The 53,981-nt window shown below is 72.2% G+C and carries 60 protein-coding genes (1 of these 60 only partly in view); 27 read left to right on the forward strand and 33 right to left on the reverse strand.

What is annotated here, in order from left to right; genetic code table 11:
- Positions 1–140 precede the first annotated feature (140 nt).
- The 3 genes from AC1DT4_RS00745 to AC1DT4_RS00755 all read left to right on the forward strand — a co-directional run bounded on the left by AC1DT4_RS00745 (position 141) and on the right by AC1DT4_RS00755 (position 1,437).
- Positions 141–674: a hypothetical protein gene (locus AC1DT4_RS00745; protein ID WP_477087845.1), complete on the forward strand. Its 534-nt coding sequence runs from the start codon at positions 141–143 to the stop codon at positions 672–674.
- Between the two features lie 39 nt (positions 675–713).
- Entirely contained in the window at positions 714–839 is a 126-nt protein-coding gene (locus tag AC1DT4_RS00750) for a hypothetical protein (RefSeq protein ID WP_477087846.1), read from the forward strand.
- A gap of 79 nt (positions 840–918) precedes the next feature.
- Entirely contained in the window at positions 919–1,437 is a 519-nt protein-coding gene (locus AC1DT4_RS00755; protein ID WP_477087847.1) for a hypothetical protein, read from the forward strand.
- A 191-nt stretch (positions 1,438–1,628) separates the two neighbouring features.
- Here the strand turns inward: AC1DT4_RS00755 and AC1DT4_RS00760 are convergent, their stop codons facing one another.
- The 6 genes from AC1DT4_RS00760 to AC1DT4_RS00785 form a co-directional block, all read right to left on the reverse strand.
- A complete protein-coding gene (locus AC1DT4_RS00760; protein ID WP_477087848.1) occupies positions 1,629–2,666 on the reverse strand; it encodes a hypothetical protein in 1,038 nt (345 codons plus the stop codon).
- A 260-nt stretch (positions 2,667–2,926) separates the two neighbouring features.
- Entirely contained in the window at positions 2,927–3,649 is a 723-nt protein-coding gene (locus tag AC1DT4_RS00765) for an HK97 family phage prohead protease (protein WP_477087849.1), read from the reverse strand.
- Positions 3,646–3,903, reverse strand: coding sequence for a hypothetical protein (locus AC1DT4_RS00770; protein ID WP_477087850.1), 258 nt, complete (start codon positions 3,901–3,903; stop codon positions 3,646–3,648). Before AC1DT4_RS00770 ends, AC1DT4_RS00765 begins: the two co-directional genes overlap by 4 nt.
- A 415-nt stretch (positions 3,904–4,318) precedes the next feature.
- A complete protein-coding gene (locus AC1DT4_RS00775) occupies positions 4,319–5,386 on the reverse strand; it encodes an AAA family ATPase (protein WP_477087851.1) in 1,068 nt (355 codons plus the stop codon).
- Entirely contained in the window at positions 5,383–5,619 is a 237-nt protein-coding gene (locus AC1DT4_RS00780; RefSeq protein WP_477087852.1) for a hypothetical protein, read from the reverse strand. Before AC1DT4_RS00780 ends, AC1DT4_RS00775 begins: the two co-directional genes overlap by 4 nt.
- Positions 5,620–5,687: 68 nt before the next feature.
- Complete coding sequence (locus AC1DT4_RS00785; protein ID WP_477087853.1) at positions 5,688–5,912, reverse strand: helix-turn-helix transcriptional regulator; 225 nt, start codon at positions 5,910–5,912, stop codon at positions 5,688–5,690.
- A 289-nt stretch (positions 5,913–6,201) separates the two neighbouring features.
- Between AC1DT4_RS00785 and AC1DT4_RS00790 the strand changes: the two genes are divergently transcribed.
- Both AC1DT4_RS00790 and AC1DT4_RS00795 read left to right on the forward strand, forming a co-directional pair.
- Positions 6,202–6,579, forward strand: coding sequence for a hypothetical protein (locus AC1DT4_RS00790; RefSeq protein WP_477087854.1), 378 nt, complete (start codon positions 6,202–6,204; stop codon positions 6,577–6,579).
- The gene (locus AC1DT4_RS00795) at positions 6,579–7,709 is read left to right on the forward strand and encodes a tyrosine-type recombinase/integrase (RefSeq protein ID WP_477087855.1); all 1,131 of its coding nucleotides are present in this window, start codon (positions 6,579–6,581) and stop codon (positions 7,707–7,709) included. Before AC1DT4_RS00790 ends, AC1DT4_RS00795 begins: the two co-directional genes overlap by 1 nt.
- Here the strand turns inward: AC1DT4_RS00795 and AC1DT4_RS00800 are convergent.
- From AC1DT4_RS00800 to AC1DT4_RS00810, 3 genes are read right to left on the reverse strand one after another with little or no spacing between them, the layout of a single operon-like run.
- On the reverse strand, positions 7,645–8,169 hold the full coding sequence (locus tag AC1DT4_RS00800) for a hypothetical protein (protein ID WP_477087856.1): 525 nt from the start codon (positions 8,167–8,169) through the stop codon (positions 7,645–7,647). The genes AC1DT4_RS00795 and AC1DT4_RS00800 overlap by 65 nt on opposite strands.
- Positions 8,150–8,605, reverse strand: a complete 456-nt coding sequence (locus tag AC1DT4_RS00805) for a hypothetical protein (protein WP_477087857.1) — start codon at positions 8,603–8,605, stop codon at positions 8,150–8,152. The genes AC1DT4_RS00800 and AC1DT4_RS00805 overlap by 20 nt, the downstream gene beginning before the upstream one ends.
- Positions 8,606–8,615: 10 nt before the next feature.
- Complete coding sequence (locus AC1DT4_RS00810; protein WP_477087858.1) at positions 8,616–9,044, reverse strand: hypothetical protein; 429 nt, start codon at positions 9,042–9,044, stop codon at positions 8,616–8,618.
- Positions 9,045–9,355: 311 nt separating this feature from the next.
- Between AC1DT4_RS00810 and AC1DT4_RS00815 the strand changes: the two genes are divergently transcribed.
- Both AC1DT4_RS00815 and AC1DT4_RS00820 read left to right on the forward strand, forming a co-directional pair.
- A complete protein-coding gene (locus AC1DT4_RS00815; RefSeq protein WP_477087859.1) occupies positions 9,356–10,303 on the forward strand; it encodes a hypothetical protein in 948 nt (315 codons plus the stop codon).
- Between the two features lie 62 nt (positions 10,304–10,365).
- Positions 10,366–11,286: an aldose 1-epimerase family protein gene (locus AC1DT4_RS00820; RefSeq protein WP_477087860.1), complete on the forward strand. Its 921-nt coding sequence runs from the start codon at positions 10,366–10,368 to the stop codon at positions 11,284–11,286.
- A 49-nt stretch (positions 11,287–11,335) separates the two neighbouring features.
- Here the strand turns inward: AC1DT4_RS00820 and AC1DT4_RS00825 are convergent, their stop codons facing one another.
- The 3 genes from AC1DT4_RS00825 to AC1DT4_RS00835 form a co-directional block, all read right to left on the reverse strand.
- Entirely contained in the window at positions 11,336–12,811 is a 1,476-nt protein-coding gene (locus tag AC1DT4_RS00825; protein WP_477087861.1) for a M15 family metallopeptidase, read from the reverse strand.
- Positions 12,812–13,029: 218 nt separating this feature from the next.
- Positions 13,030–14,073 carry a hemolysin family protein gene (locus AC1DT4_RS00830; RefSeq protein WP_477087862.1) on the reverse strand — a complete coding sequence of 348 codons (1,044 nt, stop codon included), beginning with the start codon at positions 14,071–14,073 and terminating at the stop codon, positions 13,030–13,032.
- Positions 14,070–15,389 (reverse strand): hemolysin family protein, encoded by a 1,320-nt coding sequence (locus AC1DT4_RS00835; RefSeq protein WP_477087863.1) that lies wholly within the window; start codon positions 15,387–15,389, stop codon positions 14,070–14,072. The genes AC1DT4_RS00830 and AC1DT4_RS00835 overlap by 4 nt, the downstream gene beginning before the upstream one ends.
- A 246-nt stretch (positions 15,390–15,635) precedes the next feature.
- On the opposite strand from AC1DT4_RS00835, the gene AC1DT4_RS00840 reads away from it, so the two are divergent.
- The 5 genes from AC1DT4_RS00840 to AC1DT4_RS00860 all read left to right on the forward strand — a co-directional run bounded on the left by AC1DT4_RS00840 (position 15,636) and on the right by AC1DT4_RS00860 (position 23,326).
- On the forward strand, positions 15,636–16,415 hold the full coding sequence (locus tag AC1DT4_RS00840) for a response regulator transcription factor (RefSeq protein ID WP_477087864.1): 780 nt from the start codon (positions 15,636–15,638) through the stop codon (positions 16,413–16,415).
- Positions 16,412–17,488, forward strand: coding sequence for a sensor histidine kinase (locus AC1DT4_RS00845; RefSeq protein ID WP_477087865.1), 1,077 nt, complete (start codon positions 16,412–16,414; stop codon positions 17,486–17,488). The genes AC1DT4_RS00840 and AC1DT4_RS00845 overlap by 4 nt, the downstream gene beginning before the upstream one ends.
- A gap of 41 nt (positions 17,489–17,529) precedes the next feature.
- Complete coding sequence (locus AC1DT4_RS00850; protein ID WP_477087866.1) at positions 17,530–18,444, forward strand: ABC transporter ATP-binding protein; 915 nt, start codon at positions 17,530–17,532, stop codon at positions 18,442–18,444.
- The gene (locus tag AC1DT4_RS00855) at positions 18,444–19,259 is read left to right on the forward strand and encodes an ABC transporter permease (RefSeq protein WP_477087867.1); all 816 of its coding nucleotides are present in this window, start codon (positions 18,444–18,446) and stop codon (positions 19,257–19,259) included. Before AC1DT4_RS00850 ends, AC1DT4_RS00855 begins: the two co-directional genes overlap by 1 nt.
- A 266-nt stretch (positions 19,260–19,525) precedes the next feature.
- Positions 19,526–23,326, forward strand: a complete 3,801-nt coding sequence (locus tag AC1DT4_RS00860; RefSeq protein WP_477087868.1) for a multifunctional oxoglutarate decarboxylase/oxoglutarate dehydrogenase thiamine pyrophosphate-binding subunit/dihydrolipoyllysine-residue succinyltransferase subunit — start codon at positions 19,526–19,528, stop codon at positions 23,324–23,326.
- Positions 23,327–23,404: 78 nt separating this feature from the next.
- Here the strand turns inward: AC1DT4_RS00860 and AC1DT4_RS00865 are convergent, their stop codons facing one another.
- The gene (locus tag AC1DT4_RS00865) at positions 23,405–24,367 is read right to left on the reverse strand and encodes a GlxA family transcriptional regulator (RefSeq protein ID WP_477087869.1); all 963 of its coding nucleotides are present in this window, start codon (positions 24,365–24,367) and stop codon (positions 23,405–23,407) included.
- Positions 24,368–24,460: 93 nt separating this feature from the next.
- Here AC1DT4_RS00865 and AC1DT4_RS00870 point away from each other — a divergent pair, with 93 nt between their 5' ends.
- Complete coding sequence (locus AC1DT4_RS00870) at positions 24,461–24,634, forward strand: hypothetical protein (RefSeq protein WP_477087870.1); 174 nt, start codon at positions 24,461–24,463, stop codon at positions 24,632–24,634.
- A gap of 287 nt (positions 24,635–24,921) precedes the next feature.
- Positions 24,922–25,518 (forward strand): GDSL-type esterase/lipase family protein, encoded by a 597-nt coding sequence (locus AC1DT4_RS00875; RefSeq protein WP_477087871.1) that lies wholly within the window; start codon positions 24,922–24,924, stop codon positions 25,516–25,518.
- A 20-nt stretch (positions 25,519–25,538) separates the two neighbouring features.
- On the opposite strand, the gene AC1DT4_RS00880 is transcribed toward AC1DT4_RS00875, so the two are convergent.
- From AC1DT4_RS00880 to AC1DT4_RS00890, 3 genes are all read right to left on the reverse strand, one after another.
- Positions 25,539–26,150, reverse strand: coding sequence for a PadR family transcriptional regulator (locus AC1DT4_RS00880; RefSeq protein ID WP_477087872.1), 612 nt, complete (start codon positions 26,148–26,150; stop codon positions 25,539–25,541).
- The gene (locus tag AC1DT4_RS00885; protein WP_477087873.1) at positions 26,150–26,965 is read right to left on the reverse strand and encodes a DUF4097 family beta strand repeat-containing protein; all 816 of its coding nucleotides are present in this window, start codon (positions 26,963–26,965) and stop codon (positions 26,150–26,152) included. Before AC1DT4_RS00885 ends, AC1DT4_RS00880 begins: the two co-directional genes overlap by 1 nt.
- 156 nt (positions 26,966–27,121) lie before the next feature.
- Positions 27,122–28,210, reverse strand: a complete 1,089-nt coding sequence (locus AC1DT4_RS00890) for a type IV pilus twitching motility protein PilT (protein WP_477087874.1) — start codon at positions 28,208–28,210, stop codon at positions 27,122–27,124.
- Between the two features lie 118 nt (positions 28,211–28,328).
- On the opposite strand from AC1DT4_RS00890, the gene AC1DT4_RS00895 reads away from it, so the two are divergent.
- A complete protein-coding gene (locus AC1DT4_RS00895) occupies positions 28,329–28,403 on the forward strand; it encodes a 50S ribosomal protein bL37 (RefSeq protein ID WP_155859599.1) in 75 nt (24 codons plus the stop codon).
- A 73-nt stretch (positions 28,404–28,476) separates the two neighbouring features.
- On the opposite strand, the gene rsrA is transcribed toward AC1DT4_RS00895, so the two are convergent.
- Together rsrA and AC1DT4_RS00905 are read right to left on the reverse strand one after the other, a co-directional pair.
- Entirely contained in the window at positions 28,477–28,773 is a 297-nt protein-coding gene (rsrA, locus tag AC1DT4_RS00900; RefSeq protein ID WP_477087875.1) for a mycothiol system anti-sigma-R factor, read from the reverse strand.
- Positions 28,770–29,474: a sigma-70 family RNA polymerase sigma factor gene (locus tag AC1DT4_RS00905; RefSeq protein ID WP_477087990.1), complete on the reverse strand. Its 705-nt coding sequence runs from the start codon at positions 29,472–29,474 to the stop codon at positions 28,770–28,772. The genes rsrA and AC1DT4_RS00905 overlap by 4 nt, the downstream gene beginning before the upstream one ends.
- 174 nt (positions 29,475–29,648) lie before the next feature.
- Between AC1DT4_RS00905 and AC1DT4_RS00910 the strand changes: the two genes are divergently transcribed.
- The 6 genes from AC1DT4_RS00910 to AC1DT4_RS00935 are packed head-to-tail and all read left to right on the forward strand — an operon-like array spanning position 29,649 to position 34,740.
- Positions 29,649–30,194 carry a ferritin gene (locus AC1DT4_RS00910; RefSeq protein ID WP_477087876.1) on the forward strand — a complete coding sequence of 182 codons (546 nt, stop codon included), beginning with the start codon at positions 29,649–29,651 and terminating at the stop codon, positions 30,192–30,194.
- 11 nt (positions 30,195–30,205) lie between these two features.
- Positions 30,206–30,718 carry a DoxX family protein gene (locus tag AC1DT4_RS00915; protein WP_477087877.1) on the forward strand — a complete coding sequence of 171 codons (513 nt, stop codon included), beginning with the start codon at positions 30,206–30,208 and terminating at the stop codon, positions 30,716–30,718.
- 43 nt (positions 30,719–30,761) lie between these two features.
- On the forward strand, positions 30,762–32,045 hold the full coding sequence (gene aroA / locus AC1DT4_RS00920) for a 3-phosphoshikimate 1-carboxyvinyltransferase (protein WP_477087878.1): 1,284 nt from the start codon (positions 30,762–30,764) through the stop codon (positions 32,043–32,045).
- Positions 32,045–33,121, forward strand: a complete 1,077-nt coding sequence (gene rsgA, locus AC1DT4_RS00925; protein WP_477087879.1) for a ribosome small subunit-dependent GTPase A — start codon at positions 32,045–32,047, stop codon at positions 33,119–33,121. Before aroA ends, rsgA begins: the two co-directional genes overlap by 1 nt.
- Positions 33,122–33,152: 31 nt before the next feature.
- The gene (hisN, locus tag AC1DT4_RS00930; protein WP_477087880.1) at positions 33,153–33,956 is read left to right on the forward strand and encodes a histidinol-phosphatase; all 804 of its coding nucleotides are present in this window, start codon (positions 33,153–33,155) and stop codon (positions 33,954–33,956) included.
- Positions 33,957–33,993: 37 nt separating this feature from the next.
- Positions 33,994–34,740, forward strand: coding sequence for a class I SAM-dependent methyltransferase (locus tag AC1DT4_RS00935; RefSeq protein ID WP_477087881.1), 747 nt, complete (start codon positions 33,994–33,996; stop codon positions 34,738–34,740).
- On the opposite strand, the gene AC1DT4_RS00940 is transcribed toward AC1DT4_RS00935, so the two are convergent.
- From AC1DT4_RS00940 to AC1DT4_RS00965, 6 genes are read right to left on the reverse strand one after another with little or no spacing between them, the layout of a single operon-like run.
- Positions 34,719–35,135, reverse strand: coding sequence for an HNH endonuclease (locus AC1DT4_RS00940; protein WP_477087882.1), 417 nt, complete (start codon positions 35,133–35,135; stop codon positions 34,719–34,721). The two genes, AC1DT4_RS00935 and AC1DT4_RS00940, sit on opposite strands and share 22 nt — an antisense overlap.
- A gap of 36 nt (positions 35,136–35,171) precedes the next feature.
- Positions 35,172–35,900, reverse strand: a complete 729-nt coding sequence (locus AC1DT4_RS00945) for an HAD family hydrolase (RefSeq protein ID WP_477087883.1) — start codon at positions 35,898–35,900, stop codon at positions 35,172–35,174.
- Positions 35,900–37,396 (reverse strand): glutamate--tRNA ligase, encoded by a 1,497-nt coding sequence (gene gltX / locus AC1DT4_RS00950; protein WP_477087884.1) that lies wholly within the window; start codon positions 37,394–37,396, stop codon positions 35,900–35,902. The genes AC1DT4_RS00945 and gltX overlap by 1 nt, the downstream gene beginning before the upstream one ends.
- 10 nt (positions 37,397–37,406) lie before the next feature.
- Entirely contained in the window at positions 37,407–37,955 is a 549-nt protein-coding gene (locus AC1DT4_RS00955) for a dTDP-4-dehydrorhamnose 3,5-epimerase family protein (protein ID WP_477087885.1), read from the reverse strand.
- A gap of 2 nt (positions 37,956–37,957) precedes the next feature.
- Positions 37,958–38,743, reverse strand: a complete 786-nt coding sequence (locus AC1DT4_RS00960; RefSeq protein ID WP_477087886.1) for a fumarylacetoacetate hydrolase family protein — start codon at positions 38,741–38,743, stop codon at positions 37,958–37,960.
- A gap of 14 nt (positions 38,744–38,757) precedes the next feature.
- On the reverse strand, positions 38,758–39,579 hold the full coding sequence (locus AC1DT4_RS00965) for a methyltransferase domain-containing protein (RefSeq protein WP_477087887.1): 822 nt from the start codon (positions 39,577–39,579) through the stop codon (positions 38,758–38,760).
- A gap of 92 nt (positions 39,580–39,671) precedes the next feature.
- Here AC1DT4_RS00965 and AC1DT4_RS00970 point away from each other — a divergent pair, with 92 nt between their 5' ends.
- Positions 39,672–40,724, forward strand: a complete 1,053-nt coding sequence (locus AC1DT4_RS00970) for a DUF418 domain-containing protein (protein ID WP_477087888.1) — start codon at positions 39,672–39,674, stop codon at positions 40,722–40,724.
- On the opposite strand, the gene AC1DT4_RS00975 is transcribed toward AC1DT4_RS00970, so the two are convergent.
- The 3 genes from AC1DT4_RS00975 to AC1DT4_RS00985 all read right to left on the reverse strand — a co-directional run bounded on the left by AC1DT4_RS00975 (position 40,692) and on the right by AC1DT4_RS00985 (position 43,033).
- The gene (locus AC1DT4_RS00975) at positions 40,692–42,029 is read right to left on the reverse strand and encodes a hypothetical protein (RefSeq protein WP_477087889.1); all 1,338 of its coding nucleotides are present in this window, start codon (positions 42,027–42,029) and stop codon (positions 40,692–40,694) included. The genes AC1DT4_RS00970 and AC1DT4_RS00975 overlap by 33 nt on opposite strands.
- Positions 42,019–42,573: an RNA polymerase sigma factor gene (locus AC1DT4_RS00980; RefSeq protein ID WP_477087890.1), complete on the reverse strand. Its 555-nt coding sequence runs from the start codon at positions 42,571–42,573 to the stop codon at positions 42,019–42,021. Before AC1DT4_RS00980 ends, AC1DT4_RS00975 begins: the two co-directional genes overlap by 11 nt.
- A 73-nt stretch (positions 42,574–42,646) precedes the next feature.
- Positions 42,647–43,033 (reverse strand): DUF1304 domain-containing protein, encoded by a 387-nt coding sequence (locus AC1DT4_RS00985; protein WP_477087891.1) that lies wholly within the window; start codon positions 43,031–43,033, stop codon positions 42,647–42,649.
- 34 nt (positions 43,034–43,067) lie between these two features.
- On the opposite strand from AC1DT4_RS00985, the gene AC1DT4_RS00990 reads away from it, so the two are divergent.
- Genes AC1DT4_RS00990 through AC1DT4_RS01000 form a run of 3 tightly spaced genes read left to right on the forward strand, consistent with a single transcriptional unit; the run spans position 43,068 to position 45,898 of the window.
- On the forward strand, positions 43,068–43,937 hold the full coding sequence (locus AC1DT4_RS00990; RefSeq protein WP_477087892.1) for a 3-methyladenine DNA glycosylase: 870 nt from the start codon (positions 43,068–43,070) through the stop codon (positions 43,935–43,937).
- Between the two features lie 57 nt (positions 43,938–43,994).
- Entirely contained in the window at positions 43,995–44,660 is a 666-nt protein-coding gene (locus AC1DT4_RS00995) for a response regulator transcription factor (protein WP_477087893.1), read from the forward strand.
- On the forward strand, positions 44,657–45,898 hold the full coding sequence (locus tag AC1DT4_RS01000) for a sensor histidine kinase (RefSeq protein ID WP_477087894.1): 1,242 nt from the start codon (positions 44,657–44,659) through the stop codon (positions 45,896–45,898). Before AC1DT4_RS00995 ends, AC1DT4_RS01000 begins: the two co-directional genes overlap by 4 nt.
- On the opposite strand, the gene AC1DT4_RS01005 is transcribed toward AC1DT4_RS01000, so the two are convergent.
- From AC1DT4_RS01005 to AC1DT4_RS01025, 5 genes are all read right to left on the reverse strand, one after another.
- Positions 45,870–46,604: an FAD:protein FMN transferase gene (locus AC1DT4_RS01005; RefSeq protein ID WP_477087895.1), complete on the reverse strand. Its 735-nt coding sequence runs from the start codon at positions 46,602–46,604 to the stop codon at positions 45,870–45,872. The two genes, AC1DT4_RS01000 and AC1DT4_RS01005, sit on opposite strands and share 29 nt — an antisense overlap.
- Before the next feature lie 2 nt (positions 46,605–46,606).
- The gene (locus AC1DT4_RS01010; RefSeq protein ID WP_477087896.1) at positions 46,607–47,119 is read right to left on the reverse strand and encodes an FMN-binding protein; all 513 of its coding nucleotides are present in this window, start codon (positions 47,117–47,119) and stop codon (positions 46,607–46,609) included.
- On the reverse strand, positions 47,116–48,480 hold the full coding sequence (locus tag AC1DT4_RS01015) for a ferredoxin reductase family protein (protein ID WP_477087897.1): 1,365 nt from the start codon (positions 48,478–48,480) through the stop codon (positions 47,116–47,118). Before AC1DT4_RS01015 ends, AC1DT4_RS01010 begins: the two co-directional genes overlap by 4 nt.
- 77 nt (positions 48,481–48,557) lie before the next feature.
- On the reverse strand, positions 48,558–49,292 hold the full coding sequence (locus AC1DT4_RS01020; RefSeq protein ID WP_477087898.1) for a glutamine amidotransferase: 735 nt from the start codon (positions 49,290–49,292) through the stop codon (positions 48,558–48,560).
- On the reverse strand, positions 49,289–50,167 hold the full coding sequence (locus AC1DT4_RS01025) for an oxygenase MpaB family protein (RefSeq protein WP_477087899.1): 879 nt from the start codon (positions 50,165–50,167) through the stop codon (positions 49,289–49,291). Before AC1DT4_RS01025 ends, AC1DT4_RS01020 begins: the two co-directional genes overlap by 4 nt.
- Positions 50,168–50,251: 84 nt before the next feature.
- Between AC1DT4_RS01025 and AC1DT4_RS01030 the strand changes: the two genes are divergently transcribed.
- Positions 50,252–51,022 (forward strand): MBL fold metallo-hydrolase, encoded by a 771-nt coding sequence (locus tag AC1DT4_RS01030; RefSeq protein ID WP_477087900.1) that lies wholly within the window; start codon positions 50,252–50,254, stop codon positions 51,020–51,022.
- Between the two features lie 38 nt (positions 51,023–51,060).
- On the opposite strand, the gene rnhA is transcribed toward AC1DT4_RS01030, so the two are convergent.
- The gene (gene rnhA / locus AC1DT4_RS01035) at positions 51,061–51,537 is read right to left on the reverse strand and encodes a ribonuclease HI (RefSeq protein WP_477087991.1); all 477 of its coding nucleotides are present in this window, start codon (positions 51,535–51,537) and stop codon (positions 51,061–51,063) included.
- Between the two features lie 31 nt (positions 51,538–51,568).
- Here rnhA and AC1DT4_RS01040 point away from each other — a divergent pair, with 31 nt between their 5' ends.
- Positions 51,569–53,981: the 5' portion of a DEAD/DEAH box helicase gene (locus tag AC1DT4_RS01040; protein ID WP_477087901.1), read on the forward strand. Its footprint extends 158 nt past the window's final position; the window shows 2,413 of its 2,571 coding nt (coding positions 1–2,413); its start codon is at positions 51,569–51,571; its stop codon lies beyond the right edge, outside the window.

Here is a 53,981-nt window from a genome sequence, read left to right on the forward strand (position 1 = left end):
GGTGACCGCGCGAAAGTGCGGTGGCCGGCCTCCGGCATGCCCGCGCCCCCCGTCACCGCCGCACCGCGTCGAGGCGACGCGCTCGGCGCGGTACTCGGGGGCTCTCCGGTTCGACAGCCCGTGACGGTACGGTGCCGCCCATGGACTGGAGCGAAGACGAGCTGACCGGCGCTCGGCTGCACCTCCAGGGAGCGCTCGCAATCCTCCGCGTGTTGCCGCCGTACGCGTCCGACGACAAATCAACGATGCCAGAAGTCGTGCAGCACGCCTGCCTGCAAGCGTTCTATATGAATGCGCGACTGGTGGCCGACTTCTTCGTCAAGCGCCCAGCCCGGGACGTCTCTGCTGACGACTTCTATCCGGCGTGGCAACCGCCGCAGGACCTGGCCGAGAGACTCACTGCGGTCTGGGAGCTGGCGTCTAAGTGGATCGCGCACATGAGCGAGGTCCGAGTCGCCATGCCCCAAGAAGCACCGTCCGACTCCTCGCTTGTCGGGCTCGAGCAAGTCACGGCGGACTGTCACAAGATGGTCTTCGCGTTCACGAACGCGTGGGGCCCGGCTCTGACGCTCGCTGAGGCTCCGATCGACGATCGAAGCCAGTTCTTCGGTTTAAGCGGATTCATTCTGAGTCCCGAGGCCCGGCGCTTCCTCGACTGGCGCGCGCCGGCTTAGGGGTACGTCGGCACGAGCAACTACCCACTCGTTGTCCGGGTGGACGCAATCGAGTCCGAGCGGCAGATCGGGGTCGCATCTGATGGTGCGATCCTCGACGACAATGGGCGGGACATCCTCGACACGATCGGCCGACAGGCCGCCGCGCTCTGGGGCTCCGAATGAGGCGACCCGAACAACCGCGTAGTGCACTCGATCGGGTCGCCCAGAACGCCACGAGCGAGCCCACGGCAGCGTTAGCGTCATGACCATGGCAATCCCACGAGAGGTGGATATCCGACTCCAGGCGCTACACGACGTGGTCTCGCAGCGCGGAGACCTCGCCGCGTTCCTGGGCCGCACGGAGGTCGAGACCGGCCGTCCACCCCAGTGGTACGGCCGTGTGCTCGCGAATACTGGGCTGCTCATGGCCGATCGCGAACCCCGCTACACCGACGCCACCTTCGACGGTGACAGTGGTGTCTTCGAAGCACCGTTTGACGGCGCAATCGTCGTCATCACGGATGACCTCGTCATCCGCACGAGGTTCAACCGCCCCGACCTTCGGGGCAAAGTGCGGATCTGGTCTGAGGTCTGGCCTCTCGCCAGCCTGACTGCACTCGAAGTCGCGACGACCGCCGACTACAGCACGCCCAGCACGTGGCCGGGCCAGTTGCAGGTGGTATGCACGTTCGCGGACCGAGACCCGCTGCGGCTGCCTCTCTCAACCCAGATGAGCGACGAGCTCAGCCAACTTCTGCCTCTCCTTATTGAGCGCCTCTAGCGCCAGACGTGCAGGATCCTCGACCGCGAACCTCTGCAAAGCAGAGGACGCCCTCGCCGTCGAGCGCTGGGAAGTTTCGGCCGGACCTTGCCGCGATCGCTCGCCGTCGGCCAGTATCGGCCCGCGATCGTCCAGAGTGAGAACCGATCTCGGGAGCGCGGGGTGTCCCGGCCAACCTGTAAAAAAAGCGCCTACGCCCAGAACTGCGCCACGAGATCGCGGCGTCCCGACTGAGCGGGAACGCGTTCGTACTCCTGTGCCGCGACGCGATACACGCAGTCGATGCCGTATCGGTTGAGCAGGCCGACGTCCGCATCGCTGGGTCTGGTCGGGAAGAGCGCCGTTAGCACGTCCGGACCGGGCGAGATCGCCGACGCATAGTGCAGGAGTTGCGCGAGCGCTTGTCGTACGTAGCCCGTGCTGGCAACGCTCTTGGCTTCAACGAGCTCCGAGTTGTCTGGGCGCTGGATCCACATGTCGGTGACGCCGGCAGGGGTTCGCTGGCGGCCGATGGCGACCGCGTCTGCGATGGTCGCTGCGTATGCCTGAACGAGTTTGCCTTCGCCCCGGAGCATCACTCTCTCGCCGGGCTGCACAGTGATTGTGGCGGCTTCCTTGTGGACAGCTTCGAGTGGGATTAGTGCTGCCCCGGCCAGTGCCTCGTCGCCAAGGAGAACGGCCAGGTCCTCGTCCTGCTGGAGATAGTTCGCCGCGAGTGTTTCCGGGACATCGAGTCGCAGCTCGTCGATCAGCGCGTCCGCACGCGAACCGTCGTACACGACCATGCCTTGGAAGTGGTAGCTCTCTTCGTAGCCCAGAACGTTGTTGACCACGGAGTACGGAACGTCAACCGGTTCGAAGCGAACGAGGCTGTAGATGTGTCGGTAGGTTCCCTTCTCCGGATGCGCTAGCCACACCGCCTCCGCGAAGGCGGTGTTGGTGAAGCGGAGGCCGACCACGCCAACTGCCCACACCCTGTTCTGCCCTGTGAACAGGACCACGTCGCCCTCGTGGACCCTGGCGATGAGAGCAGCGTTGCCCTCGTACGTGCCCCAGAACCGCGCCTTGCCGTCGGGGTGCCGTGCGAGCAGTTCGGCCACCTCATCGTCGCTGAGTGCTGCGTGAACGGTCGGTGTGGTCAAGAAGTCGACCTGGATCTCGAGTGATCTCTTCAGATTCTCGCGACCGTCGCGCGCTCCCCGCGAGGGGTGGACCAGGACAGTAGCCATAGATTCGCCTTCTGTTGTTTGAAGTGCTCCGCCGCCCCGGAAGCCTTGTCGTGTACAAGATGTCATGGGCAGGGAGGCATGGCGGTGCTCAACGCAGTCACGCCGGACTTCGTCAAACATCAATCGGCCGGGTAGTGCTCGTGCATGAGCCAGTCGTGGACGCGTTGCCACTGATCCCAGCCGTGGGTGTCTCGGGATCGGAATTGAGTAGCGCGCTCGTGCGTTCGTCCCAGCTGCTGATGTCCTGATGTAGTTGGTGCTTACCGCCGAGGATTGCGGTGATTTGCGACGGGCTGCGTCGTCGCGTCGGCGACGAGGTGGGCCCATCGTTCACCGGCTGCCACAGCTGCGTCTGCCTCAGCCAGGATCTCGCGACGGTTGAGGTCGTCGTCCATGCGCCGCGTGGCGGTCATGCGCGCGCCGATGCCGGTGGTCACAGCGGTGTCTGCCTCGCGCAGCGCGGCTGCGTCGACCGACGACGTGGTCGTGGGTTGCCGAATGGTGAGAACCCGGGAGCCGGGCAGCGCGGCTGCGTCGACTAGGGAGACCTCGCGGATGATCGCGTGCCGGCGCGTGACGGACGCGAGCCCGTTGCGTCGCTGGGGCGGGTGCCATTCGTCGTCGTCGATCGAGGGTGAGAACCCTATGGAGACGTCGGCGAGCAGCCCGGCGGCGGCGACCTCTCGCAGTTGGTCGAGGTTGGTGGTCGATCCGATGAGACGGCCGGTTGCGTGCAGCCCGTCGTCCTCGAGGTGGAAGCGGTCGAGCCACCCGATGGGGCGGCGGCGGTCGTGGTAGCTGAGCAACCGGATCTTGCTGCCGGCGGGGGGCAGGGTGATGCTGTCGCGGTCCCAGGTTTCGGTGAACGCGATGACCTCGTTGTCGGGTCCGCGGAAGGCGACGGGGGTGGTGCTCCACGCGACGGCGACGATGTCGACGACGGTCCCGATGCGGTCGACGGCGGGCAGGGTCGTGGTGCTCATGCGGGGTCCTCGGGCTTGGCGACGGCGATCCCGCGGTGGTCGACGACGACGCGCTCTGTGGCGGCGGTGGTGAGGACGGTTGCGCTGGTGTGGCCGCGGACGTGCATGGGTTCCTCGTCGTTGACGCGGCGGCGGACGGCTTCCCCGGCGGCTGCGCGGCGGGCTCTCTCGCGTGCGGGCTCCAGGTCGGCGTCGCCGGCGCGGAGGTACCCGGCCAGCCAGGGCTCGGCTTTGGGGACGGGGATCTGCGGCATGGGGGTCGCCTCCTGGCGGGGTGCATGCGGTGCGCTGCGTCGCGCTTGCGTTACATCCTGCCGGGGTCCTCGGTGGCCTGGTAGACCGCGACCCCGGCGAGCGCGTACGGGCAGGTCGGTCCGTGTTCGATGAGCCACCGCTGATGGGGGTCGGTGCTGCCGTCTGGGACGGTCCAGAGTCCAAGTGCGAGCTCGGTGCAGTCGCAGCCGGCCCGGAACGCCCGAGCGAGTGCGTGGGGCACGTTCTGCCGCGCCTCGACGATCTGGTGCAGGTAGGGCTGGTGCTGCCCGCGTTCCCGACGGCGACGCGTCATCGGGTCCTCTCAGGGCGGGTGATGAAAGTGAAGAGAGCGAGGTGTTCTGGCTCTCGCCGTATTCCTCACTTTCCTCACTGTCTTCAGGGGGTATAGACGGATCACAGCGACAGGGGACGATCCGGCGGCGCGTACAACCCGCGCGCCGGCTTGGCGATCCGACCTGACTTCTCCGCACGGTCGAGGTGCTGGTAGACGGACTTCACGGGCAGGTCGAGCTTGTCCGCGATCAGAGCCGCGCGGATCCCGTCCGGGCTGGCCGTGACGAGCTCCACGACCGCCATGCCGGCCTCACCGAGCCCCACCGTCGCGCGCACCCGGGCGGCCGCTGCCTCGGCGTCCGCGATCGAGTCGTTGAGCAAGGACCAGTCCCCGTCGATCGTTTCGACGACGTACTCGTTCTCCACGACGTCACGGCCGGTGACCTTGAGCAGACCCTCTGTTTCCTTGCGTGGCCGGGTGAGCAGGATGACGAAGTCGGCCGCCCCGGCGAGCCCGTGCGTCCCGGAGATGCTCGCCACGAAGTCGTCAGAGGACGCCTTGCGGTCGTGGTGCACGACGACCAAGCAGCTGCCCGGGTGGGCGTCAGTGAGCGCCTTGAGCTGCCCAGCGATCCGGTAGTCACGTGAGTACGTCGTCTCACCGGCCATGGCCGGTGGCATGACCTTGCCCAATGTGTCCAGGACGACGAGCCCGGTCGGGTGCTCGGTCAACCACAAGGCGATCAGGACGAGCAGCGTGTTCGGGTCGATGTTGCCGGCGACGTAGTCGAACGGGCGCGGGATCGGCTGCCCGTACATGAGCCGGCGGCACCGCTCCTGCAGGCGACGCTCGCCGTCCTCCAGGGCGAGGTACAGCACCGGCCGGGGATCACCGACCGCGATCGCTCCGAGGGCGACCCCGCCGGCGGCGCAGGCGAGCGCGATGCCGAGCATGAGGAAGCTTTTGCCCGTCTTGGGTGCGCCGGCGACGATGCCCATGCCCTCGGGGATGATGCCCGGCACCGCGAACCTGAGCGGGGCGAACGAGCGTCGGTCGAGGTCGGACCCGTGCTTGACGACGTCGAGCAGGCTCGGCGGTGCGGCGTTGCGGCCGAGTGCCTCCGCGGTCGGTCGAGGTACCCCGTGGGCGATGAGGTCGTCGACCGTGAACGGCCCACCGGCGCTCACGCAGCCACCCCCTCGAGGGCTGCCAGGGGCCCCGGCAGCAGCCGCTCCCGGACCTCCCAGTCCTGCCAACCGGCAGACCGCTGCCGGCTCCACTCACGGCGCAGCTCGCGGCGGGACAACCCGAACGATGTTGCCCGGACGTAGTTGCCGGTCGGGTCCGGGTACAGCCCGCGGACGTCAGGCGGTGCAGCCCGCACACGACGGGCCTGCCTGGGGATCTCGTGGGATGCCATCGTTGGAGTCCTTGCCTCGGTCCGGGTGAGACGCACGGGGTCGGGGTGCAGCAGCACCCCGACCCTCGTCACGTCCGAAGGGCCGCGGAGCGCTTAGCGGCGGGCTGGTGGTCGGACCTCTCAGCAGCCCACTCCTCGATCACGCTGCGCCGCCACAACAGACGCCTGCCGACCTTCGTGGGCTCCGGCAGGTGGCCGGCGTAGGACCAGTTGAGAACCGTCCCCCGAGCGACGTGGAAGAGGGCAGCGACGTCGTCACTGGTGATGTACGGGTCGTCTGTTGCGGTACTCATCGTGTGTCCTCCAGACAGAATGCTGAGATCACGCCACTACTCATGATGCTCAGGATTGCCCGCTGGGTCTACAAGTCAGTACACTGTATTCATGACACAAGTAAGGACCCCGGACCGCCCGCCTCCTCGACCGCTGGCAGGGCAGCTCACACAGCGGTTCAAGGCTCTGCGGGAAGCCCGCGGTTGGAGCGCGCAGGATTTAGCCGACGCATGCGCTGACGCGGGCTACAGCCACTTGACCCGAGACGTCATCGCGAGCATGGACGCCGGCCGACGCAGGGACGTCACCGTGGATGAGCTCGCTGTGTTGACTCATGTGCTCGACGGCCGAGGCGACTACGACCAGCCTCGGACGGCGACGGCTGCGCTACTCCTTGCGGACGCCGGGCTGCAGGCCGCGCGTCGCGGCGGCCCGGCGTGGCTGGCTGATCCTGGCGAGTGGCTGATGTTCTCCAACGAGGCCTATGAGCGCGAGACGCGGCTGATGGAACTCATCACCAGGTTCTCTGAAGAGGCCGGGATCATCCTCGGCTTCACCTCGGATCCCGAAGTGACGTGGCGACCCCCGCCGCGCGGACCATTTCAGAACCTGAAATGGGTGGCCGTCGACGTCCAGCCCGATGAACCGGCCACAGAGCCCGAGCACGAAGACAGGGAGGACTCCTAATGGCGAGCATCTCCAAGCGCCCCGACGGCACGTACCGGGCGCGGTTCAGAGACCCCGAAGGCAAAGAGCGTGCGAAGCACTTCGCCCGGAAGATCGAGGCGCAGCGGTGGCTCGACGAGGTGACCGCCTCGATGGTGACCGGCCAGTACGTCGACCCAAAGGCCGGTCGGGTGACATTCGTGGACTTCGCGCGCGGATGGTCGTCGCGGCAGGTGTGGGAGGCGGGGACCGCTCGCGCGCACGACCTAGTCCTGCGCTCGGTGACCTTCGGCAACGTGCCGCTTGCTAACCTCCGTGCCTCGCACATCGAGACCTGGGTTAAGGCCATGTCATCAGCCGGCCTCGCGGCGACGACGATCGCGTCCCGAATGAACTCGGTGCGCTCGGTACTGAAAGCTGCCGTCCGCGATCGGGCTATCGCCATGGACCCCTCACAGGGTGTCGTGCTGCCGCGGCGGCGGCGGGCGTCCCAGGCAATGTCTGTCCCGACCCCTGAGGAGGTTGGTGCGGTGCTAGCCGCATCGGAGGACTACCACTATCCAGTTTGGGCGTTGGGCGCGTTCGCCGGACTGCGGCTCGGCGAGGCGACCGCCGTGCAGGTTCGAGACATCGACTTCCTGCGCCGCAAGCTCCACGTCACACGCCAGATCCAGCGCGGCAACGTCGGCGCGGGGCTAGAGGTCCGTCCACCGAAGTATGGCTCGGAGCGCGACGTCTACCTACCCGACGGCCTGGTCGAACTGCTTGCTCGGCATCTCGAGCGGTTTCCTCCTGGCCCCGACGGCTGGCTGGTCGAGCGCGATTCAGGTGGGCCGCTCGCGCCGTCGACGGTGAACCACTGGTGGACCACGACGCTCGACCGCGTCGGTTTGAGGGCGCGCATGCATGACCTGCGACACTTCTACGCAAGCGGACTTATTGCGGCCGGCTGCGACGTAGTGACGGTTCAGCGGGCCCTCGGCCACTCGTCGGCTACCACGACCCTGAACACGTACAGCCATCTGTGGCCGACGGCCGAGGACCGCACCCGAGCAGCGGCAGCGGACCTGTTCCTCTCAGCGACGTTCAGCCAAAAGCCGCAGCCGCTACCTCACGCATCTCTTCATGCGCCTTCTCGACCTCGACCTTGACCTCGAGATACTCGCCAACGAGCGGGATCGGACCCGATTCTGCGCGACCAACGTACGGCATCGGCTTCTTGGACTCACCGAACAGGTCCAGAAGCAGGTCGACCGAGTCGAACATGCCAACAGTCCTGTCGACGTCACCGTGGACCTGGATGACGTCATCCCAACTCAGAGCCGAGCGGGTCGCATCGCGGTATACGCGAGCGTCAACCCAGGTGCGCAGTTCTTCCGGCGTCCCAAACGGCCGAGACTCGATGAAGTCCAGATCGGCTGCTGTCATCGGCACGTAGCCCCAGACCGCTAGGCGGCTCAAGTCGCCGAGCATGCAGGAGAACAAGTAGGTCGTCGTGCCAGCGCGGAACGTGCCCACCAGCGGCACTTCGACTTCGAGCAAAGTCGTGGGATCTTCGGCGTCCCACGAAGGAAGCCAGGGTCGCTCACCCTTACACGGCATCAGGGACATGAGTCGATCCTCCCTCCTCTTCGAAGCAACTGTCGAATCCAATCTGGATGGCTGTGGGCCAATCGGGGTCCTGAACGTTGAGCGGATCCGTGTCGGGGAAGACCACAGACGTGTGTAGGGACTTCGGCAAGTAGCCCGGCGTGTGCACCACCGCGAGGCCTGCGGAGCGCACCTGTCCAGCAACGCCGTGCCTCGCCTCGAGCGTCTCGGCCTGATCGGCTCGCGGCTCCTTGCCGACAACCGCCTTGTACGCCTCGGTGGCCGAGAGACGACCACGCACCACCGATATCGCGTTGTCAGCGTCCCGAACCGGCCGCGGCCGCCGGTTGTACGGCCGCTCGATGGACCACTGCGTGAGAACCTCGGCGTCAGCGACACAGGTCTCGGGCCGAGTGTCCTCGCACGTGCACGCCGAGCTCGGAACTGTCTTCGTCATCGAGGCAGCCTCACGTTCTGCACTGTAGGGGCAGCGAGAAGCCGCAGTAAGGATGAACTCGCGTGTACTTGCGGACTCTGAGCGGACTGCGTCGCGCCTCAACGGCCCTGATCTGCAGAGATGTTCGCCTGGGCGAGTTGATCCAGACCTCTTCGACCTCGGGGTCGTCGAGGTACTTCTGCAGCGGACCCAGCCCGGCGACGGCGTCGACGACCGCCTTGTGCGCGGCCACGGCGTCCGCGAGCGGTGGGACGGCGCCGACGACCGACCGCTCGTCGTAGTCGGCGATGACGTCCGAGACCAGCGAGACGACACCAGGCCGGTCCCGGACGGGGTCGATGCCGCGGCGCCGGATGAGCTCGCGCACCTCGGTCTCGAGGATCGCCACGCCGTCCACGTGCGCCTCCTCGGTGTCATGGGTGCCCGGTTCATCCGTCATGTCCGATTGCACGCTGGCCGGAACCCTAGGGGACGCCGGAGGTCGGGCACACCCCGCTGTCCACAGGTGGGACGCCGGTTCACCCGTCGGGGTAACCCCCATGGGACCTCGGTCCTACGGGGTCACGCCCGTTGCCCCGGACAATTGAGGGACATCGAGCAGGAGGGAGGCGGACGACGTGACGACGGACCAGCGGTCGCGATACCGCAGCGCCTTCCGGGTCGGGCTGATCCCCGGGGCCTGACGGCTCCTCCGACGCCCATCCCGCCGCACCGATCCGGTGCACCACTGCCTCCCGAAGGAACCTCCCTATGCGCATGCGCACTCTCGGCGCGACCTTGCTGACCGCCGCCCTCGTCCTCCTGCCCACCGCGGCGCACGCCGCCGGTTCGAACGACCCGACGCCATACACCGTCACCGCGGCCGGCCTGACGCTCCCGGCAGGCACGACGTTCGAGGCGAACGGGCACATCAACTACCGCGTCACCGCTCCTGACGGCACAGGCGCGAGGTCGTTCAACGTCCACCAGTCCGTGCCGCACAACGGCGTCTGGCCCCAGGCCAGGTACGTCGGGCTGAGCTACTACCCGTGGACGGACCACCCCGACTTCGCCGCCGCGTTCCCGACCGGGTACTGCATCACCTGGGTGCAGGTGAGCCTCTACAACGAGCACTTCGGCGAGGGCGGCCAGGCGCCGGTCTGCACCGACCCCGTCACGCCGGTCGACCCGACGGACCCGGTCACGCCGGTCGACCCAGTGGACCCTACGGACCCGGTCACGCCTGTCGACCCGACCGATCCCGTGAACCCCGTCGACCCCACTGACCCGACCACCCCCGTCGACCCGACCGACCCCGTCGACCCCACCGACCCGGTCACGCCCGTCGACCCGACGGACCCGGTGGACCCCGTCGACCCCACAGACCCGGTCACGCCCGTCGACCCGACGGACCCGGTGGACCCCGTCGACCCGACCGAGCCCGCGACCCCGCTCAGCCCGGTCGACCCTGCCGACCCTCTCCCGCCGACCAACCCACTCGCGCCGACCGACCCCGTCCTGCCCGAGGCCACGGACCCGGCATTCGTGAGCGAGGTCCTCGCCGCCGAGCCGAGCGGGTCGACGGGCTCGTCGGCGGTGCTCGCCTCGACGGGCTTCCCGACGGCGGCCGCCGCGGGACTCGGCGTTGTCGTCATCGCGATCGGCACGAGCCTCGTCGTCCTCGGCCGGCGCAAGGCCGCGACAGAGCACGCGCGCTGACCCACGGCCGGACCCATGATCCGCTCGCGCGGGTCGTGGGTCCGGCCCGCTAGCGTGTGAGCGTGTCCACGACGACGACCGCCCCCCTCCCCACCGGCCGCCAGCACGTCCTCGAGCTCGGCGGCCAACGTGCCGTCGTCACCGCGGTCGGCGCCAGCCTGCGCGAGTACACCGTCGACGGTCGGGACGTCGTGCTCCCGTTCGAGGAGTCGGAGATCCCGCCGGCCTTCTCGGGGGCCGTGCTCGCGCCGTGGCCCAACCGCCTGCGCGACGGCGCTTACGGGTACCGCGGCGAGTCCTACGAGGTCCCCCTCACGGAGCACCACCGCCAGACTGCGCTCCACGGGCTGGTCGCGCACACGACGTTCGCGACGGTCGACGCCGACGAGACGTCGGTGACCCTCGAGCACGTCATCGTCCCCACGCACGGCTACCCCTGGCCAGTCCAGGTGCGGATCGGCTACACGCTCACCGCGGACGGGCTCCACGTCCGCGCCGAGGCCACGAACCTGGGCACGACGACGGCACCGTACGGGATCGGCTTCCACCCGTGGCTGTCCCCCGGGGACGCTCGGGTCGACGACTGCACCCTGCAGGTGGACGGCGCCCGACGCGTGACGATCGACGAGCGCCTCCTGCCCACGGGGTCGGAGCGCGTCTCCGGCGGGTACGACCTCCGGGAGCCGCGCCGGCTCGAGGGCCTCGACCTCGACGACGCCTGGATCGACGTGATCCGCGACGCCGACGGCCTCTCATGGATCCGGCTGGGCTGCCCGGACGGGCGGACGGTGGCGCTCTGGGCCGACGGCGCGACGCAGGCCTGGCAGGTCTGCACCGGCGACACGGTCGCTCACATCTCGCGACGCGGCGTGGCCGCCGAACCGATGACGTGCATCGCCGACGCCTTCCGCACCGGGAACGACCTCGTGCACCTCGAGCCCGGGCAGAGCCACACGATCACGTGGGGGCTCAGGCTCCTCTGAGCCCGCCGGCGAAGGCTCCTCTGAGCCCGCCGACGAAGGTCAGGCGGCGTCAGCCGTCGTAGTACTCGCCGTCCGCCTGGACGCCCTTCTCGTACTCCCAGTGCCACTTCTCGTGCGGGCCGCTGCCGCCCGGCTGCGCCCACGCGGGGTTCTCCCAGCCGTAGGTCGGGCCGTTCTCCTGGATCCAGTTCCACTTCACGCCGGAGGTCTGGTCCTGGCAGAGGTCGACGGCGAGGCCCCAGCCGTGGTTGCTCTTGCCCGGGACGGCGGCGAGGCCGCCCTTCTGCGCCTTGACCGCGCGCTGCTGCGCGAGCGTCCGGTAGCCGGAGCTGAGGCAGAGGTCACCGCCGAACCGGGCGGCGAACGCCTGGTTGAACTCGGCGAGCGAGACGGCGGCGTCGGCGCGCAGCTGCGTGTGGTTGTCCCACAGGGTGCACAGGTCCGCGACCTTGAGCAGACCGTTCTGGCCGGCCGGTCGCACCGAGCCGTCGCACCCGGGGAGCAGCGACCGCTCCTCGGTGCGGCTGGACGCCGACAGGCTCCGCGCCTGGATCGCGCCGTCCGCCGACACCAGCGACGAGGGCGGCAGGGCCGACAGCGGCGAACCGGCGAGCGCCGAGACCGTCGTCGGCAGGGTGGAGTCGGCCAGCGCGTCGGAGCCGAACGCCACGGGGCCGGGGACGACGCCCTGGCTCACCGGGATCACGACCGTGATGCCCGCGAGGACGCCCAGCACGCCGAGACGCGCGGCGGTCCGGGTCGGCCGGCGGGTGCGGCGGGTGAGGGTGCCGTGCTCGACGCCCGCGAGCTCCGGGACGTCCTCGACGCCGGCCGGGACGTCGGGCGTCGGCTCGGCGAGCAGCTGGGCGGCCGGGCCGACGGGCGCGGTCCGCTGCGCGACGGGCGCGTCGGCAGCGACGGGCGCGGTCGGCAGTGCGACGGGACGAGCGACCGCGACGGGGGAAGGTGCGGTCGGCTCGACGATCGGACGAGCGACAGCGGCCGGCTCGGCGACAGGGCGAGCGGCCGGGCCGACGTGCTCGGCGAAGAGCCGGGCGGCGGCGGCGTGGTCGACCGGGGTGCTGGCCCACGAGACGCGCGGCTGCGCAGAGTCGGACTGCAGCGCGGGTCGCGGTGCGGCCGACCACGGCGTGCGAGTGTCGGGTGAGGCGGGCGACGGACTGGCCGCCAGCGGCGCGGCAGGCGCGGGCCGCGGAGCAGCAGCCCGGTTCGCCTCGCCGAACGACTCGGTCGAGGGCGCGGCAGCCCGGGTGGACGCGGCGAACGCCTCGGTCGTCGGGGCGGCAGCCCGGGCGGGCGCCGCGAACGACTCGGTCGACGGCGCGTGGTGCGCCCACGACGGCACGTGGTGCACAGCCGTCGGGGAGTCGGGGTCGACACGGGGCGCGGCAGGCGCGACGGGGGTCGGCGCCGACGTGGGTTCTGCAGCGGCACGCCGCTCCGCCTCGCGGAGGCTGCGACGCGTGGGGAGGCCCGTCACGGGCTCCTCGCTGTGCGATCCCACGACACCTCCGGTCCATTTGCGCGTCTGATCTGCCGCGACGTCGTCCTCGGGCACAGGTGGAGCGGGGGCCCGGCGACTGCGGTCACGAAACCATAACGGCTGGCGGTCACGCTTCCAACCCCCTGGACGGACGTCCAACCCGAAGAACGGACATACCGGGCGACACGCGCGACGACACGCCGCCCCAGCGCACGTGATCCGCACAACTGGTCCGCTGATCAGGACATCTGCCCGCGCTGCATCGCGTCGCGCACCTCGCCGACGAGCTCCTCGAGGATGTCCTCGAGGAACACCACGCCGATCGTCCCCTCGCCGTCGTCCACCCGCGCGAGGTGGGCGCCGGAGCGCTGCATGGCCGCGAGCGCGTCCTCGACCTCGTCCTGAGGGCCGACGACGGCCAGGGCGCGCACCCGCCAGGCGGGCACCGCCATCGACCGGTTGGCCCCGTCGGCGTAGAGCACGTCCTTGAGGTGCAGGTACCCGGTGAGCACGCCGTTCTCGTCGACCACGGGGAACCGGCTGAACCCGGTGCGCGCGACCAGCCGCTCGACGTCCTCGGGCGTGCTGCCCGGGCTGACGCTCACCAGCTGGTCGGTGCCGATCATCACGTCGGCCGCGGTGCGGTCGGAGAACTCGATGGCGCCGGCGAGCAGGCCCTGCTCGTCCTCGAGGAGCCCCTCGGCCTGGGACCTCTCGACGATCGACTGAACCTCCTGCGCGGTGAACGCCGACGAGACCTCGTCCTTGGGCTCGACGCCGAACAGGCGCAGGGTGTGGTTGGCCAGCCAGTTCAGGGCGGTGATGACGGGCCGCACGACCCGGGCGATCCAGACGAGCGGCGGCCCGAACATCAGGACGGCGCGGTCGGGGCCGGCCACGGCGAGGTTCTTCGGGACCATCTCGCCGAGCACCACGTGCAGGTAGACGACGATCGCGAGCGCGAGGACGAACGAGATCGGGTGGGTCAGGTCCTCGCTGACGCCGAGCGCGGCGAGCGGGTCCGCGATCAGGTGCGCGATGGCGGGCTCGGCCACCACACCGAGGCTGGTCGAGCACACGGTGATGCCCAGCTGCGCGCACGCGAGCATGAGTGAGACGTGCTCCATGGCCCACAGCACGGTCGTGGCGCGCCGGTCACCGGCCGCGGCGAGCGGCTCGATGGCGCTGCGCCGGGCCGAGATGATCGCGAACTCCGCACCGACGAAGAACGCGTTGGCGGCGAGCAGGACGACCGCGAGGACGAGCGCGAGGGACGAGCTCATGACTCGGCCTCCTCGTCGTCGGCTGCCGCGCAGACGCGGACCCGCTCGACCCGGCGCCCGGCCATGGCGTCGACCCGGAGGCTGACCCCGTCCACGACGATCTCGTCACCGTCGGTCGGGATGCGGCCGAGCACGAACATCAGCAGGCCGCCCAGGGTCTCGTAGGGGCCCTCGGCGGGGACGTGGAGCCCCGTGACCTCGGCCAGCTCGTCGGGTCGCAGCACGCCCGGCAGCAGCCACGAGCCGTCCGCGGACCGGGCCGTGGACGTGCGCCGGCGGTCGTGCTCGTCGGCCACGTCGCCGACCAGCTCCTCGACGACGTCCTCGAGCGTGACGACCCCGGAGGTGCCCCCGTACTCGTCGACGACGACCGCCATCTGCAGCCCCTGCTCGCGCAGCTCGACCAGCAGCGGACCCAGGTGCACGGTCTCGGGGACGCGCGGCGCGTCGACCATCAGCGCGGCCGCCGGCACCTCCGACCGCCGCTCGTACGGCACCGCGATCGCACGCCGCAGGTGCACGAGCCCGACGATGTCGTCACTCGAGTCCCCGATGACGGGGAAGCGTGAGTGGCCGGTGCGCCGCGAGAGGTCGATGACGTCGGCCGCCGACTCCTCGCGCCGGACCACGACGAGCCGCAGCCGGTCGGTCATGACGTCGACCGCGGTGAGCTCGGTGAACTCGATCGAGTTGGTGAGCAGGGTGGCCGTCGACTCGTCGAGCGTGCCCACCTCGGCCGAGCGGCGGACCAGCGCGGCGAGCTCCTGCGGCGAGCGACCGCCGGACAGCTCCTCGCGCGGCTCGACGCCCACGGCGCGCAGCAGGGCGTTCGCGCTGCCGTTGAAGGCCGCGATGAGGGGGCGCAGCGCGCTGGTGAACCCGCGCTGCAGCGGGGCCACCATGCGCGCGGTGGCCAGCGGCCGGCTGATGGCCAGGTTCTTCGGGATGAGCTCGCCGACGACCATCGAGAAGCCGTTGACCAGCACGATCGCGAGCACCGCCGCGACGATGCCGCCGATCGCCTGGCCGAGCACGGAGTCCTGGAGCGGGAGTCGCAGCAGCCGCGCGACCGCCGGCTGGGTGGTGTACCCGAGCAGCACGGTGGTCAGGGTGATGCCGAGCTGCGCGCCGGAGAGCTCGGTGGACAGGCGTCGCAACGCCTTGAGCACGGACTGGCTCCGGCGGTCGTCGGGCGCCGCCTGGCCCTCGACCAGGCCGGGGTCCAGCGTGACCAGGGAGAACTCGCTCGCGACGAACACCGCGGTGCCGAGGGTGAGCAGGATGCCGAGCCCGACCAGCAGCCACTCGGTCAGCACGCGTCACCGCCGGGCGCACGACGAACGCCGACCCGGGGGCCGGCGCTCGCGAGGACAGAAGAGGAGAGGAAGAGGTGGCCGGCATGGTCTCCCCCGGGCTCAGCGGCCCGGGAGTGACGCCGGCAGCGACTTGAGCTGCTCATGGTGGGCTCGATCATACGGGCGCGACGGCCGCGGCACCCGGCGCATCCACACATCCGGGGCCAAGTGAGCGTCATCCGCGTGCGCCTGTGCCAGTCTGGCGCCATGGCGAACGTGAGCGGTGGGCCGACGACGGCGACCGGCGGAGCAGCCGGCACGACGGTCCTGGTGGTGGAGGACGAACCGGCGATCGCGCAGGCGATCGTGCACCGGCTCTCGGCCGAGGGCTGGACGGTCGAGGCGGCGGCCGACGGGTTGGCCGGGGTCAGCGCGGCGTCCCGGCTGCGGCCCGACGTGGTCGTCCTCGACGTGATGCTGCCCGGGATCGACGGGCTCGAGGTCTGCCGGCGGATCCAGGCCGAGCGGCCGGTCCCGGTGCTCATGCTCACGGCGCGCGACGACGAGACCGACATGCTCATCGGCCTCGGTGTGGGCGCCGACGACTACATGACGAAGCCGTTCTCGATGCGCGAGCTCGTCGCGCGCACGAAGGCGCTGCTGCGCCGGACCGAGCGGGCGACGCGCGCCGCCGAGATGGCCGCCGCCGAGCAGCCCGACCCGCCGCTCGTGCTGGGCGACGTGACGGTCGACCGCGCGCAGCGACGCGTGCTGCGGGGCGACGCCGAGGTGCACCTGACCCCCACGGAGTTCGACCTGCTTCTCGCCCTCGCCGCCACCCCGCGCACCGTGCTCACCCGCGAGCGCCTCCTCGCCGAGGTGTGGGACTGGGTCGACGCCAGCGGTACGCGCACGGTCGACAGCCACATCAAGGCGCTGCGCCGCAAGCTGGGTCCCGACCTCATCCGCACCGTGCACGGCGTCGGCTACGCGTTCGAGCCGAGCGACGGCGCCGGCGACGGGACGAGCGTTCCCGAGGGCGCGTGAACGCACCCCGGCACGTCCGCGGCGAGTTCGCACGCTCGCGGATCCCCGACGTCCGGCCGCTGGACCGCTTCCGCTCGATCAAGATCAAGCTCGGCGTCCTGGTGGCCGCGACGGTCACCGCCGCGTCCTTCATCACGTGGCTGGGGCTCTACAACCACCTCGGCCCCACGCGCACGCTGCCGATCGCCATCCTCGGGTCGCTCATCGTCACCCAGCTGCTGGCGCGCGGCATGACGTCACCGCTGCGCGAGATGACCTACGCGGCCCGGCGCATGGCGGGCGGCGACTACAGCCGGCGGGTCCGCGCGACGAGCCTCGACGAGGTGGGCCAGCTGGCGGACGCGTTCAACACCATGGCCGACGACCTCGAGCAGGCCGACACGTTCCGGCGCGAGCTCGTCGCCAACGTCTCGCACGAGCTGCGCACGCCCGTGACGGCTCTGCAGGCGCAGCTGGAGAACATCGTCGACGGCGTCACGGAGGCGGACCCGGCGACGATGCAGGCCGCGCTCGCGCAGACCGAGCGGCTGGGCCGGCTGGTCACCTACCTGCTGGACCTGTCCCGGCTGGAGGCGGGTGACGTCCCGCTGCAGATCGCCGACGTGCGGCTCCAGGACTTCCTGGAGGAGGCGGCGGACGGCGCGATGCTCGTCGGCTCCACCAAGCATCTCCGGTTCCCCGTGGTGGTCGACCCGCCGGACCTCACGGTCCCCGCCGACCCGGACCGGCTCCACCAGGTGGTGGCCAACCTCGTGCACAACGCCGTCCGGCACTCCCCCGACGACGACGAGGTCCGCCTCGAGGCGTCGCGCGTGGGGTCGGAGGTGCGGATCGACGTGGTCGACCACGGCCCCGGCATCGCGCGCGACGACCGCGCGCACGTGTTCGAGCGGTTCGTCCGCGGCAACACCCCTGCCCTCACCGGTCAGGTCTCGACCGGCGGCACCGGGCTCGGGCTGGCGATCGTGCGGTGGGCCGTCGAGCTGCACGGCGGACGCATCGAGGTGGCGGACACCGAGGTCGGCTGCACGATGCGCGTGACGCTCCCGGCGGCGGCCGCGCGTCCCGCCTGAGCCACTTGTTCTACTGCGGCTAGAACACTACCGTCGAGCGCATGACGACCGACGGCACGATCCTCGTCGACCACCTCTCCAAGTCGTTCGGCTCCGTGCGCGCGGTGGACGACCTGTCGTTCCAGGTCGCCCCGGGCCGCGTGACGGGGTTCCTCGGTCCCAACGGCGCGGGCAAGACGACGACCCTGCGCATGCTGCTCGGCCTGGTCCGCCCGACGTCCGGCGCCGCGACCATCGGCGGCCGCTCCTACGGGCAGATCCGGCAGCCGCTGCGCACGGTCGGCGCCGCGCTCGAGGCCGCGAGCTTCCACCCGGGCCGCACCGCGCTCGACCACCTGCGCCTCTACGCCCCGCAGGCCGGCGTCCCCGACGCGCGCGCCGGCCAGGTGCTCGAGCTCGTCGGCCTCTCCGCGGCGGCCGACCGACGGGTCGGCGGCTTCTCGCTCGGCATGCGGCAGCGGCTCGCGCTGGCCACCACCCTGCTGGGCGACCCGCGCGTCCTCCTGCTCGACGAGCCCGCCAACGGCCTCGACCCCGAGGGCATCCGCTGGCTGCGCGGCTTCCTGCGCGCGCTGGCCGCCGAGGGGCGCACCGTCCTGGTGTCCAGCCACGTGCTGTCCGAGGTCGAGCAGACCGTCGACGACGTCGTCATCATCGCCCGGGGCCGGCTGGCCCACGCGTCCTCGCTCGCGGACCTCGCCGCCATGGCCCGGACCCGCGTCCGCGTGGTGTCCCCCGACGCGGTCGCGCTCGCCGCGCTCGTGGAGCGGTCGGGCTGGGCCCGGTCCGCGCCGACCGACCCCCGCGTAGCCGACCTGCTCGACGTCGACGCGGCCACCGTCGGCGCCGCCGCCTTCGCGGCTGGGCTCGAGCTGCACGAGCTGGCCGGTCAGGACCCGGGCCTCGAGGGCCTCTTCCTCCAGCTGGTCGGGGCCGCCGAGACGGTGGCGTCCTGATGCGCGCGGCACTCGTCACCGAGTACCGCAAGCTCGTCACCACCCGCCTGTGGTGGATCCTGCTGCTCGCGATGGTCGTCTACATGGCCTTCCTGTCCGCCGTGCTCGGCTGGGGCATCTCCCAGGCCGGCGGCCTGTCGGGCACGACGAGCGACACGGCCGGCTCGGTCGACACCGCGCCCGACGCCGTGGTGCGGGCCGTCTACACGATCGCCGTGACGTTCGGGTACGTGTTCCCGCTGATCGTCGGCGCGCTGGCCGTCGCCGCGGAGTTCCGGCACCAGACGATCACGCCGACCCTGCTGGCCGAGCCTCGGCGCACCGTGCTCGTGTCCGCGAAGGTCGTCGCGGCCGCCGTCCTCGGTCTGGTCTACGGCGTCGTGGGCACGCTCGCGGCCGTCGGCGCCGGGGCGGTCGTGCTCACGGCGCTGGGCAAGCCGACGTTCCTCGACTCGGCGGCGACGTGGCGCACGATCGCACTCTCCGCCCTGGCGCTCGCCCTGTGGGCCGTGGTGGGCGTCGGGCTGGGCACCGTGCTCACCAACCAGGTGGCGGTCATCGTCGTCGTCCTCGCGTTCACGCAGTTCGTGGAGCCGGTCCTGCGGTTCGTCCTCGGTCTGACCAGCTGGGGCGCGGGCGTCGCGGCCTACCTGCCCGGCGCCGCCGGGGAGGCGGTCTCCGGCGGCAGCTTCTACTCCGAGTCCGGCGTCGGCACGCTGCTCCCGTGGTGGCAGGGCGCGCTCGTCCTGCTCGCGTACGGCATCGGGCTGGCCGCGATCGGGCGTCTGACGACCTTCCGGCGGGACATCACCTGACCGCGTGCAGGGCCGCTGCACGGGTGTGCAGAAGCATGACCTGCTAGGGGTCCCGACAACCCCACCTTGAGGCGCGCGGAACGGGCACGTTGCCCCCCGTTGACCCGGGTGTGGCGACGAGGTGAAGACGCCTGCGGATCCGTCCCAGGGAGGGCTCCTGGGGCGGGTCGGATGGCCCGGAGGCCGTAGTGTTGTCATCAACAGAAGTAGCAGTCGGACTAGCGCAGACGCGGTCACGAACCGCAGCGGAAGTGGGCGATCCCAGCGTGACCCAGAAGGCGGATCCTGACTCGACGCGTGCCGTTTTCGGCGCCAACGAGTGGCTCGTGGACGAGCTGTACGAGCAGTACCTCCAGGACAAGAACGCGGTCGACCCCGCGTGGTGGGACTTCTTCGAGGGCTACAAGCCCGACGAGGCGTCGACCAACGGCTCGACCCCGACGACGAGGCCGGCGACGAGGCCGGCCCCCGCGTCGACCAACGGCACCCCGGCGACGAAGCCGACGCCGGTCGTCGCGCCCCCGGTGGCCGCCGCTCCTCCTGCCCCTCCCGCGGCCCCGGCCGCGCTCCCCAAGGTGCAGGCCGCGCCGTTCGTCGAGCCGCCCGCCGTGACGTCGCCCATCGCGACCGCGCAGCCCGCGACCGCGCCCTACGCCCAGGTCGCGCAGCGCGCCTCGCAGGCGGACGACGACGAGGCCGCCGACGACATCCAGAAGCTGCGCGGCCCCGCGGCGCGCGTGGTGACCAACATGGAGGCCTCGCTCGAGGTCCCGACGGCCACCTCGGTGCGCGCCATCCCGGCCAAGCTGATGGTCGACAACCGCATCGTCATCAACAACCACCTCGCCCGTGGTCGCGGCGGCAAGATCTCGTTCACGCACCTGATCGGCTTCGCGCTGGTCGAGGCGCTGGCGGAGATGCCGGCGATGAACACGTCGTACACGGTGGCCGACGACAAGCCGAGCGTGCTGACCCCCGCGCACGTCAACGTCGGCATCGCGATCGACCTGGCCAAGCCGGACGGGACGCGCCAGCTGCTCGTGCCGTCGATCAAGAAGTCCGACACGCTCGACTTCGCGGGGTTCTGGAACGCCTACGAGGACGTCGTCCGCCGCGCGCGTGGCAACAAGCTCACCGTCGACGACTTCGCGGGCACGACCATCTCGCTGACCAACCCGGGCACCATCGGCACGGTCCACTCGGTGCCCCGCCTGATGCAGGGCCAGGGCACGATCATCGGCGTCGGCGCCATGGACTACCCGGCCGAGTTCGCGGGTACCTCCGAGGAGGCGCTCAACAAGATGGGCGTGTCCAAGGTGCTCACGCTCACCTCGACCTACGACCACCGGATCATCCAGGGCGCGCAGTCGGGCGACTTCCTGCGGATCATCGGCCGCAAGCTGCTGGGCGAGGACGGGTTCTACGACCGCGTGTTCGCGTCGCTGCGCGTGCCGTACGAGCCGGTCCGCTGGGTGCGCGAGTCCAACGACCCCGACGCCGAGGCCATCAAGCCGGCCCGCATCGCCGAGCTCATCCACTCCTACCGGTCGCGCGGCCACCTCATGGCCGACACGGACCCGCTGGCCTACCGCCAGCGCAAGCACCCGGACCTGGACGTGCAGACGCACGGCCTGACCCTCTGGGACCTCGACCGCACGTTCCCGACCGGCGGCTTCGGCGGCAAGCCACGCGCCAAGCTGCGCGAGGTGCTGGGCCTGCTGCGCGACTCGTACTGCCGGACGGTCGGCAGCGAGTACATGCACCTGCAGGACCCGCGGCAGCGCCGCTGGCTGCAGGAGCGCCTCGAGTCTGGCTACGCGAAGACGCCGCGCGAGGACCAGCTGCGGATCCTGCGCCGCCTCAACGCGGCGGAGGCCTTCGAGACCTTCCTGCAGACCAAGTACGTCGGCCAGAAGCGCTTCTCGCTCGAGGGCGGCGAGTCCGTCATCGCGCTGCTCGACGCCATCCTGTCCAAGGCCGCGAACAACGGTCTCGACGAGGTCGGCATCGGCATGGCGCACCGTGGTCGCCTGAACATCCTGGCCAACATCGCCGGCAAGTCCTACGGGCAGATCTTCCGCGAGTTCGAGGGCAACCAGGACCCCAAGTCGGTTCAGGGCTCGGGCGACGTGAAGTACCACCTGGGCACCGAGGGCACGTTCACCGCCGAGTCGGGCGAGACCACCGCCGTGTACCTGGCGGCCAACCCGTCGCACCTCGAGGCCGTGGACCCCGTGCTCGAGGGCATCGTCCGCGCCAAGCAGGACCGGATCGACCTGGGCGGCGACGGCTTCTCCGTCCTGCCGATCCTCATCCACGGCGACGCGGCCTTCGCGGGTCAGGGCGTCGTGTTCGAGACGCTCAACCTCGCGCAGCTGCGCGGGTACCGCACCGGCGGAACCATCCACGTGATCATCAACAACCAGGTCGGCTTCACCACCGGCCCCTCGTCGTCGCGCTCGTCGCAGTACGCGACGGACGTGGCCAAGGGCCTGCAGGTGCCGATCTTCCACGTCAACGGGGACGATCCCGAGGCGTGCGTGCGGGTGGCCGAGCTGGCGTTCGAGTACCGCGAGCAGTTCGACCGCGACGTCATCATCGACATGGTCTGCTACCGCCGCCGCGGTCACAACGAGGGCGACGACCCCTCGATGACGCAGCCGCTGATGTACAACCTCATCGAGGCCAAGCGCTCGGTCCGCAAGCTCTACACCGAGACGCTGGTGGCGCGAGGCGACCTCACGATCGCCGACGCCGAGCAGGCGCTGCAGGACTACCAGTCGCAGCTCGAGCGCGTGTTCGCCGAGACCCGGGAGGACGGCTACGCGCCGACTCCCCCCGAGGCGGAGGCCGTCAAGGGCCTGGAGCGCCCCGAGTCGCAGCTCGAGGACGCGGGCGTCATGGTCGGGTGGAAGACGGCCGTCGACGCCGGCACGCTCGAGCGCATCGGCCGCGCGCACGTGCGCCCGCCGGAGGGCTTCACCGTGCACCCGAAGCTGGCGCAGCTGCTGGCCAAGCGCGAGGCGATGACCCGCGAGGGCGGCATCGACTGGGGCTACGGCGAGCTGCTCGCGTTCGGCTCGCTGCTGGTCGAGGGCACCCCCGTCCGGCTGGCCGGGCAGGACTCGCGCCGCGGCACCTTCGTGCAGCGCCACGCGGTCATGCACGACCGTGAGACCGGTGCCGAGTGGACTCCGCTGCTGTACCTCTCGGCGGACCAGGCGAAGTTCTGGGTCTACGACTCGTCGCTCTCGGAGTACGCGGCGCTCGGGTTCGAGTACGGCTACTCGGTCGAGCGCCCGGACGCCCTGGTGCTCTGGGAGGCGCAGTTCGGCGACTTCGTCAACGGCGCGCAGACGATCATCGACGAGTTCATCTCGTCGGCCGAGCAGAAGTGGGCCCAGCGCTCGTCGGTCGTCCTCCTCCTGCCGCACGGGTACGAGGGCCAGGGGCCCGACCACTCGTCGGCCCGCATCGAGCGGTTCCTGCAGCTCGCGGCCGAGGACAACATGACGATCGCGCAGCCGTCGACCCCCGCGTCGCACTTCCACCTGCTGCGCCGCCAGGCCTACGCCCGCCCGCGCCGCCCGCTGGTGGTGTTCACGCCGAAGTCGATGCTGCGCCTCAAGGCCGCGTCGTCCGACGTGGAGGAGTTCACCTCGGGCACGTTCCGTCCGGTGATCGGCGACGACCTCGCCGCCGCCAAGGCCGGGCAGGTCACCCGCGTGCTGCTCTGCTCGGGCAAGGTCTACTGGGACCTGCTCGCGCACCGCGTCAAGACGGGCGACGAGCAGACGGCCATCGTCCGGATCGAGCAGCTCTACCCGCTCGACGCCGACGCCGCGCGGGCGGCGCTCGCGCCGTTCGACGGGGCCGAGCTGGTGTGGGTGCAGGACGAGCCGCGCAACCAAGGGCCCTGGACGTTCCTGTCCATGCACCTGCCGCAGCTGCTCGGCCGCACGCTCCGCGTGGTGTCGCGCAAGGAGTCGGCGTCGCCGGCTGCCGGGTCCGCGAAGAAGCACCAGGCGCAGCAGGCGTCCCTCGTCGAGACCGCCTTCCAGCGCTGACGCAGACCGCGACGAGGGCCGCACCCCTGGGGGTGCGGCCCTCGTGCCGTCTGGCGACGAGCCCGGGCGGGTGGCTGCTCAGCCGACCGTGACGGCCACGGGCGCGAACGTTCGCCGGTACTGCTGCGGGCTGGTGCCCAGCGTGCGCGCGAAGTGGTGCCGCAGGACCGCGGCCGTGCCGAACCCGCAGAGCCGCGCGATCTCCTCGATGCTCGCGTCCGACCGTTCGAGCATCTCCTGCGCGCGGACCACGCGCTGGCGGGTGATCCAGGCGGCCGGCGTCGTCCCCGTCTCGGCGCGGAACCGGCGGGCGAACGTGCGCTCGGACACGAAGGCGCGGGCCGCGAGGTCCGGCACGCTCATCTCCTCCTCGAGGTTCTCCACCATCCACGCGAGCAGCGGCGCCAGGGTGTCGGCGTCGCACGGCAGCGGGGTGTCGACGTACTGCGCCTGGCCGCCGTCGCGGTGGGGCGGGACGACCATGCGGCGGGCGACGGCCGACGCGGCGGCCGCCCCGAGCTCGCGGCGCACCAGGTGCAGGCAGGCGTCGATGCCGGCGGCGGTCCCGGCGCTCGTGATGACGCGGTCGTCCTCGACGTAGAGGACGGCGGGGTTGATGCGGGCGTCGGGGAACTGCCGGGCCATCGCGGCGGTGTGCATCCAGTGCGTGGTGCACTCCCGTCCGTCGAGCAGCCCGGCCTGCCCGAGGGCGAACGAGCCGCTGCAGATGCTGAGCACCCACGCGCCCCGGGCGTGCGCGTCCCGCAGCGCGTCGAGCACGACCTCCGGCACGTCGTCGGTGTCGCCGTACGCCGGCACGATGACCAGGTCGACGTCCCGGGTGGCCTCCAGGCCGTGCTCGACGACGATCGAGTAGCCCGCCCCCTTCGTCGGCACCACGCCGGGCTCGATGCCGCAGAGCGTGAAGTCGAACGACGGGCCGCCGGTGTCCCGGCGGTCGATGCCGAAGACCTCGCACGCGACCCCCAGCTCGAAGGGCGCGACGTTCGGCAGGGCGATGGCGGCGACGGAACGGAGCATGCGGCCAGCATCGACAAAGCCTGGCGGAATGTCAACGGTAGACGTCAGTTCTGCCACTCGTGGCGCGTTGTCCACGGGCGCAGACTTTCTGCCATGACCACCTTCTGGATCGTCCTCGCACTCGCCGTCGCGGCCTGGCTGGTCGCCCGTCTGGTCGTCACGCTGCGTCGCGACGGCCTCGGCAGCGCTACGCCGCCCGCGTCCCACTCCGACTGGTCCGACGCCTCGTCCGACCTGCCGAGCCACCCGTTCCGCACCGCGAGCTGACCCGGCCCGCTGCCGTCCGGCCGCCGGTCGCCGGCCGCGAACCGCGACCACCCCGACCGCACCAGCCCTGCGATCGGCGCACGCCTGGGTGCAGGATCGGTGCCCACCTGGACCACACGTCCTGCACCCATCGCAGCACCCACCGCGAGGCGGGTACGTGCCCGATCGGGGGTGAGCCTTGCGACTGGCCCGGCGATGAACCGGCCCTCGCCACCGAGCCCTGAGAGACTGTGCCGACGACGGCCGACGGCCGTCGACGCAGGGTCCGACGGCGAAGGGTGAGGCACGTGGGTGAGCTGCCGCTGAGGCTGGCGGTGGTCGGCGACGAGCTCGTGGCCGGCGCGGGTGACCCCAAGGGTCTGGGCTGGGTGGGGCGCGTGACGGCACGGACACCGACGCCGGAGCCGCTGACCGTCATGACGCTCGCGGTGCCGGGCGAGACCAGCACGGCGCTGGGTGCCCGGTGGGACGAGGAGGTCACGCGCCGCTGGTCCCCGGAGGCCGACAACCGCCTCGTGGTCGCGCTGGGCCGGGCCGACGCCGCCGCCGGGCTCTCGCTCGCGCGCAGCCGGCTCAACCTGGCGAACATCCTCGACGTCGCCGAGCAGCGCAAGATCCCCGCGTTCGTCGTCGGCCCCCCGCCCGGCGGCACCGCCGACGCGGACAAGCTGGCCGACCTGTCAGCCGCGTACGCGGATGTGGCGACCCGGCGCCGCGTGCCGTTCGTCGACACCTACACGCCCCTGGCCGCCCACGACCAGTGGCTGGGCGACCTCGCCGCCGGGGACGGGATCCTGCCAGGGCAGGCCGGGTACGGCCTGATGGCCTGGCTGGTGCTGCACACGGGCTGGCACGCCTGGCTCGGGCTGCCCGACGACGCCTGACAGCCACCGGATCCACAGGGTCATCGCAACGTCCCCCGCACGGCCGTCAGCGCCGAGTCCAGCACGGTCCGCAGGGTGTCGAGCGTGAGCTGCTCGACGGTGCCGCGCGCGTCGGCCTTGCGCAGCTCGGTGCGGACCTCGTCGCGGAACCGCTGGATGATCGCCTCGGCGTCCATCACGCGCACGTGCGACGTGACCCGCGGGTCGTCGGACACGCCCGGCATGTGCGGCACGGCCGCGGCGCGAGCCTGCTGGGCGGCCGCGGCCAGGTCGGCGCGCAGGCCCCGCATCGAGCCCCGGACGTCGTCGCGCACCTGCGCCGCTCGCTCGCGGACCGACTCGGCGATGCCCTCCTCGAGGTTCGCCAGGTCGCCCCGACGCGCCTCGAGCTCGGCGTAGCCGGCCTCGGTGAGCGCGTAGGTGCTCTTGCGCTCCTCGTCGACCCGCATGACCAGGCCTTCCTCCTCGAGGCGGGCGAGGCGCGGGTACACGGTCCCCGGGCTCGGGCGGTAGGTACCGCCGAAGCGGTCGGACAGCGCGGTGATCAGCTCGTAGCCGTGCTTCGGGCCGCTCTCGAGCAGCGAGAGCAGGTACAGGCGCAGCTGACCGTGCGCGAAGACGGGCGCCATCATCACGCGGCTCCCGTCCCCGCGCCGCGCAGCACGGTGAGGTGCCCCGACACGGTGTTCGCCTGGACGAAGCACGCGCCGTCGCCGGTGCGCAGGTCGACCTTGCGGTGCCCCGGCGAGGATCCCTTGTACTCCTCGCCGTCGACGACCAGGCGCCCGGAGACCGACTGGCCCTTGACCTGCACGCCCTTGCCGGCGGGCAGGCGCACGGTCACGTCGCCCGAGACGGTGGTCGCCGTCACGCTCGAGGTCCCGGAGGTCACGTCGAGCGTCAGGGAGCCCGAGACCGAGTTGGCCTGCACCAGGCTCAGCTCACCGGAGGCGGCCAGCTCGCCCGAGACCGAGTTCAGCTGGAGGTCGCCGCGGTGGTCGCGCACGACGATCTCGCCCGAGACGGTCTTGGCCCCGAGGCGGCCGCGCGTGCCGTCCGTGATCAGCGTGCCCGAGACCGTGGACACCGAGGCGTCCTCCTCGATCCCGGCCAGCAGCCCGTCGGCCGTCACGGTGCCCACCTTGGCGTGGACGTCACGCGGTACCGCGATGTGCACGTCGGCACGGTCCTTGCCGCGGAAGTTGCGGAACTTCTCGAGGAAGCCGTCCCAGCCGCCCAGCGTGAACTGGTAGCCCACCCGGAGCTCGCCGTCGGACAGGCTGACCTCCAGCGGCCGACCGTCGACGTCGTGGACCTCGAGGCGGGCGCCCGGTCCGTCGTGCGCGACGACGTCGACCCGGCCCGCCACGAGCTGGACGCGCAGGCTGGTGATCTTCTCGATCTCGATGATCTGGGGGCCGGCGACGACCCAGGACTCGCTTGCCATGGTGCTCTCCATTCGCGATATATCTCGTTCCGTAGACACGTTATATCGCGTTGCTCGGACAAGCAAGCCCAACGCGTCATATCGCGTATGAAGCTTCTCGCGCGCAAGCGAAGAGCCCGTGACCACACGGGTCACGGGCTCTTCACCTGGAGGGTCTCAGGACACCAGGCCGGCCTGCCGCAGCTCGACCGTGAGGTCGTGCGGGCTGGTCGAGGCGGACAGCGCCTCGTCGTAGGTGATGATGTCGTCGCGGACCAGCTGGAAGAGGTGCTGGTCGAACGTCTGCATCTTGTAGAAGTCGCCCTCCTTGATCAGGTCGATCAGGGGCGGGGCGTCCTCGGGGTCGAGGATCGCGTCGCGCGTACGTCCGGTGTTGACCATGACCTCGATGGCCGGGCGACGCCCGGTGCCGTTGGCCAGGCGCACGAGCCGCTGCGAGACGATGCCGCGCAGGGCCTGGGCCAGCGCGATGCGGACCTGCTTCTGCTCGTGCGGCGGGAAGAAGTCGATGATGCGGTTGATGGTCTCGGCCGCGTCGATGGTGTGCAGCGTGGACAGGACGAGGTGGCCGGTCTCGGCCGCGGACAGCGCCGCGCGGACCGTCTCGACGTCACGCATCTCGCCGACGAGGATCACGTCCGGGTCCTGGCGCATGGCGGCACGGAGGGCGACCGTGAAGTCGGCGGTGTCCTGGCGCACCTCGCGCTGCGACACGATCGACTTCTTGTCCTGGTGCAGGATCTCGATCGGGTCCTCGATCGTGACGATGTTGACCTCGCGCAGCGTGTTGATCAGGTCGACCATCGACGCGAGCGTCGTCGTCTTGCCGGACCCGGTCGGGCCGGTCACCAGCACGAGACCGCGAGGCTCCAGGGCCAGCTCGCCCACGACCTCCGGCAGCGCCAGCTCGGCCAGCGCCTGCGCGCCGACGGCGACGCGGCGGAAGACCATGCCGTACGTGCCGCGCGCCTGGTAGGCGTTGACGCGGAACCGGCCCACGCCCGACACGGAGTAGGCGAAGTCCGCCTCGTGGTGCTCGCGGAAGGTGTCGACGAGGTCGTCGGGCAGGACCTCCTCGAGCATCCGCTCGGTGTCCGCCGGCTTGAGATCGGGCACCTGCAGCTTGCGCAGCCGGCCGTCGACGCGGACGCGCGGCGCGGAACCGACCTTGCAGTGCAGGTCGGAGCCGCCCGTGGACGCGAGGGCGTGCAGGAACGGGATCACGGACTGTGTCGGCTGGCTCACCCCGTAGTCATCGGACGGACTGCCCTGTGACTTGAGCATCCGCGAGATGTGGGACCATGGGACGAGTCCGGCGCGCAGCACGGGCGCCGACCCCCGTACGTCGACGAAGGAAGATCCCATGAGCAAGCGAGGCCGCAAGCGCCGTTCCCGCAAGGGCAGCGCCGCGAACCACGGCAACCGTCCCAACGCCTGAGCGTTCGAGACAGGTAGTCAGAAGGCCCGGAGCAGCAGCTGCTGCACCGGGCCTTCCGTCATGTCCAGGTCGCTCAGTCGAGCGTCACGCGCATCACCGTGAGCTGCTCGTGGATGCGGATGCGCAGGCTGTCGGGCGCCGCCTCCTGGCAGCCGCGCTTGACCAGCGTCTTCACGACGACGTCGACGTCGTACTCCTCGAGGCACCCCTGGCACTCGGCCAGGTGTGCCCGGACCGTCTCGGCGTCGGGCGCCCCGAGCTCGGCGTCCAGGTACTCCCAGAGCCGGTCCAGCGCGTCGGCGCAGTTGTTGCCGCACGTGCCCGCGGACAGTGTCGTCGGCAACGCTGCCTCGTCCTGCCACTCGCTCATCGTTCGCCCTCCGGTGCGGTCGGGGCCACCGCGACCAGACCACGCCCCCGCGCGTAGTCCGACAGCATCTCGCGCAGCTGCGCGCGCCCGCGGTGCAACCGGGACATCACCGTCCCGATCGGCGTCCCCATGATCTCGGCGATCTCCTTGTACGCGAAGCCCTCGACGTCGGCGAGGTACACCGCGATCCGGAACTCCTCCGGGAGGCGCTGGAGCGCGTCCTTGATGTCGGAGTCCGGGAGGTGGTCGAGCGCCTCGGCCTCGGCGGACCGCAGGCCTCTCGACGTGTGCGACTCGGCGCGGGCCAGCTGCCAGTCCTCGATCTCCTCGGAGCGGGACTGCTGGGGCTCGCGCTGCTTCTTGCGGTACGAGTTGATGTACGTGTTGGTGAGGATGCGGTACAGCCACGCCTTGAGGTTGGTGCCCGGGCGGTACTGGTGGAAGGCGGCGAACGCCTTGGCGAACGTCTCCTGGACCAGGTCCTCGGCGTCGGCCGGGTTGCGCGTCATCCGCAGGGCAGCGCCGTACAGCTGGTCCAGGTAGACCAGCGCCTCGGCCTCGAACCGCTCGGTGCGTGCCGCGTCGTCCTCGGACTCGGGCGCGCGGTTGGTGTCCTCGCTCATCGCGGTCGAGCCTAGCCCCGCGGACTGAGAGCCACCGACCGGGGTGGGCGACGACACATTCACCCGGGCGCCCTGCATCCGCACGGTGCGCTGGGTCGGAATGGTGTCTACGGGGACACCGATCGCCCAACCGGTCGTGGTCGACGTCGTGGGTCGCGTCTCGGTGGCGCAGCTCATGGTGGGCACAACGGCACCGGGGCGCGACCCATTCCCGCCCGTGCCAACGCGCAGGCGGCGCACTAGGTTGGCGGCATGACCAGCACCGCCGACGAGTCCACGATCCTGCGCCTGCTGCGCGAGCAGATCGGCCACGAGTTCGACGCCCACCAGCAGTACGTCGCGATCGCCGTGTGGTTCGACGGGCAGGACCTCCCGCAGCTGGCGCGGCACTACTACCGGCAGGCGATCGAGGAGCGGAACCACGCCCTGATGATCGTGCAGTACCTGCTGGACCGGGACCTCGCGGTCGAGATCCCTGCCGGCAGCCCCGTGCGCAACGACTTCACGCAGGTCACCGACCCCATCGGCCTCGCCCTGAAGCAGGAGAAGCAGGTCACGTCGCAGATCGAGGCGATCTTCGCGGCGGCGCGGGCCGAGGGTGACGCGCTGGGCGAGCAGTTCCTGCTCTGGTTCCTCAAGGAGCAGGTGGAGGAGGTCGCGTCGGCGACCACCCTGCTCACGGTCGCCACGCGTGCCGGCGACAACCTGTTCGACCTCGAGAACTACGTCGCCCGCGAGCAGATCGGTGACGGTGGCGAGTCCACCGACGCGCCGTCCGCCGCCGGCGGCGCCCTGTAGGAGGAGCTGCCGTGCTGCTGCGTCGTCTCGCGCGTCCCCTGTTCGCCTCGTGGTTCGTCACCGAGGGGCTGGACGTCGTCCGCCATCCCGCCGCCCACACCGCCGACGCCCGCGGGGCGCTGACCACGCTGCGCTCCCGGCTGCCGGAGAACGTCCGTCAGGGGCCGGCGGGCGAAGCGCTCGGCTACGAGGTCAGCGACCGCCAGCTGACCACGATCGTGCAGGTGCACGGCTTCGCGCTCGCCGGGGCGGGCGTGCTGCTCGCCGTCGGCAAGGCGCCGCGCACCGCGGCCCTCGCGCTCGCCGCCCTGACGGCTCCGCTGATCCTGCTGAACCTGCCCCTCAAGCGCGTCAAGGGCGAGGACCCCGCCGTGCGCAAGGCCCGGCGCGACCGGTTCGTGCGGGCGCTCGCGTTCACGGGCGGCGCGCTCATCGCGGGCGTCGACCTCGAGGGCAAGCCCGGGATCGGCTGGCGCGTGCAGAAGGCCCGCGCCGAGCACGCCGCTGCCAAGTCGTCGGACTGAGACGCCGACCGTCCCCGTCGGCACCCCCACTAACCTGGGTGCCATGGAGCTCTGGACCGCGCCGCTCGCCGACGGCCCCCTGGACGCGCTCGTGGACGTCCCGGGCTCGAAGTCGCTGACCAACCGGTACCTGGTCCTCGCCGCTCTGGCCGACGCCCCCGGGCGGCTGCGCGGCGCGCTCCGGTCGCGCGACACGCGGCTCATGGCCGCGGCGCTGACCAGCCTCGGCGCGCGGCTCGAGGAGGACGGCAGCGACTGGGTGGTCACGCCCGGGCCGGTGCGGGGCTCGACGACCATCCACTGCGGGCTCGCCGGGACCGTCATGCGGTTCCTGCCGGCCGTCGCCGCGCTCGCCGACGGACCCGTCCGGTTCGAGGGCGACGAGTCCGCGCTCGCACGCCCCATGGGCCCGGTCCTCACCGCCCTGCGCACCCTGGGGGTGCGGATCGAGGAGCACGGCGAGCCCGGCCACCTCCCGTTCACGGTGCACGGCCGCGGGTCGCTCGTCGGCGGCCAGGTCGACGTCGACGCCTCCGCGTCCAGCCAGTTCGTCTCCGGCCTCCTGCTCGCCGCCGCGAGGTTCGAGCGCGGGCTGACGCTGCGGCACACCGGGCGGACGCTGCCGAGCCTGCCCCACATCGAGATGACGGTCGCGGTGCTGCGCGAGGCAGGCGTCGAGATCGACGACTCCCGCCCCGCGATCTGGCAGGTGGCCCCCGGCCCCATCGCCGGCCGCGACGTCCGCGTCGAGCCGGACCTGTCGAACGCGGCGCCGTTCCTGTGCGCGGCGCTCGTCGCCGGCGGCACGGTCCGCGTGCCCGGCTGGCCGACCGCCACGACCCAGCCCGGCGGCCTGCTGCCCGGCATCCTCGAGCGCATGGGCGCCACGACCCGGCTGGACGGCGACGTGCTGAGCGTGACCGGGACGGGGACCGTCCGCGGCGTCGACCTGGACCTGCACGCGGCGGGCGAGATCGCGCCGACGATCGCGGGGCTGGCCGCGCTCGCCGACTCCCCCACGCGGCTGCGCGGCATCGCCCACCTGCGCGGGCACGAGACCGACCGGCTCGCGGCGCTGGCCGCGGAGATCACGCGGCTGGGCGGGCAGGCGGAGCAGACGTCCGACGGGCTGGTCATCACACCGCGCCCACTGACCGGCGGAACCTGGCGCACGTACGAGGACCACCGGATGGCCACGGCGGGCGCGCTGGTCGGCCTGCGGGTGCCCGGCGTCGAGGTCGAGGACGTCGCCACCACCGCGAAGACGCTGCCGGACTTCGTCGGCCTCTGGGGCGGCATGCTCGCCGGGACGGCCGTGCTCGCCTGATGGGGAACCGGCGCTACGACGAGCGCGACGTCCGCATCCGCCCCGGTCGCGGCTCGCGTCCGCGGACCAAGCAGCGCCCTGAGCACGCCGACGCCGAGGTGGCCCTGGTGACCGCGGTCGACCGCGGCCGCTACGCGATCCTGGTCGACCCGGACGGGCCCGACGAACGCGTCGCGATCGCGATGAAGGCGCGCGAGCTGGGCCGCGACCGCGTGGTGCCGGGCGACCGGGTGGACATCGTCGGCGACACGTCCGGCGACGAGGGGTCGCTGTCCCGGATCGTGCGGATCGGCGAGCGCCGGACCGTCCTGCGCCGCACGGCCGACGACACCGACCCGATCGAGCGGATCATCGTCGCCAACGCCGACCAGCTGGTCATCGTCACCGCGCTGGCCGACCCCGAGCCGCGCACTCGCATGATCGACCGCTGCGTCGCCGCCGCCTACGACGCCCGCATGGACGCCCTGCTCGCGCTCACCAAGGCGGACCTGGCGGACCCCGCGGAGCTGGTCGGCATGTACGCCCCGATCGGCGTGGAGGTCGTGGTCACCAGCGCGGAGAAGTCGACGGGCGGCCGGATCATCCACGGGCTCGACGACGTCCGCGCCGCGCTCGAGGGCAAGACGTCGGTGCTGGTCGGGCACTCGGGCGTCGGCAAGTCGACACTGGTGAACGCGCTGGTGCCGGGGACGTACCGCGCGGTGGGCGTCGTCAACGACGTCACGGGCCGGGGGCGGCACACGTCGAGCTCGGCCGTCGCGCTGCGCGTGCCGGGGACGAGCAGGCCCACGTGGGTCATCGACACCCCGGGTGTGCGGTCGTTCGGGCTCGCGCATGTCGACCCGCAGCACCTGCTGGGCGCGTTCGCCGACCTCGCGGCGGTCGCCGAGGAGTGCCCGCGCGGCTGCACGCACACCGACGACGCCCCGGACTGCGCGCTCGACGACTGGGTGGCCGCGTCCCCCGACGACGCCACTCGCGAGGCCCGCTCGGCGCGCGTCGAGTCGTTCCGGCGGCTCCTGGCAAGCCGGCTCGGCACGGGCGAACCGGACAGCCGGGAGCCCGCACGTCCCTGACGTGCGGGTTCGACGCACTACCGTGTCGGGCATGAGCCTGCGTCCCGGGTACGACGACGACCTGCGCCTCGCCCACGTGATCGCGGACCAGGTCGACTCGCTGACCATGTCCCGGTTCAAGGCGCAGGACCTGCGGGTGGAGACGAAGCCCGACCTGACGCCGGTGTCCGACGCCGACAAGACCGCCGAGGAGATCGTCCGCGGCCAGCTGTCCCGGGCCCGTCCCCGCGACGCGGTGCACGGCGAGGAGATGGGCGACACGGGCCACGGGCCGCGCCGCTGGGTGATCGACCCGATCGACGGGACCAAGAACTTCGTCCGCGGCGTGCCCGTCTGGGCCACGCTCATCGGCCTGCTCGACGGCGACCAGGTGGTGGTGGGCGTGGTGAGCGCCCCCGCGCTCGGGCGCCGGTGGTGGGCGGCCCAGGGGTCGGGCGCGTGGACCGGCAAGTCGCTCGCGGCCGCGAGCCAGCTGCGGGTGTCGGGCGTCGACCGGCTCGAGGACGCCTCGCTCTCCTACTCCTCGCTGGGCGGCTGGGAGGAGCGCGGGCAGCTGGACGCGTTCCTGGACCTGACCCGGCGCACGTGGCGCACCCGGGCGTACGGCGACTTCTGGTCGCACGTGCTGGTCGCGGAGGGCGCGGTGGACCTGTCCGCCGAGCCCGAGCTGGCGCTGCACGACATGGCCGCGCTGGTGCCCATCGTCACGGAGGCCGGCGGCATGTTCACCTCGATCCGCGGGGTGCCCGGGCCGTTCGGCGGCTCCGCGCTGGTGTCCAACGGGCTGCTGCACCGGGCGGCGCTCGAGCTGCTGGACCCCATGCCCGCGCTCTGAGTCTGCCTCCCCCCGGCTCCTGCGGCACGATCGGGACATGAGTACGGACGACCGCGGCGCGCGGGCCGCGTCCTTCGAGCACGGCGTCGACGTCTACCAGGCGACCCGTCCGAGCTACCCCGACGACGCCGTCCGGTGGGCGGTCCCGCCGGGGGCGCGCGACGTGCTCGACCTCGCGGCCGGCACGGGCAAGCTCACGCAGCGGCTGGTGGCGCTCGGCTGGCACGTGGTCGCCGTGGAGCCGTCGGACGCCATGCGCGCGGAGCTCCGTCGGACGCTGCCGACCGTCGAGGCGCACCCAGGCACCGCCGAAGCCATGGACCTGCCCGACTCGTGCGTCGACGCCGTCACGATCGCGCAGGCGTGGCACTGGGTGGACCCTCCGGCCGCCGCGGCGGAGATCGCCCGCGTGCTGCGACCCGGCGGCCAGCTCGCCGTGCTGTGGAACATCCGCGACTTCTCGGTCGACTGGGTGAACCGCTGGACGGACATCGTGCACCGCGGCGACACGGTGGCCAGCGGACTGAGCTACAAGGACCCGCAGCTGGGCGACCGGTTCACGGAGCCGGAGGCGGCGACGTTCCACTGGACGGACCGGCTGCGCGCCGCCGACCTGCGCACCCTGGCCGCGAGCCGCAGCCATCTCATCCTGCTGCCCGCCGACGAGCGGGACGCGCTGCTCGACGCCGTCGACGAGCTGGTCGCCACCCACCCCGACCTGCGCGGACGCGAGTGGATCGACGTGCCGTACCGCACCGAGAGCTACCGGGCGCGGCTCCGCTGATCCTCGGGCGGTTGCCGTCGTCGGAGCCGCCGCTGCTGCGCCGCGAGGTACGCGCGCGCCCGTCGCTGGCCGCCGCGCTCAACGATGACCCGCTCGAGCGCGGCGAGCGACCGGGTGATCGCCGCCTCGTCCGGCAGCCAGCCGCGGCGTTGGCACTCGTCGAGCCACTCGACGATCCCGCGGTGACCGCGCTCGGCGTTGCAGCGCCGACAGGCGGGCACCTCGTTCTCCAGCCACGACGGTCCGCCCTTGACCCGCGGCACCAGATGCTCGCGCGTCGGCGGCAGGAGCGGTCCGAACGCCCGACCGCACCACACGCAGCGCGCGCCGTCTCGCTCGACGGCGAGCCGCAAGCGCTCCGAGCGAGCCGGCTGGTGCGACGGGTCCTGCCTCACCCCGTCGACGGTACGTCCGGATCGGCGGGCGTGCGGCTACAGACCCAGGGCCGCCGGGAGCTCGCCGAGCGACGTCACGACGACCACGCCGGAGGCGGCGATCTCGTCGTCGCTGATCGTGATCCGGCGACCGCCCGGACGGTCCAGCCACACGCCGACCAGGCCGGCGGCCCGGGCGGCCGCGGCGTCGACGTCGAGCTCGTCGCCGACGTATGCCGTGCGCTCGGGGGCGGTGCCCAGGAGCCGGCAGGCCTCGAGGAACACGCGCGGGTCGGGCTTGCCGAATCCCAGGGTGTCGACGCCGACGAGCATCGGCACCCGGTCGAGCAGCGCGGCCTGGTCCAGCTTGCGGGTCTGGTACTCCACGGACGCGTTGGACAGCGCGCCGACCGCCAGGCCGGCCTCCACCAGTCGGTCGACCACCGCGTCGACGTCGTCGTGCGCCGACCAGGCTCCCGAGAACTCCGCCTCGAACGTCTCGTCCCAGCGTGCGAAGCCAGCGTCGTCCAGCGCGGGCCCGCCGAACCGCTCGTGCAGCTCGTTCGCGCGCGCCATACGCTGCTCGGAGTACCCGACCTCGCCTCGCGTGTACGCCGCGTAGTGCCCGCCGACGTCTGCCCGCCAGACCGTCACCAGCTCCGCGTGCCGCTCTTCCGGCAGGTCGGGCAGGTAGCGGCGGGCGACGCCGGCCAGCGCGTGGCCGAACGCCCCGCGGGTGTCGACGAGGGTGTCGTCGATGTCGAAGAGGACGCCGTCCAGCTGCATCACAGGGTCGCGCGCAGGGCGGCGATCCGCGCGAGGGTCGACTCCTTGCCCAGGATCTCCATCGACTCGAACAGCGGGGGCGAGATCCGCCGGCCGCTGACCGCGACCCGCAGCGGGGTGAACGCGAACCGCGGCTTGATCTGCAGGCCGTCGACGAGCGTCGCCTGCAGGGCCTCCTGCGTCGTGGTCGTCGTGAAGTCCGTCAGGCCGTCCAGCGCGGCCGCCGCGGCGTCCAGGACGCTCGCGGACTCCTCCCGGAGCGCGGCGCGGGCGTCGTCGGCGATCTCCAGCGCGTCGTCCGCGACGAAGAGGAAGCCGAGCATCCCGACCGCCTCGCCCAGCAGCGTGATGCGCTCCTGGATCAGGGGCGCGCCCGCGTCCAGCAGCGCGCGGTGGGACGGCTCCAGGTCGGCGTAGGAGTCGGCGGGCACCAGCCCCGCGCGGTGCAGGTACGGGACCAGCCGGTCGCGGAAGTCGTCCGGCGCGAGCATCCGCACGTGCGCGGCGTTGATCGCCTCGGCCTTCTTGAGGTCGAAGCGCGCCGGGTTCGGGTTGACGTCGGCGACGTCGAACGCCGCGGTCATCTCCGCCATCGTGAAGATGTCGCGGTCCGGGCCGATCGACCAGCCCAGCAGGGCGAGGTAGTTGAGCAGGCCCTCGGGCGTGAAGCCGTTGTCCCGGTGGAGGAACAGGTCGGACTCGGGGTCGCGCTTGGACAGCTTCTTGTTGCCGTCGCCCAGGACCGACGGCAGGTGGCCGAACACCGGCACGACGGAGGCTACGCCGATCTCGACCAGCGCCCGGTACAGCGCGATCTGCCGGGGCGTCGACGAGAGCAGGTCCTCGCCGCGCAGCACGTGCGTGATGCCCATGAGGGCGTCGTCGACCGGGTTGACCAGCGTGTACAGCGGCTGGCCGTTGGCGCGGACGATCACGAAGTCCGGCACGGAGCCGGCCTTGAACGTGATCTCGCCGCGCACGAGGTCGGTGAACGTGATGTCGTCGTCGGGCATCCGCACGCGCAGGACTGGCTCCCGGCCCTCGTTGCGGAAGAACGCCTTGTCCTCGTCCGTGAGGTCGCGGTCGGCGCCGTCGTAGCCGAGCTTCGGGTCGCGGCCGGCCGCCTTGTGGCGGGCCTCGATCTCCTCCGGCGTCGAGAACGACTCGTAGACATACCCGCCCTCGACCAGGCGGCGCACGACGTCCGCGTACAGGTCCATGCGCTGCGACTGCCGGTACGGCTCGTGCGGGCCGCCGACCTCGACGCCCTCGTCCCAGTCCAGGCCCAGCCAGCGCAGGGCGTCCAGCAGCTGCAGGTAGGACTCCTGCGAGTCGCGCGCCGCGTCGGTGTCCTCGATGCGGAACACGAACGTGCCGCCCGTGTGGCGCGCGTACGCCCAGTTGAACAGCGCCGTGCGGACCATGCCGACGTGCGGCAGACCGGTGGGCGACGGGCAGAAGCGGACACGCACAGCGGAGCCAGGAGAGGAAGTCACGGGCTCCAGATTAGTGGCGGGTACGCGCGACCCAGGACGCGGCGTCTCGGTCCTCCGGGGGGATCTGGGCGGGGTCGTCCGCGTCGACGCGCAGCGGCCACGCGATCCCGAGGTCGGCGCTCAGCGGGCTGAACGCGGTCCCCGCCATGCCCGGGCGCCACTCGGAGTCGAAGCAGTAGAGGTACTGCGTCTCGTCGGCCAACGACTGGAACCCGTTGCAGACGCCGCGAGGGACGAAGACCTGGACACCCTTCACCAGGCGGACGGTGTGCACGACGCCGTAGGTCGGCGAGTCCTCGCGGGCATCGAGATACGCCCCCAGTGCCTCGCCCGAGACGACTCCCACCAGCTTGTTCATCGCCTCGCCGTGCAGTCCCCGCACCGCGCCGCGCCGGGTCTCCGTCACGTTGACCTGTGCCCACGGACCGAGCGGTCTGTCCCAGGCCGAGTCCCGGTAGAACTCGCGCACCGTCCCGCGGGGGTCGTGCACCTGCTTGAGGCGCAGGGCGAGGAGCCCGTCGATCGGCGTGCGGTCGATCGCGGTCGGGTCGACCTCCACTGTCAGTTGCGCCGCAGGACCGGGTTGCGCAGCGTCCCGATCTCCTCGACCTCGATCTCCACGATGTCCCGGTCCACGATCGGGCCCACGCCGGCAGGGGTGCCGGTGAGGATGACGTCGCCGGGCAGGAGCGTGAACACCTCGGAGATGTACGACACCAGGTACGCCGAGTCGAAGATCATCTGTGACGTGCGGCCGTCCTGCTTCGTCTCGCCGTTGACGCGGGCGCGGACGTAGAGGTCGTCGACGTCGAGCCCGGGCACGATCCACGGCCCGATCGGGCAGGACCCGTCGAAGCCCTTGGCCCGGGTCCACTGCGCGTCGGCGCGCTGGACGTCGCGGGCCGTGACGTCGTTGGCCACCGTGTAGCCGAAGACGTGCTCGAGCGCGCGGTCCGGCGGGACGTCCTTGGTGACCTTGCCGATGACGATGGCCAGCTCGGCCTCGTGCTCCACGTGCTCGGTCCAGTCGGGCAGGATGATCGGGTCGTCCGGGCCGATGATCGACGTGTTCGGCTTGAGGAACAGCAGCGGCGCCGCGGGGACCTCGTTGCCCAGCTCCGCGGCGTGCGCGGCGTAGTTGCGGCCGACGCCGATGATCTTCGAGCGCGGGATCACCGGCGCGAGCAGGCGCACCGAGTCGTCGTCGAGCCGGATCTGCTCACCCGTCGGCTGCACCGGCGTGTAGAGCGGGTCGCCGGTGATGACCACGAGCTCCTCGGAGCCGGGGGCTCCGTCGACCAGGGCGTAGCGGGGGTCTCCCCCGGTGGTGAACCTCGCGATGCGCATGTCGGCAGCCTAGGTCAGGCGCGCGCGAGGACCTCGCCGTGCAGCACCGCGAACCAGCCGTCGGGCCGGCCGCCCCACTCGCGCCAGGCGTCGGCCAGGAGCTCCAGCCCGACCTCGTCGGCAAGACCGTGCGCGATCGCCTGCGCGGCGAAGTTCGAGGCGACGGACCGGTCCGCCCACAGGCCGGCCCACCAGGCGCGGTCCTCGGGGGTGGCGTAGCACCACACGCCGGCGCTGGGCACGATGCCGGCCGGGTCGAAGCCCGCCTCACGCACCCACGAGAGAAGCTTGCGACCCGCGTTGGCGTCGGCCTCGTTGGCCTGCGTGACCTCGTGGTACAGCTCGCGCCACTCGTCGAGGCCGTTCGACTGCGGGTACCAGGTCATGCCGGAGTAGTCGGCGTCGCGCACGGCCACGATGCCGCCCGGCTTGGTGACGCGGCGCATCTCCCGCAGGGCGGCGATGGGGTCGGTGAGGTGCTGGAGCACCTGGTGCGCGTGGACCACGTCGAACGCGTCGTCGGGGAACGGGAGCTCGTAGGCGTCGGCCACCCGGAACGTGACGTTGTCCGCGCCGGCGTCCGCGGCGGCCTTCTGAGCGATCTCGACGACGGCGGCCGAGGTGTCGACGCCGACGACCTCGCCCGGCTCCAGGCGGGCCGCGAGGTCGATGGTCACCGAGCCCGGCCCGCAGCCCACGTCGAGCAGCCGGGTGCCCGGCACGAGGGCGGGCAGCAGGTACGCGGCGGAGTTCTCGGCGGTGCGCCAACGGTGTGACCGCAGCACGGACTCGTGGTGTCCGTGGGTGTACACGTCGGGGTGCGTCGGAGAGTTCACAACGAACTGTAATCACCGGGGAGGGGGAAAGTTCAACAATCGGAACGAACCGTTTCGACATGCGAGATTTCGCGTCTCGCTAGCATCCGAGCATGCGCCGCATCGTGGGGATCGACGTCGCCCGAGGGCTCGCCGTGCTCGGGATGATGACCGCGCACGTAGGCCCCGACGACCCGTACGGCTTCTCCGAGCTGGCCGACGGCCGGCCGGCGTCGTTGTTCGTCGTGCTCGCGGGACTGTCGCTCGGGCTGCTCTCCGGTGGCGCGTCGCCGGTCATCGGGACCCGGCTCGTCCAGGCGCGCGTCCGGATCCTGGTGCGGGCCCTGCTGCTCTTCGCGATCGGCGAGCTGCTGGTCCTGCTGGCGACGCCGGTCGCCGTGATCCTGCCGACGTACGGCTTGCTCTTCGCGCTCGGCTGCCTCGCGCTGCGCTGGTCGCGCGCGGCCCTGCTCACCGCCGCCGGCGTGGTCGCCGTGCTCGGGCCGCCGCTCGGCCAGACGATCGCGGCGGAGCTCGAGGGCCGGCCGTCCACGACGCTCGTCGCCCTGGCGACCGGGCACTTCTACCCCGCGATCGTCTGGCTGGCGTACCTGCTGTTCGGGCTCGCGATCGGCCGCAGCGACCTGCGCGACCGCTCGCTGCGCGCCATCGGCGCCCTCGTCGGCGTGGGCCTGGTGATCCTCGGGCACGGCGGGTCGTGGGTCGCGCTGCACCTCCTGCACTGGCCGATCGGGCTCGCGACGAGCGAGCCGCACTCGTCGACCACGTTCGAGGTCGTCGGCAACGTCGGTGTCGCGCTGCTGGTGATCGCCGCCTGCCTCGCGCTCGGCGAGCGCTGGCCGGGCGTCCTCGCCCCGCTCGCGGCCGTCGGGTCGCTCGCCCTCACCGCCTACACCGTCCACGTCGTCGTGATCGCGGCCCTCGGGCGGACCGTCGTCTACGACGCGACCGTCCAGGTCTGGCTCGCGTTCCTCCTCACGACCGTCGCGCTGTGCTGGCTCTGGGCCGTCACCGTCGGGCGCGGGCCGCTCGAGTGGGTGCTGCACCGGGTGTCGACCAGGGCCGCGGACGTGGCGCCGGACCCGCTGCCCGGGGACGCCATGCCCGCTGCCCTACGAGCACTCCCAGATGACCGAGAGCGCTGACTGGCGAAGCGCCAGCAACCAGTCACCGGTGGGACCCTCCACCGCGTAGAGCGCCCGCGCCGACAAGAACGACGCGTCGCTGGCGAACGGGTAACCGGCGTCGACGCCGGTCACCACACCACTGCCGTCGTCGGGGTACCTCCACGAGTTCTCTTCCTGCCACGCGCGCACGGTGCTGGCGATCGGGTTCCCACCGGCGACCGGCACGTACACCGGCCGACCCTCGGCCGTCGCGCCCGCCACCTGCCACTGCGCATCGACGTGCTCGTCGTCTCGCGAGAACCGAGCTCCGTAGCAGCCGTTCACACCCGGCGAGATCGAGGTCTCGCCCTCGCCGGCCGAAGGCTCAGGGGCGAAGCCGGGGTTCCACCTGATGGAGGTGAAGTGACCGCCCGGCAGGTCCTCGGACGCGAGGACGACCAGCGACCCGAACGGCGTCCGGACCGCGTAGCGAAAGCTCGTGACCTGCGGTCCGTAGGACTCGAACTCATCGGTGACGAGCGCCAGGGAGCCGAGGGGCACCAGCGATCGGCTCGGCAGGGTGCCCTCCCCTTGGACTCCGTAGACGTCGCGGAAGTGCGGGCCGGACGTGGTCCGGGTCGTCGTCACGACGTACCCCCCACCCAGGTCGATCTCGTGCGGCAGCGTGAGGCTGTCGTAGAACGTGGCCTCGTCTCGGGCGACGGTCGGCGCCAGCTGGCTGCTCTCAGGCGCGCACGGGTCGCCGGTCCGGGCGCTCGGGCAGGCGATCAACCGTGCGCCGTGCTCGTCGACCTCGACCAGCGCGTCGACGGACAGGTCGAGAAAGCCCTCCGACGCGAACGCCGCGTAGATCACTGCGTCGCCGCGCGTACCGACCCGGAGCACGTCGTCCGTCCAGTCCTGAGCGAGAAGCGTCGACGCCATCTCGGGCGCCGGCGTCGGCGTCTCCCAGACCTCACCCGTACGAGGCGCGCTCAGACGCGCGACGACGGTGGCGTCGTCGATGGACTCCGCCCGGGCCGGCGGACCGGTCGGTGTGGGCGTGCTCGTCGGGGTCGGGGTCGGGGTGACGCTCGGCGTCGGCGTGACGGTCGGGGTCACCACGGGCTCGACCGGAGCCCGGTCGACAGCGCCGAACCAGACGCCGACGCCGACGGCGGCCACGGCCGCGACACCCGCGAACGACTCGGTGGTCCGGCGGGCGATCCGGCGACGGCGGGCCGCGGATCGCACCACGCTCAGACGTCCTCCGTCCAGGGCGGGCGCGGCACTCTCGATCTCGCCGGCGGCCCGGGCCAGCAGGGCGTGCAGGTCATCGCTCACGGCGCACCTCCGTCGGGGTCAGGCTGCGCACGGAGATCCGCTCGACGGAGACGGCCGTGCTGCCGAGCTCGGCGTTCAGCCGCGCGAGCCCGTCGGACGTGTAGCGCTTGACCGCCCCCTCGGACAGCCCGAGGGCGGACGCGGTCTCGACGACGGAGAGGTCCTCCATCTGGCGGAGGACCACGCACGCGCGCTCCCGCGGGCTGAGGGTGGCGAGCGCCCGGACGACGTCGGCGCCCGGGAGGCGGTCCTCGTGCACCGCCGAGACGGGGGTCTGCGCGGCGGCGCGGGCCAGCAGGCGGGCCTCGCGGGTCTTGCGGCGGCCGGCGTCGATCGCGCGGGAGGCGATGGCGCGGCGCACGTAGGCCTCGGCCCGCTCGACGGAGCCGAACCGCGCGCGACCGGAGAACGCGGCGATCAGCGACTCCTGCACGAGGTCCTGCGCGTCGGACGGCGAGGCGGACACCAGGGTCGCGTGCGCGACGAGGCGCCCGTACCGCTCACGGGCGACCTGCTCCAGCAGGTCCTCCCACCGTCTGCTCACGCACCACGCTCCCTCGCCGAGACTCCTGAACCCATAACGCCTGTCGACCGCTGCGGCGTTGGGGTTGAGGTTTCTAGGCGAGGAGCGCGACCACCGCGAACACCACGGCGAGCAACGGGAACGTGCCCTGCGTGGCCGCGGCGCGGGCCATGCTGCGGTTCGTGGCGACGAGCACGAGCGCCGCGGCGAGCATCGAGCCGCAGGCCAGCAGGATCAGCGCCAGCCCGACCGTCTCCTGGCCCGCGAGCGCCAGGACCGCCCCGACCAGGGCGCCGACGGCCAGGAACAGGTTGTAGAAGCCCTGGTTGTACGCCCACGGCTTCACCGCCGGGACGTCCTGCGTGCGCGTCTGGAACCGCGCGTGCACGTCGGGTCGCTCGAACAGGATCGACTCGTAGGCGAAGAACAGGGCGTGCAGGAGGGCGGCGAGCACGGCGAAGACGGACGCGAGGATGACCACGAGGGCAGTCTGGCAGGCCGCCTACCCTTGACGGGTGACCGTGACCGCTCCCCCCGTGCTCGACGCCGCGACCTGGCCGTCGCTCGCGGCCGCGCACGCCGAGCGTGCCGACGCCTTCACGGCCGCGCGCCGCGAGCGACGCTCCCGCCAGCAGAAGCACGCGATCGAGGACTTCCTGTTCGAGTACTACCCGGTGTCGCCCGCCGCGCTGCGACGCTGGCACCCCGGGGTCGGCGTCGGTCTGGAGTCGCCCGCGCCGCACGCAGCGTGGCGCTGGTACCGGGAGACGGGCGGCGTCGTCGCCCTGGACGCCGAGGCGTTCGTCGCCGAGCGCGGTGACGCCGTGCGGTTCGTCCGCGGCCTGCTCACGGCCACGCTCGGGCGTCCGGCGTTCACGGGGTGCTTCGGCCTGCACGAGTGGGCGATGGTCTACCGCGAGACCGACGACGAGCACCGCCACCCGCTCCCCCTGCGCCTGGGCCGCGCGGGCACGGACACCGTCGTCGAGACCCACCGCATCCGCTGCTCGCACTTCGACGCGTACCGGTTCTTCACGCCCGAGGCGGTCGAGCTCAACACCCTGCGGCCGACGCGCGAGTCCATGACCGCGATGGAGCAGCCGGGCTGCCTGCACGCCGGCATGGACGTCTACAAGTGGGCCAGCAAGCTCGGGCCGGCGGTGCCCGGCGACCTGCTGCTCGACTGCTTCGCGCTGGCCCGCGACATCCGGACGCTCGACATGCAGGCGTCTCCCTACGACGTGACCACGTACGGGCTCGATCCCGTCGCCATCGAGACGCCCGACGGCAAGGCCGAGTACGTCGCGCGGCAGCGTGGGTTCACCGAGCGCGGGAACGTCCTGCGCGCGCGGCTGGTCGACGTCTGCGACGCCGTGCTCGCCTGACTGTCGGCGGCCGCGTCGACCGTACGATGCGAGGACTCGACCACGAAGGAGCACGCGATGCCGGACCCCGCGCAGCTGCTCCTCGTCGAGGACGACCGGCAGCTCGCCTCGATGCTCGAGCAGATCCTGGTGGGCGAGGGGTACCAGGTCGACGTCGCCCGGGACGGGCAGCGCGGGCTGCACCTCGGCCTGACCCGCACCTACGACGTCATCGTGCTCGACCGGGGGCTGCCCGCCATCGAGGGCCTCGACCTGCTGGGCCGGCTGCGGTCGAAGGGTGTGGTCACGCCGGCGCTGGTGCTGTCGGCGCTCGGCAACCCCGCCGACCGGGTGGCCGGGCTGGATGCGGGCGCCGAGGACTACATGAGCAAGCCGTTCGACGTCGACGAGCTCGCGGCGCGGCTCCGCGCGCTCCGGCGACGACGGTACGAGCACGCGGCGAGCCTGCCCGTCCCGGCGGGGACGCTCGACGTGGGTACGCGCCAGGTCACGCTCACCTCCGGCGAGCTCGTCGACCTGTCGGAGCGCGAGTGCTCGCTGCTCGAGCTGCTCGCCCGGCACCCCCGGCAGGTGTTCACGCGCGCGGAGATCCTGGACCGGGTGTTCGCCGAGGCCGAGGACGGTGGCGTCGTCGACACCTACGTGTACTACGTGCGCCGCAAGCTCGGCCGCGCGAGCATCGCGACCGTCCGGGGCGCGGGGTACCGGCTGGGGGCTGGGTGAGCACCGAGACCGCCACCGGGGCCGAGCGCGACGCCCTGCGACGCACCGCACGTCGCCTCGGCGTGCAGACGGCGCTCCTGGTCCTCGGGTGCCTGGTCGTCGTCGGGGCGGCGGTGCTCCTCGTGGTCGCCCGCGCCCAGGCCGAGTCGGCGACGTCCCGGCTCGAGGGTGCCGTGCACTCGATCGACGACGCCCACGACGCCCCGCCCGGCATGTGGGTCGCCGTTGCGTCGCCACGCGGACTGTCCACCTCGGACGACCTGCCGGACGGCCTCCCGGACCTCGACGTGATGCGCCAGGTCGCCCAGACCGGCGAGGATATGTGGACCACGGCACCGACCGACGCGGGCACGGTCCGGGTGCTCACCGGCCGCCACGACCAGACCGTCGTGCAAGCGGCGCTGGACCCCGCCGAGTCGCGCGAGGAGCTGGCGAGGCTCCTGGTGGCGCTGCTGGTCGCGGGCGCCCTCGGTGTCGTGCTCGCCGGACTGGGCGCCGTGTGGCTGACCCGCCGGGCCGTCGAGCCGATGGTGGCCGCGCTCGACCTGCAGCGGCGGTTCGTCGCCGACGCGAGCCACGAGCTCCGCACCCCGCTCACCCTGCTCGCGACCCGGGCCCAGCTGCTGGACCGGCACATGAGCGCGGACTGGGGCGGCGCGTCGCCCGAGCGGGTCCAGCACGACGTCGACGGGCTGCTCGCCGATGCGGCGTCGCTCACGGCGGTCCTCGACGACATGCTGCTCGCGGCCGACGCGCGATCGGTCGACGCGGTTCCCGTCGAGGCCGTCGCTCTCGCCCAGGAGGTGGTCGAGGCCGCCCGGGCGACCGCGCTCCAGCGCGGGATCCAGCTCGCACGGGACGGCGACCCGGCCGCGCTCGCGCTCGCCTCGCCGGTCGCGCTGCGCCGCGCGGTGACCGCGTTGGTCGACAACGCCATCGACCACGCGACCACGACGGTCGACGTCGTCGTGCTGGCCCGTGACGGGCGCGTGGTGGTGCAGGTGCGGGACGACGGGCCCGGGCTCCCCGAGGGCGAGCGCCTGTTCCAGCGGTTCGCCTCGCACCGGGGCGCCGCGTCGACCCCGGGCGGGGCCGAGAGCGTCCGTCGGCACTACGGCATCGGTCTGGCCCTCGTCGCCGAGGTCGCGGCGCAGCACGGCGGCACGGTGTCGGCGGCGTCGCGCGACGACGGCCGTCCCGGCGCGGTCATCACGCTGGAGCTGCCTGCAGCCCTGTGAGCACCTCGCCGTCGGCGCGGACGGCGACGACCGCGGCGGCGCCGTGGTCGTACGCCCAGGCGACCCCCTCGACCCCGAGCGCGAGGACGCAGGTGGCCAGGACGTCGGCGGTGGTGAGGTCCGCCGCGACCACGGTCGCGGCGAGCAGCCCCGTCGCCGGCTCACCCGTGCGGCCGTCCCAGACGTGCTCGCCGCGCTCGTACGTGCCGGACGTCGCGACGGCCCCGTCCCGCACCTCGAGGACCGTGAGGAACGCGTGCGGGTCGCCGGGGTCGCGCACGCCGACGTTCCAGCCCCTCCCGGGCTCCGGCTCGCCGCGCACGACGACGTCGCCGCCCGCGTTGAGGCAGAACGTGGTCAGCCCGGCGGCAATCAGCGTGTCCGCCGCACGCTGGGCCGCCCAGCCCTTGACCACGCCGTCCGTGTCGAGCGAGCCGTCCGGCCGGCGCACCCGGAACGCGCCGCCGGACGCCGCCTCGTAGCGAGCGGCGATGCCGAGCACCTCGCGCAGGTCGGCGCTCGGTTCGGCACACTCACCGCGGTCGTAGCTGCTCACCTCGCTGTCGGGGCGAAACCGGCTGAACCGTCGGTCGGCGTCGTGCATGTGGTCGAAGGCCGCGCGCACGGCGTCCCGCACGAGCGCGTCGTCGCCGTGGCGCACGTCCACGGACATCGGGACGCCCATCACCAGCTCCAGGTGGCGCACGGTCAGCCCGCCTGGTCGATGGCGGCCTGCACCGACTCGGCGTAGGCCTCCGACGTGTAGGTGGCGCCCGAGACCGTGTCGATCTGCGCCGACTGGGCGGCGATCACCTCCTGGGCGAGGATCGGCGTCGCGCGGGCGTTGATCTGCACGCTCTCGCGGTGGTCCGACGGCGACTGCAGGGTCTGGACGTCGGTGATCTGGCCCGCGGTGAACGTCACCGACACCTGGACGGGTCCGTACCGGGTCTGCACCGACGAGCCGACGACCGTCACGGTGTCGTTGGTGGTCGTCGCCGCGCCGGAGTCGGTGCTGGTCGCGCCCGACGCCGCGTCGGAGGTCGACGATCCCGACGAGGCGCCGGCGTCCGAGGACGAGGACGAGGACGGCGACGTCGACGTGTCGGCGCCCGAGGCGGTGGCCGGCGGCGCGAGGACGGTGAACTTGGCGAACCCCGCCGCCCCCATCGCGGCCACGGCCCCGGTGTAGATCAGGGTTCCCCGCCAGCGCGTCGTCATGACTCGATCTCCTCTCGGTGGATGGCTGTGCGCGGCACGCCCAGCGCCCTGGCCGAGCGCACGACGGCGTCCGTCATGGCCGGCGGACCGCAGACGAAGACGTCGCGCGAGGCGATGTCGGGCACGAGCGCGCGCAGGTGCGGCGCGTCGAGCGGGTCGTAACCGAGCTGGGCACGCCGACCGGGGACGGGCACGTACTGCAGGCCCGGGGACGGCGTGAACTCGGCGGCCAGCGCCAGCCCGGCGGTGTCGTGCGCCCGGTGGACGACGACGAGCTGGTGCCCCTGGACGAGCAGGTCCTCCGCGAGCGCGCGCACGGGCCCGACGCCCGCACCGCCGGCGACCAGGAGGGCCTTGCGGGTGGTGGCGCGGTCCGCGGTGAAGCGCCCGAACGGCCCCTCGACCTGCACGCGGGTGCCGGGCGCGAGCTGTGCGACCGCCGACGAGTGGTCCCCCAGGGCGCCGATCGTGAACCGCAGGTGGTCCCCGGTGGGCACCATCGACAGCGAGTACGGGTGGGCGGTCGCGCGGTGTCCCGGCGTGAGGAACCGCAGCAGGAAGAACTGACCGCCGCGCGCGCCGAGGGACGCCACCCCGCGCCCCTCCAGCCACAGGCTGGCCAGCCCGCGCCCCTCGGGCACGACGGCCGAGACCCGCAGCGCCAACCGACGGTGCGCCAGGAGCGGCAACGCGACCCGCCAGGTCAGCAACGCCGCGGCGGTCCCGGCGTACAGCAGGATCCAGAGCCCCCGCGCGACGGGCGAGTCGACGAAGTGGGCGCCGCCGGCCACCTGGTGGGCGAACGCGAGGAACACCCCGACGTAGATCGTGAGGTGGACCGCGAACCAGACCTCGTAGGAGAGCTTCTGGCGGGCCAGCCGGGCGCTGGACGCTCCGACGGCGACGAACAGGACCGTCCCGATCAGCGCCGGCCACAGGTACGGCTGCCGGGCAAGCACGCTCGGCACCTCGGACCACACCGTCACGCCGTCGAGCAGCGCGCCCCCGACGATCATCAGCGCGACGTGCGTGAGCACCAGCAGGACGACAGACGTGCCGAGCGAGCGGTGCCAGGCGACCAGCCGGTCGAAGCCGACCGCCCGCTCGAACCACGGGACGCGGCCGACCAGGAGCAGCTGTGCGCAGACGAGGTAGGACGCGAGCAGCCCGGCCAGCTCTCCGAGCGCCGTCAGCGCCCCGCCCGGTGTCGCCCCGGCCGTCGCATCCGTCCCGGTCCACCAGAACAGCAGCACGGCGACCACGCCGAGCCACAGCACGGGCAGGACCCCGCCCCGTGCGCGGACGGGCGCCGGTGCGGCGATCGGTGCGATCGCCGGTGCTTCCCAGGTGGTCGTGGCCATGTCACAGATCCTGGCGGCGCGATCTCAGAGATTTCTCCGAGCTTCCTGTCAGCCCGCTGTGCGGGCCGGGAGCGCGTTCAGCGGTGCGCGTACCGCCGCACGAAGGCCTCGAGGATCAGCGGCGGTGCCCAGACGTCGGCCGCTCGGACCCGCGCAATCACCTCGTCGTACTCCCCCGGCCGGTAGTAGCCGTAGTCGCGGTAGACCCCGATCCGCGTGACGATGCCGGCCAGGTCGAGCTCGGGGTGGAACTGCGTGGCGTACAGGTTCTCGCGCACGCGGAACATCTGGACGGGGCAGGTCGGCGACGAGGCGAGCAGGACCGCGTCGGCCGGCAGCACCCGGCACGCCTCCTTGTGCCCGACGAACGCGTCGAAGGACTCGGGCAGCGCGGCGAGCAGCGGGTCCGCGCGGCCCGCGTCGGTGAGCGTGATCGTCACCGCGCCGATCGGCTCGGCGTACGTGCCGTCGATCACCGCACCCTGGTGCACGCCCAGCGTGCCCACGCCGTAGCAGGCGCCCAGGAACGGCAGGTCGCGGTCGACGACGTCGTCGAGCAGCCTCGACACCTCGGCCTCCACGCGGCGCTGCACCGCCGACTTCTCCTCCTCGGGCTTGCTCGCGTCGTACGGGCTGCCGCCGACGATGATGCCGTCGTACCGGTCGAGGTCGACGGGCAGGAACGGCGCCGCCTCCATGCGGACCTGCTCCAGCTCGTCCGCCCGCAGGCCGCCGAACCGCAGGAACGCCGCGTGCTCCCCGTCGGCGGCGACGTCCTCGGCGCGCGAGCTCAGGAGCAGGAACCGGGTCATCGCGCCACGGACACCCGGCTGGCGTCGTCCGGACCCAGCATCCACCGGATCGAGCGGGTCGCCACCGCCCCACCCGCCCGCGCGGCGGCGGCCCCGGCGCGGCCGGGGCGGCGCAGCCCGAGGAGCTCGAACGACCACGGCGGCATCGAGGCGACGGCCGCGCGCGCGAGCAACGTGTAGCCGGGCCGCAGGGTCCGCGGGACGGGCGGCTCGTGCAGCAGGAAGTCGGCGGCCTCGCGCGCGGCGGTCGATGGTCCGAGCTCGGGCCGGAACTCGGCCAGCGCCTTCGCCAGCTCGGCCACCGACTCCGGCACCCGCTCCGCGCCGAGCGCGATCGCGACGCCCGCCGCCTGCGCGACGTACTCGTCGGCACCCGCCGCGTCGAGCGGCCGCTGGCCGTAGGCGCGATGTGTCCGCAGGAAGCTGTCGACCTCGGCCACGTGCACCCAGCGCAGCAGCGTCGGGTCGCCCGCGAAGTACTCGAGGCCGGCGTCGGTGACTCCACGGATGCGCTCGTGCACCCAGCGGACCCGGTCGATCGCCGCGGTCGCGTCGTCGATGGTGCCGAACGTGGTCACGGCCAAGAAGGTGCTGGTCCGCGCGAGCCTGCCCCACGGGTCGCCGCGGTAGCCGGAGTGCGCGGCGACCGCGGCCATCGCGGCCGGGTGCAGCGACTGCAGCAGCAGCGCCCGCATGCCTCCGACGAACATCGACGCGTCGCCGTGCACGGTCCGGATGGCCGAGCCGGGCGGGTACCAGCGGGGCCCGGGCGTGCCGTGGATCCGCTCGCGGCTGGCCAGCCCGTCCGGACCGGCGACGCGCAGGAACAGGCTCGTGCCCGCTCTGTCCCGCATCGCGGCGAGGCTCTGCACCATGGGTCCTCCCGTTCGGCGCTCCCTGCCTGTCCGATGGTAGGTCGACCCTGTGCTGGACGCGCCCTGCGGGCCATGCTGGCGACCATGACGACCCTGACCCACATCGGCGGACCGACCGTGCTGATCGAGATCGACGGCTGGCGGCTGCTCACCGACCCCACGTTCGAGGCGCCCGGGCGCGGGTACTCGTTCGGCTGGGGCACCCACGGCACCAAGGTCGCGGGACCGTCGGTGGGCCTGGCAGACGTCGGCCCGATCGACGCGGTCCTGCTCACCCACGACCAGCACGCGGACAACCTCGACGACGCCGGCCGGGCGCTCCTGCCGTCCGTCGGCACGGTCCTGACCACCGTCCCGGCCGCCCGACGCCTGGGCGGCAACGCCGTCGGGCTCGAGCCGTGGCGCACCACGACCCTCGAGGACGGCGAGCGCCCGTCGCTCACCGTGACCGCCACCCCCGGCCGCCACGGACCGCCCCTCACCCGGTCCATCGTCGGCGACGTCACGGGGTTCGCGGTCCGGCGGTCGGGTGCCGACGAGGTGGCCGTGTGGGTCTCCGGCGACACCGTCATGTTCGAGGGTCTGCGCGAGGTCGCGCGCCGGCTGACCGTCGACGTGGCCGTGCTGCACCTCGGCGCGGTCCAGTTCGGGGTCACCGGGCCGGTCCGGTTCACGTTCAGCGCGCGCGAGGGCGTCGAGATGGTCAACCTGCTGAAGCCGCGCGTGGTTGTCCCGGTGCACTACGAGGGCTGGTCGCACTTCCGGCAGGGCCGGTCCGAGATCGAGCCCGCACTGGCGGCCACGCATGCGGAGGTCCGCTGGCTGGAGATCGGTCGGCCGACGGAGGTCGGCTGATCAGGTGATCTCCGCGCGTCCTGGCGCTGGAGCTGACGTCAGGCCCCGGCCCGGACCATCTCGACGCCGCGGTTGGCCAGCTGGTCGGCCCGCTCGTTGCCCGGGTCTCCCGCGTGGCCCTTCACCCAGACCCAGGTGACCGTGTGCCGCGCGACCTCGGCGTCGAGGGCCTCCCAGAGCTCCTGATTTTTCACCGGCTTCTTGTCCCCAGTCCGCCAGCCGTTGCGCTTCCAGCCGGCGATCCACTTGGTCACGCCGTTCATCACGTACTGCGAGTCGACGTGCAGCGTCACGTCGCACGGCCGGGTCAGCGCCCGGAGGCCCTCGATGACCGCGGTGAGCTCCATGCGGTTGTTGGTGGTCAGCGGCTCGCCGCCGAAGAGCTCGCGCTCGTGCTCGCCGTACCGCATCCACGCGCCCCAGCCGCCGACCCCCGGGTTGCCCTTGCACGCGCCGTCGGTCCACATCTCCACGGTCGGTCGGTCGCTCACGGCCACACCATAGGGCCACGCCATGGTCACGGCGGCGTGGGACCATGCACGCACCATGAGCACCTTGGCCGACCGCATCCCCGCCGATCCCACGGACCCCGACGCGCTGTACGAGGCGTTCACGGGCTGGGCCGGCGACCAGGGCCTGACCCTCTACCCGCACCAGGACGAGGCCCTGCTGGAGCTGGTGACCGGCGCGCACGTGATCCTGTCCACGCCGACGGGCTCGGGCAAGTCGCTCGTCGCGGTCGCCGCACACTTCGTCGCCCTGGCCCAGGGGCGCCGGACGTACTACACGGCGCCCCTGAAGGCGCTGGTCAGCGAGAAGTTCTTCGCCCTGGTCGAGGCGTTCGGGTCGGCCAACGTCGGCATGATGACCGGCGACTCCGCGGTGAACCCGGGCGCCCCGATCATCTGCTGCACCGCCGAGATCCTGGCCAACGTAGCCCTGCGCGACGGCGACGACGCCGACGTGGGCCAGGTCGTCATGGACGAGTTCCACTTCTACGCCGACCCGCAGCGCGGCTGGGCGTGGCAGGTGCCGCTGCTGGAGCTCACCAGGGTCCAGTTCGTGCTCATGTCCGCGACGCTGGGCGAGGTCGGGTTCTTCGCCGAGGACCTCACGCGTCGGACCCACCAGCCCGTCGCCGTCATCGCCAACGCCGAGCGGCCCGTGCCCCTGACGTTCAGCTACGCGATCGAGCCGCTGCACGAGCTGCTCGACGAGCTGGTCAAGACACGCCGCGCCCCCGTGTACGTCGTGCACTTCACGCAGAAGGAGGCCGTCGAGCGGGCGCAGTCCCTCCTGTCGACGCCGCTGGCCAGCCGCGAGCAGCGCGACCGGATCGCCGACGAGATCGCGGGGTTCCGCTTCGGTCCCGGGTTCGGGCGCACCCTCAACCGTCTGCTCCGGCACGGGGTCGGCGTGCACCACGCGGGGATGCTCCCCAAGTACCGGCGGGTGGTCGAGCGGCTGACCCAGAAGGGTCTGCTGCCGGTCGTCTGCGGCACGGACACCCTCGGCGTCGGGATCAACGTGCCCATCCGGACCGTGCTGCTCACCAGCCTGGTCAAGTACGACGGCGTCCGGATGCGGCACCTGTCCGCGCGCGAGTTCCACCAGATCGCCGGGCGCGCCGGGCGGGCCGGCTTCGACACCGTCGGCGAGGTCATCGTCCTGGCGCCTGAGCACGTGATCGAGAACCGCAAGCTGCTCGAGAAGGCGGGCGACGACCCCCGCAAGCTCAGGAAGATCGTCCGCAAGAAGGCCCCGGAGGGCCAGGTCAACTGGACGGACAGCACGTTCGAACGGCTTCGCGACGCCTCGCCCGAGCCGCTGACCAGCAGCTTCGCCGTCTCGCATGCCATGGTGCTCAACGTGCTGGCCCGGCAGGCGAACGGAATCGACTCGGTCGCCGCCATGACGAAGCTGCTCACGGACAACCACGAGCCGCCGGGGGCGCAGGGCAAGCACGTCCGCCGGGCCATCGCCGTCTACCGCTCGCTGCGCGCGGCCGGCGTGATCGAGCGCCCGTGGGTCGAGGACCCGACCGCTCCCCACGGCCGGCGCCGGGCCGTGCGGCTCACCGCCGAGCTGGCGCCGAACTTCGCGCTCAACCAGGCCCTGTCGCCGTTCGCGTACGCCGCCCTCGACCTCCTCGACCGCGACGACCCCGCCTACGCGCACGACGTCGTCTCGGTCATCGAGGCCACCCTCGACGACCCCCGTCAGGTGCTCGCCGCGCAGGAGAACCGCGCGCGGGGCGAGGCCGTCGCGCAGATGAAGGCCGACGGGCTCGAGTACGACCAGCGGATGGCCCTGCTCGAGGACGTCGGCTACCCGAAGCCCCTCGCGGAGCTCCTCGAGGCCATGTTCGCCACCTACCGCCAGACGAACCCGTGGGTCGCGGACCTCGCCCTGTCCCCCAAGTCCGTGGTCCGGGACATGCACGAGCGCGCGATGAGCTTCGCCGAGTACGTCGCCTACTACCAGCTCGACCGCACCGAGGGCGTGCTGCTGCGGTACCTCGCCGACGCCTACCGGGCCCTGCGCCAGACGGTTCCCGAGGAGGCCCGCACCGAGGAGCTGTGGGAGATCATCGAGTGGCTGGGCGACCTCGTGCGCCGCACGGACTCCAGCCTGCTCGACGAGTGGGAGCGGCTCAGCAACCCGCTGGACGAGCACGGCGCCGACGCCCCCGGCGGCATCGACGAGGACGTCCCCGAGCCGATCACCGCCAACCCGCGCGTGTTCCGCGCCCTGGTCCGCGGCGCCCTGTTCCGCCGGGTCGAGCTGGCCGCGCGCGAGTTCTACGGCGGCCTCGCGCAGCTGGGCGACGTCGACACCGACGACGTCCCGTGGGACGCCGACCGCTGGCGGGCCGCGCTGGACCCCTTCTACGACGACCACGACGAGATCCTCACGGGCGCACCGGCCCGCGGGCCGGCGCTGTTCCAGGTCACCCCCG

The organism is Cellulomonas sp. P4_D11, from assembly GCF_056401915.1.

Bases quoted from the DNA above. Each gene is read 5' to 3' on its own strand.
- AC1DT4_RS00745 (WP_477087845.1), top strand. From the start codon at position 141: ATGGACTGGAGCGAAGACGAGCTGACCGGCGCTCGGCTGCACCTCCAG.
- AC1DT4_RS00755 (WP_477087847.1), top strand. From the start codon at position 919: ATGACCATGGCAATCCCACGAGAGGTGGATATCCGACTCCAGGCGCTA.
- AC1DT4_RS00760 (WP_477087848.1), bottom strand. From the start codon at position 2,666: ATGGCTACTGTCCTGGTCCACCCCTCGCGGGGAGCGCGCGACGGTCGC.
- AC1DT4_RS00765 (WP_477087849.1), bottom strand. From the start codon at position 3,649: ATGAGCACCACGACCCTGCCCGCCGTCGACCGCATCGGGACCGTCGTC.
- AC1DT4_RS00770 (WP_477087850.1), bottom strand. From the start codon at position 3,903: ATGCCGCAGATCCCCGTCCCCAAAGCCGAGCCCTGGCTGGCCGGGTAC.
- AC1DT4_RS00780 (WP_477087852.1), bottom strand. From the start codon at position 5,619: ATGGCATCCCACGAGATCCCCAGGCAGGCCCGTCGTGTGCGGGCTGCA.
- AC1DT4_RS00785 (WP_477087853.1), bottom strand. From the start codon at position 5,912: ATGAGTACCGCAACAGACGACCCGTACATCACCAGTGACGACGTCGCT.
- AC1DT4_RS00795 (WP_477087855.1), top strand. From the start codon at position 6,579: ATGGCGAGCATCTCCAAGCGCCCCGACGGCACGTACCGGGCGCGGTTC.
- AC1DT4_RS00800 (WP_477087856.1), bottom strand. From the start codon at position 8,169: ATGTCCCTGATGCCGTGTAAGGGTGAGCGACCCTGGCTTCCTTCGTGG.
- AC1DT4_RS00805 (WP_477087857.1), bottom strand. From the start codon at position 8,605: ATGACGAAGACAGTTCCGAGCTCGGCGTGCACGTGCGAGGACACTCGG.
- AC1DT4_RS00810 (WP_477087858.1), bottom strand. From the start codon at position 9,044: ATGACGGATGAACCGGGCACCCATGACACCGAGGAGGCGCACGTGGAC.
- AC1DT4_RS00815 (WP_477087859.1), top strand. From the start codon at position 9,356: ATGCGCATGCGCACTCTCGGCGCGACCTTGCTGACCGCCGCCCTCGTC.
- AC1DT4_RS00830 (WP_477087862.1), bottom strand. From the start codon at position 14,073: ATGAGCTCGTCCCTCGCGCTCGTCCTCGCGGTCGTCCTGCTCGCCGCC.
- AC1DT4_RS00840 (WP_477087864.1), top strand. From the start codon at position 15,636: ATGGCGAACGTGAGCGGTGGGCCGACGACGGCGACCGGCGGAGCAGCC.
- AC1DT4_RS00850 (WP_477087866.1), top strand. From the start codon at position 17,530: ATGACGACCGACGGCACGATCCTCGTCGACCACCTCTCCAAGTCGTTC.
- AC1DT4_RS00855 (WP_477087867.1), top strand. From the start codon at position 18,444: ATGCGCGCGGCACTCGTCACCGAGTACCGCAAGCTCGTCACCACCCGC.
- AC1DT4_RS00865 (WP_477087869.1), bottom strand. From the start codon at position 24,367: ATGCTCCGTTCCGTCGCCGCCATCGCCCTGCCGAACGTCGCGCCCTTC.
- AC1DT4_RS00870 (WP_477087870.1), top strand. From the start codon at position 24,461: ATGACCACCTTCTGGATCGTCCTCGCACTCGCCGTCGCGGCCTGGCTG.
- AC1DT4_RS00880 (WP_477087872.1), bottom strand. From the start codon at position 26,150: ATGATGGCGCCCGTCTTCGCGCACGGTCAGCTGCGCCTGTACCTGCTC.
- AC1DT4_RS00885 (WP_477087873.1), bottom strand. From the start codon at position 26,965: ATGGCAAGCGAGTCCTGGGTCGTCGCCGGCCCCCAGATCATCGAGATC.
- rsrA (WP_477087875.1), bottom strand. From the start codon at position 28,773: ATGAGCGAGTGGCAGGACGAGGCAGCGTTGCCGACGACACTGTCCGCG.
- AC1DT4_RS00905 (WP_477087990.1), bottom strand. From the start codon at position 29,474: ATGCAGGGCGCCCGGGTGAATGTGTCGTCGCCCACCCCGGTCGGTGGC.
- AC1DT4_RS00910 (WP_477087876.1), top strand. From the start codon at position 29,649: ATGACCAGCACCGCCGACGAGTCCACGATCCTGCGCCTGCTGCGCGAG.
- aroA (WP_477087878.1), top strand. From the start codon at position 30,762: ATGGAGCTCTGGACCGCGCCGCTCGCCGACGGCCCCCTGGACGCGCTC.
- rsgA (WP_477087879.1), top strand. From the start codon at position 32,045: ATGGGGAACCGGCGCTACGACGAGCGCGACGTCCGCATCCGCCCCGGT.
- hisN (WP_477087880.1), top strand. From the start codon at position 33,153: ATGAGCCTGCGTCCCGGGTACGACGACGACCTGCGCCTCGCCCACGTG.
- AC1DT4_RS00935 (WP_477087881.1), top strand. From the start codon at position 33,994: ATGAGTACGGACGACCGCGGCGCGCGGGCCGCGTCCTTCGAGCACGGC.
- AC1DT4_RS00945 (WP_477087883.1), bottom strand. From the start codon at position 35,900: ATGCAGCTGGACGGCGTCCTCTTCGACATCGACGACACCCTCGTCGAC.
- AC1DT4_RS00960 (WP_477087886.1), bottom strand. From the start codon at position 38,743: ATGCGCATCGCGAGGTTCACCACCGGGGGAGACCCCCGCTACGCCCTG.
- AC1DT4_RS00970 (WP_477087888.1), top strand. From the start codon at position 39,672: ATGCGCCGCATCGTGGGGATCGACGTCGCCCGAGGGCTCGCCGTGCTC.
- AC1DT4_RS00995 (WP_477087893.1), top strand. From the start codon at position 43,995: ATGCCGGACCCCGCGCAGCTGCTCCTCGTCGAGGACGACCGGCAGCTC.
- AC1DT4_RS01010 (WP_477087896.1), bottom strand. From the start codon at position 47,119: ATGACGACGCGCTGGCGGGGAACCCTGATCTACACCGGGGCCGTGGCC.
- AC1DT4_RS01015 (WP_477087897.1), bottom strand. From the start codon at position 48,480: ATGGCCACGACCACCTGGGAAGCACCGGCGATCGCACCGATCGCCGCA.
- AC1DT4_RS01020 (WP_477087898.1), bottom strand. From the start codon at position 49,292: ATGACCCGGTTCCTGCTCCTGAGCTCGCGCGCCGAGGACGTCGCCGCC.
- AC1DT4_RS01025 (WP_477087899.1), bottom strand. From the start codon at position 50,167: ATGGTGCAGAGCCTCGCCGCGATGCGGGACAGAGCGGGCACGAGCCTG.
- AC1DT4_RS01030 (WP_477087900.1), top strand. From the start codon at position 50,252: ATGACGACCCTGACCCACATCGGCGGACCGACCGTGCTGATCGAGATC.
- rnhA (WP_477087991.1), bottom strand. From the start codon at position 51,537: ATGGCGTGGCCCTATGGTGTGGCCGTGAGCGACCGACCGACCGTGGAG.